Below are 55,204 nucleotides of genomic sequence, written 5' to 3'. Positions count from 1 at the left end.
TCGCGCCGAGAAGATCGGCATGGTCTTCCAGAGCATGGCATTGATGCCGCACCGGAATGTCCGCGACAACGTTGCCTTCGCGCTCGAGGTGCGAGGCATGCCGGAGGAAAAACGCCACAAGATTGCCGGCGAGGCCATTGAAGCTGTGGAACTCACGGGCTGGGACCTCAAATACCCTGACGAACTTTCGGGAGGCATGCAGCAGCGCGTCGGCCTTGCCCGCGCAATTGCCGCCAATCCCTCGATCCTCTTGATGGACGAGCCGTTTTCCGCCCTCGATCCGCTGATCCGGCATCAATTGCAGGGCACGTTCATGCAACTCTCGTCAGAGCTCCACAAGACGACCGTCTTCATCACGCACGATCTCGATGAAGCAATCCGGATCGGAGACCGTATCGCGATCATGAAGGATGGCGTTCTGGTGCAGGTCGGCACGCCGGAGGAGATCGTGACGAATCCCGCGGACGATTACGTCGCCGATTTCGTGGGCGGCATCTCCAAGCTCGATCTCGTCACCGCGGCGAAGGTTATGCAGCCGCTCGAGCAATATCGCCAGGCCCACCCGGATCATGAGATGTCGAACTGGCCTGTCGCCCGGCCGGACGACAAGCTCAATGCGCTGGTGGACCTCTCGATCGGCACTAATGACCCCGTCTTGGTAAAGGACGCCGAGATGGTTGTCGGCGTCGTCACGAAGGATGCCTTGCTGAGGGGTATCCAGGGACGGGGTGAAGCCAATTCCACTGAGCGGGGAACATACTGATGGCCGATGAAAAGAGCTTCAACTGGCTTAATCCGTTCGAGAGCATCGACCTCGGTATCGCCGAACACTCTGATGGCATCAAGCAATGGGCTATCGAGCACCGCGAAGCGATCCAGCCCTTCAAGTTCTTCTTCGACAGCTTGATCCAGAGCATCGAGCGGGCATTTCTCGCCGTGCCTCCCCTCATCATGCTGCTTACCATCGTGCTGATCGCCTGGCAGGCGGCCGGCCGGCGCACCGCCGTCTATGTCGCCGCCGCGCTTGCGGTCCTCGGGCTGCTGTCGCCGGAGGCATGGCCGCTGGCGATGACGACTCTGGCGATCGTGGTCGCGGCCGTCATCCTTGCCGTGATCATAGGATTGCCGCTGGGGATCCTCGCCGGCAAGAGCGACCGGTTCGAGGCCGTGCTCCGGCCGATCCTCGATACGATGCAGACGATCCCCGCTTTCGTCTATCTCGTCCCGGTCGTGATGCTGTTGGGTATCGGCAATGTCGCCGGCGTCATCGTTACGATCGTTTTCGCGCTTGCGCCACTTATCCGTCTCACGTCGCTCGGCATTCGCTCGGTCAATCAGAGCGTGGTCGAAGCTGCCCGGGCATTCGGCGCCACGCCTTGGCAGATCATGTTCAAGGTGGAACTGCCGATGGCGACGCCGACGATTTTCGCCGGCCTCAATCAGACAATCATGCTGTCGCTGTCGATGGTGGTCATCGCCTCGATGATCTCGGTCCGCGGTCTCGGCAACGAAGTCTTGCGCGCCATGGGCCGGCTCGATGCCGGCAAGGCGATCGTCGGCGGCCTCGGCATTGTGATGCTGGCCATCGTACTCGACCGCATCACCCAGGGCCTCGGTCGCTCGGGCCGCGAGAAAGGACACAGAAATTGGTGGCGGACTGGCCCGATCGGCCTCGTCGCGCAACTGATAGACCGGAAGAAATAAGTCGTCATCGGGAACTAACATCAATTGGGAGTAAGAAAATGAAACGACTGTTGACTGCAGGGGCATTCGCGCTGGCACTCATGGTTCAGCCGGTGCTTGCCAATGACAAGCCGGGTGAGGGCGTCACCGTGCGCCCGATGCTGCCCACCCAGATCGAGGAGTTTTTCCAGCATCGGATTCTGTTCCGTGCGCTCGAGGATCTTGGCTACAAAATCGCGCAGCCGAATGAGGCGGAATACCAGACCATTCACGTGGCGATCGGCTCAGGTGACGCCGATTTCACGGCGGTCAGCTGGGAGACATTGCACAAGGGCTTTTTCGATGAAGCTGGCGGCGAAAAGGTGATGAGCAGGGTCGGTACCTATATCGAAGGTGCTCTCCAGGGTTACCTGATCGACAAGGCGACCTACGACTCAGGCGTCCAGGATCTGAGCCAGCTCAAGGATCCGGCCATTGCCGCGAAGTTCGATTCTGATGGCGACGGCAAGGCGGATCTGGCAGGCTGTATCCCGGGATGGGGCTGCGAACGCGTTATCGAGCATGAGCTCGACGAGTACAAGCTGCGCGATACGGTGACGCACAACCAGGGTTCCTATCAGGCGATGATGGCCGACACGATCGCCCGCTTTAAGACTGGAAAGCCTGTGCTCTACTACACTTGGACACCCTATTGGGTTTCCGGGGTTCTCGTTCCCGGCAAGGATGTGGAATGGCTAAGCGTTCCCTATACCTCGCTCCCTGACGGCGCGAAGCTGAATACCGAGTTCAATGGGAAGAACCTGGGCTTTGCCGTCGATAACATCGGCGTGGTCGCCTGCAATGACTTCCTTGCCGCAAATCCGGCAGCCAAGAAGCTGTTCGAGGTCGCGAAGCTCAACATCAACGACATCTCTGCTGAAAACAAGCTGATCACCGATGGCGAGAAGACGTCCGCCGATATCGACCGCCATGTCGATACCTGGATCAAGGCAAACCAGGCAACCTACGACAGCTGGCTGGCAGCAGCCCGCGACGCAGCGAAGTGATCTCACGAGCGGGGCGTCTTCCGGCGTCCCGCAAATTGCCGGGTGTCATTCATGAGTCAATCATCTGACTTCGTTTTTCTCCTGGTCGAGGAATTTTCGCATCTGGCTTTCGCCTGCGCGCTGGAGCCGTTGCGGATTGCCAACCTCGTTTCCGGTCGTGAGCTTTATCGTTGGCAACTGGCGTCCGTGGATGGCCAGTCCGCCGCCTGCTCGAACCAGGCGGTCACCCTCGTCAACCGCGGGCTGACGCCGCTGGAGCGGGGCGAGAAACTGTTCGTCGTTTCCGGTATCAACGTGCAACATCACGTCACCCAGCCGCTCCTGAACTATCTTCGTTCGGAGCGGGCGAGGGGCGTTTCGATCGGCGCCATCTGCTCCGGCGCCTACGTCCTGGCGGAGGCTGGGTTCCTCGACGGACGTCGCGCCGCGGTTCATTGGGAATACCATGATCTCTTCGCGGAGATTTATCCCGACGTGAACCTCACGAAATCGGTCTTCGTCGCCGACGAAAAGTTCGTCACGGCGTCGGGCGGTGCGGCCGTGGCGGATCTGATGCTCCATATCATCTCCCGTGACCACGGCAGCGACCTTGCCGCCGCGGTGGCAGATCAGATGGTCTATACCGGGGTGCGCGAGGCAAGCGCGACCCAGAGGGTTTCGGCCCGCTCGCGCTACGGTATCCGCAACAGCCGCCTCGGCCAGGCGATCCGGTTGATTGAGGAGAATCTGGAGACGCCGCTTTCCAGCTTCGAGCTTGCGAAAAACCTCGGCATTTCCACCCGTCAGCTTGAACGGCTATTCGGCCGATACCTGAACATCACGCCGAAGCGCTACATTCTAGAAGCGCGCCTGCAGCGGGCGCGAAACCTCATCGTGCAGTCCGAGCAGGCGATCACTGAGATCGCCATGGCCTGCGGCTTCACGTCGACATCGCATTTCTCACGGGTTTACCGTGATCACTTCGGCAAATCGCCGGTCAACCAACGATCCATTTTCACCTAGGAAACTGGAAGGAACTAATGGGACGGTTTGGTGGAAAGGCGGCGCTTGTAACGGGTGCCGCCGGCGCAATCGGCGCCGCGGTGGTGCGCCAGCTTCGCGCCGAAGGCGCGATTTTCGCCGTCGTGGACAAGGGACGTTTGCCGCGCCTGGAGGTTACTCGTGCGTCGCCGGAGACCTGCGCAAGGCCGAAGGTCAGCGACAGCCCGCGTTCGAGGCGCTCGGCGGGCTCGACATCTTTGTTAACAACGCATCGCGGAGCCAAAGGACATTGTGGATGTCTCATGTTCTCGCCTCGGACGCCGCGCGCTACATGTGCGGTTCGCTGGTCGAGGCCAACGGAGGAAAGCGGGTAGGATGACCCGGTTTGATGGAAAGGTTGCTCTAGTGATGGGCGGGCGGACGCATCGGGCAAGCGATCGCCCCGCAGACTCCGCGGTGAAGGAGCGCACGTGTTCACGGCGCGACGAGGTGACGACCGGGAATTCGAAGGTGTTGCCGCCGATCTCGCCATGCCGGCAAGCGCGGCCACGGCAGCGGAGGCGGTGGGTCATGCCGGACGGCTCGACGTTCTCGTCAACAATGTAGGCGCCGCGTCGGGCGAGCTGGCAGGCCGAAGCGGTGGCGAGCCTCGTCGCCTGGGTGACCTCGAACGAAGCCTCCCTCGTCACGGGCCAGGTTAGGACCGCCGACGGCGGGCGGACGGCGAAGCTCAGCTTTCCGTCGGCGTGCGAAGTAGATCAAACGCGAAAAAGGGTATCTCAGATGTCGAATGAAAGCCCGGGAAGGGGAAGTGGCCCTTCGTCAGCGCCAGCCAAAAGCCCATCGGCGCGGCTGAGAATCGGGTTTGTCCTGTCTCGGGCGTTCACGCTGTCGGCCTTCGCATTGTTCGTCGACACCCTCCGGCTTGCAAGCGACCAACTCGACCGGTCTGGGCGCGTCCTCGCCGACTGGCAGGTGCTCGGCAGCACCAGACACCTGATCACGTCGAGTTGCGGCGTCCAGGTCGCTCCGACGTCCGACTTCGTTGATCCCGGCCGTTTCGATTACATTGCCGTTATCGGCGGGCTTCTCAGTGTCAAGGAACCGGTTGACCAAGAAACGATCCGCTTCCTGAAAGAGGCTGCTTCAAAAAAGGTCCCATTGATCGGACTTTGCACCGGATCTTTCATCCTCGCGGAAGCAGGCTTGATGAAGGAACACCAGAGCTGCGTCAGCTGGCTTCACTACCACGAGTTTCGCGAACGCTTTCCCGATCACGAAGTCCGGCCGGACCGGCTATTCAATCTGGACCGCAAGCGCGGTTCTTGCGCCGGAGGTAGCAGCGCTGCCGACATCGCGGCCGCCTTGGTGAGGCGGCACATCAGTGCGGATGCCGAGCGCAACGCGCTGGAAGTGCTCCAGATCGAAAAGGCACGATCGCAGTTCGACATCCAGACGCGCCAGCCGCTGCGCGACTATGTGAGCGACCGTCGGGTCGCCGCCGTTCTGATCAATATGGAGCAGCATCTCGAAGGTGGGATGACGATCGAGGAGCTTGCCGCCTCGGTGGGGCTCTCAAGGCGCCAGCTTGAGCGGTTGTTCACTGAAAAGACGCAGATGTCTCCCGCTCTGGCCTTCCGGCGTCTTCGCCTGGATCGTGCAAGGCAGATCCTGATGACGAGTAAGAAGCCCATCATCGAGGTCGCGCTCGATGTTGGTTTCGTCAACACGTCGCATTTTACAAAGGAGTTCAGGCGGGCCTACGGGCGAACTCCGGCGGAAGTCAGAGATTCAGCCGCAAGCGAGCGAAAGGTATCGATCATCCAATGAGTGTGCATCGACGCGGCCCGGAATTGCTTGAGTCAGCGGGAGCACTGTCCCCCCCGTCAGGCGCTTTTTACAAGCCAATCCGCGAACAGCCGCGCCTTTGCCGTTGCACGCGGGTGAATCCTCAGATGAAAGGGAACGGGTGAGGGGATGCTCTCCTGCACGAGCTTCACCAGCCGTCCTTCGTCTAGGAGGCTTCCGATGAGCCCGTCCCACCCAAGCACTGCCCCGACATCATCTTGAGCCGCCTGAAGCGCGATCATGTAGTTGTTGACGTAGAAGCTGCGGCCCTTCGGTGCGGGCCATCCGAATGCGGCAAACCAATCATGCCAGCTGGTCCAGCCGGTCTCCTTGCTGCTGGAATGGATCAAGGGTGCTTTGAGAAGATCCTCGAGCCGCGCGATGCTGTGCTCGGCGGCAAAGCGTCTCGTACCCAGCGCCACGATGTGGTCCTGAAAGAGTTTCCGGCACTCTACGCCGTTCTCCTGCGGGTTACCGTAGTGAACGGTCAGATCGCATCGGCCGGTCATTCCGGGCACGTCACTGACGACCTGTGACACGGTGATGGCAGGATGAATCTTCCAGAAGGCCGAAATCTTCGGTGTCAGCCATAATGAACTGAATGCCGTGGTCGCGCCGATGGTCACGTCGACGGTCTCCGGCCGCTCGCGGATCTGGGTAATGGTCTCCGAGATCGTCTCGAAGCCGCGTTGAACCACCACGAAGAGGAGCGCTCCCTTCTCGGTCAGCTCGACACCGCGGTGGTGGCGCAGGAACAGGCTGCATTTCAGGTCCATCTCCAGCGCCTTGATCTGGTGGCTGACGGCCGCCGGCGTCACGTTCAACTCTTGAGCGGCTTTCTTGAAGCTCGCGTTTCGCGCCGCCGCCTCGAAGCAGACGAGGGCGGTCATCGAAGAGAATTCATAGGGGCGTTGCATCGGGGACCCGCACGGTATGCTTCGGTCTGAGTTGGCAGGCGTAAGATTACTTCACCTAATTCGAAGTGAATTTTAATGCTATTGCCACGTGGGGCTGTTGGCAAGAATAATTGATCTGAATTGAACCCCCTTGCTCGCGGGAATCACCCATGACAGCCAACCGGACTTCCATTCATCAGTTTCTTGCCCGCCGTGTCCCGGGGTGCAGCCTGGAACAGCCCTTCTATACGTCGTCCGAGGTCTACGAGCTCGACCTGCAGCACCTCTTCTATAGGGAATGGCTCTTTGCCGTCCCGGCCTGTCAGCTTGCCAAGACGGGCAGCTATGTCACCTTGCGCGTGGGCGCTTATGAAGTCGTCATCGTCCGTGGCCGCGACGGTGAGATCCGTGCTTTTCACAATTCCTGTCGCCACCGCGGGTCGTTGATCTGCAAGGCGCGCCAGGGGCAGGTGGCAAAGCTCGTCTGTCCCTATCACCAATGGACCTATGAGCTTGACGGCAAATTGATCTGGGCGAACGATATGGGTCCCGATTTCGATGCGTCGAAATACGGCCTGAAACCCGTCAACCTGCGCAATCTCGACGGCCTGATCTATATCTGTCTTTCCGATACGCCGCCGGATTTCCAAACATTCGCACAGCTGGCGCGCCCATACCTGGAGGTTCACGACCTCAAGGATGCCAAGGTCGCGTTCACCTCTACGATCATCGAGAAAGGTAATTGGAAGCTGGTCTGGGAGAACAACCGCGAGTGCTATCATTGCAGCAGCAACCATCCGGCACTCTGCCGCTCCTTCCCGCTCGACCCGGAAGTTGCCGGTGTTCAGGCCGATGGCGGAGTATCTAAGAAGCTGCAGGCGCATTTCGACCGTTGCGAAGCCGCCGGCACACCGGCGCAATTCGTCCTTGCTGGCGACGGTCAGTATCGCCTCGCACGTATGCCACTGCAGGAAAAGGCGTTGAGCTATACGATGGACGGCAAGGCCGCTGTTTCCCGGCATCTGGGCCGGGTTGCCCCGCCGGATGCCGGCACGCTCCTGATGTTCCACTATCCGTCGACGTGGAACCACTTCCTGCCGGATCACTCACTCACCTTCAGGGTTATGCCGATCAGTCCGACCGAAACCGAGGTCACGACGACCTGGCTCGTACACAAGGATGCGGTCGAAGGAGTCGACTACGACCTCAAGCGCCTGACGGAGGTCTGGATCGCCACCAATGACGAAGATCGCGAGATCGTCGAAACGAACCAGCAAGGGATCCTCTCTCCGGCTTACGTGCCCGGTCCCTATTCACCGGGTCAGGAAAGCGGCGTCATGCAGTTCGTCGACTGGTATGCGGCCTGGCTGGAGCGCGCCCTTGCGCCGCGTCAAGTGGCTGCGGAGTGAGCAGATGACCCAGTTCAAGCAGCTCAGTTTCTGGAGTGATGCCGAGCCGCTTGAATGCGTCACGCGCACGCCGGAAGCTCCCAATGTGGTGACCTTCAGCTTTCAAAGTCCTTCCGGGGCGCTGTTCAACCATGATCCGGGGCAGTTCGTCACTCTGGAACTGCGCGCGCCGGGGGGACCGCTCTATCGCACCTATACCATCTCTTCTGCACCCTCGCGGCCAACCGCACTGACGATCACGGTCAAAGCGCAGGACGGGTCCACCGGCACACGCTGGATGCTGGACAATCTGCATAAGGGCATGCGCATCAGGGCTATCGGGCCGGCGGGAAAATTCTCGATCGTGCATCACCCGGCTGATAAATACCTGTTCATCTCGGCCGGCTCGGGCATCACCCCGATGGTGGCGATGACCACCTGGCTCTACGATTCCGGACGCGAGCCGGACATTGTCTTCATCAATTGCGCGCGCCGACCCTCGGAGATCATTCTGCGCGACAGCATGGAACTCATGGCGTCGCGCATCGTCGGCATCGACCTGAAATGGGTGGTCGAAGAGCCAGACCCGTTCCGGCCCTGGACCGGCTACCGGGGCATGTTCAATCAGATCATGCTCGGCCTGATGGCGCAGGATTATCTCGAGCGCGAAGTGTTCTGCTGCGGTCCGGAGCCCTTTATGCGGGCCGTCCGCGAGGCGCTTGCCGGACTTGGCTACGATATGAGCCGCTACCATCAGGAGAGCTTCACGGCGGAGCCGGGGCATGCCGAAGACGTCCCCGAGGATGTGATCCCCGATGAGCAGAACCATGCCGAGATCGCCTTCGCCCTCTCCGGCGTCACGACCAGATGCAGCGAGACGGACACGATACTGGCGGCGGCAAAGGCTGCAGGGCTGGTGATCCCGTCGGGCTGCTCGATGGGGATCTGCGGCACGTGCAAGGTGCGCAAGACAGAAGGCCAGGTCCATATGGTGCACAATGGCGGCATCACGGATGAGGACGTGGACGAAGGATTCATCCTCGCTTGCTGCTCCAAGCCCCTGGGCCGTGTAGCGGTCGAAGCATAGGCAAGGCGGCCCCTAAAATAGATTGGGTTGGAGCGGCGTTCCAAACGAGACGGATGTCTCATGCGTGCCAGCGCCAAATGCCATTGCGGCTGCGTGACATACGAGGCTCTCGATGCCGACGAAGTGTCGGTCTGCGATTGCAAGGACTGCCAGAAATTGACAGCTCGGACTACTGCGGAGATTTTCGCATCCAAATCGTCGCCGTCACCCGGCAAACACGAGCGGCTGCAGAGGGCTTTCCGCGCTTGTGGGTTCATGGCCTTGGGGCATGAGGTTGAGGACCGCCTGCGCTGGGCCCGCGTCAATTATGCTTCTCAATCAGTGCGCGGCTTACCGGCGCGCGGTGAGAAGCATCAGCCAGGGATTTCCAGCACGATCTTGCCGACGACCGATTTCGACAGGAACTCCTGCTGGGCCTTGGCAAGCTCCTCCAGCGGATAGGTCTTCGCCACGATGGGACGGACTTCCCCACGCTCGATATAGGAGACGAGGTTTTCGAAGACTATGTCCTCCTGGAAAGTGCAGCCGAAGAAGGTCAGGTCCTTCAGGTAAAGGGTACGAACATCGAGTTCGACAAGTGGGCCCGCGATCGCGCCAGCAACAGCATAACGGCCACCCTTCTTGAGAACATTCAGCAAAGCCGGAAAGCCTGGGCCAGCCGCAACATCGATCGCGACATCCACCGTCTCCTTGCCAAGCTTGGCGACCAGGTCTTCGTCACGCACAACGACCCGATCCGCGCCGAGGTCCAGCAGCAGCTGTGCTTTCTCACGTCCTGCAATCGCAGTCACAAAGGCACCGCGCCGCTTGGCCAGTTGGACGGCTGCGGAGCCGACACCGCCAGAAGCGCCGGTAATAACGACATGCTCTCCAGCCTGTACGCTCGCCCGATGCAGCAGTCCTTCAGCCGTGGAATAGGCACAAGGCATGGTCGCGAGTTCATTATCGCTCCAGTCGCAATCGACCTTGAACGTCTCACGCGACGGTGCCTTGGTGTACTGGGCGAAGCCGCCGTCGCATTCCGAGCCGAATGTCCAGCATTCAAAGGGCCGGTAATTAACATAGGTGCGGAGAAGGTTTCGGACGATGACCCGCTCGCCAATGCGATCAGGACTTACGCCGTCGCCGACGGCCGCGATACGGCCACAGCAATCAGCACCCTGAATGCGCGGAAACACAAGCGGAACGCCTGACCAGCTTGCGTCATCATCCTGGGCAGAATCAAAGCCCTGTCTCGCACCGGAATCGGTCCCGCTTCTAACCGCCTTCGAATACCAGCCGATGCGGGTGTTGATATCCGTATTGTTGACGCTTGCGGCAGAAACGCGGATCAGCACTTCGCCGGCTGCAGGTGTCGGTACCGGGAGGTCGGTGCGGAATTCTAGCTTGTCAAAACCACCATGGCCAACCAGAACCACGCCCTTCATAGTGGTGGGAATTTCGGATTTGCTGCTGAGTGCACCCGCTTTACCAAGCTTATTCATTTCACCAATATCCCTGCTTTGAGTTCGTTCAAGACGATGGAGGTGTTCACTGTTGCCGGTAAGCCGTTCAGGGCAGGCTGAGCTTTGCCATGCGACCGCCATCGACGGTCCAGACCTGACCGGTGACGAAGCTCGCTTCCGGCGAGGCAAGCCAGGCGACAAGCGCTGCGACCTCTTCTGGTTTGCCGGTGCGGCCAACCGGATGGATACGGTCGATCTCGCGGCGGAAGGCCGCCGGATCCGGCATGCTCTCGATGAAATCTACGTTCAGGTCCGTGTCGATCCAGCCGGGTGCGACCGCATTGCAGCGGACACCCTCGGGCCCGTGATCGATTGCAACAGCGCGGGTCAATCCGTGCAGGCCCGCCTTCGACGCGCAATAAGCCGCATGCTTCGGGTTCGATCCCAGCCCCTCGATTGAGCCGATATTGACGATGGCGCCTTTGGACGCCTTCAGATGCGGCATCGCAGCCTTGATCAGCATGAAGGGAGTAGTGAGGTTGACGGCGATGTTCCGCTCCCAGTCGGCAAGCGACATGTCCTCGACCAGCGCTTCCTGCATCATGCCGGCATTGTTGACGAGCACATCAAGCCGCCGGGCGGTGGCCACCACAGCTTCCATGGTCCTTCCGGCGGAACCCGGATCGGCGAAATCCGCCGGAATGCCCTCGAATTCCACGTCCTCCCCGCGCTGGGCGGTGAACACGCGGGCCCCTTCGTCCCGGAGCCTCGAGGCGATCGCCCGGCCGATGCCAGAACGGCCACCCGTGACCAGCGCAACCTTACCTTCGAACCGCATTAGGCCACCGCCTTTCCACCGTTAACCTCAACTAGTGAGCCGCACATGTAGCGCGCGGCATCGGAAGCAAGGAAGAGCACGACATCCGCGATATCTTCCGGCTCGGCGATGCGGCCGAGCGGTACGGTCTTGCCGAGTTCGGCAACCGCCGTATCCGGATCAAAGCCGCGCTTGATGAAGCCGGTGCGCAGCATAGGCGTATTGACCTCATTCGGGCAGACGGCATTGATGCGAATGTTCTGGTGCGCGTGGTCAATGCCCATGCACTGGGTCAGCGAGGCAATTGCCGCCTTAGTCATGCAATAAACCGCATGGTTCGGGCCGGGACGAAGGCCCCAACAGGAAGCGGTGTTGACGATTGCGCCGCCGCCGCGCGCGGCAAGCAGCGGAATTGCGGCGCGGCTGATCCGGAAAGGTGCCTGGACGTTGACACCCACAGAGAGATCCCAGTCGGCATCGATCGTTTCGGTCACCTTGCCGCGGGTGATCACGCCGGCATTGTTGATGACGATGTCGAGCCCGCCGAGCGCGTCAAAGGCCGCCTGGGGCAAGCCGTCGGCATAGGATGACTCCAGCAGGTTGCCGGGCAAGTGGGCATCAGCCTCGACGCCAGATACGTCGCGGTCGGCCGCGGCCACTCGGGCTCCCTCGGCTCGAAGCTGCTTCACGATGGCAGCGCCGATGCCACCGGCAGCTCCGGTTACAAGAGCGATCTTCTCAGAAAATCTCATTTTCTACACTCGAATGTTCAGAAGCTCGCGACCGGGTTGCCGAAGATCCCTGCATCGGGTGTCACGCCGAGACCCACGCCCTCCGGAAGTGCAATGTGACCGCTTTCGATACGGATACCGTTCTTGCTGTCGTAATTACCCTTGATATACGGCGCCGCGATCCACACACCCTCGCAGAGCTTGGGGCCAATGGTTGCACCTGCCTGTACGCAGGCGGCAGCGAGAATATCGCCACCCCAAGCGTCGTCACAGGTGTGCGGAAGATTGCGGGCGGCGCAGATATCGCGGAACGTCGCGAAGTTGTGCAGACCGCCAATGCGCGTCACCTTCATGCCGAAGCCGTCGACAAGACCGATGCCGACTGCTGTAATCACGGTACTCAGGTCTATGCTGTTTTCGTCCATGTAGATGCCGTGGTGCACCTGTGGCCGGATTTTCTGGAGGTCTTCAATCGAGTTGCACGGCTGCTCCATGATGAACGGGACATCCGGGCATTCACGGCTTGCGCGAAGCGCGTCACGCGTGGTCCAACCGCGATTGGCGTCGACCGCCAGGCGCATGCCTGATCCCTTGATGACTTCCCATACCTTACGGACGACCTCGATATCGATCTCAACCGGACGACCGCCCACCTTAACCTGCAGACGCGGATAGCCTTCTTCCATCTTTTCGCGGGCAATGCGGGTAATGTCATCGGGAGTACCGACACCGGTCGCGTAGTAGGAAGGCACCTTATCAGTTGCCGCACCACCCAGCAGTTGGGCAACGCTCAAACCGAGCTTCTTGCCCATAAGATCGTGGGCGGCCATGTCGATAGCTGCCTTGGCGTAATTATGCCCGTTCAGCAGGCTGTCCATCTTGCGCTGGAGAGAGAGCGGCCAGACTTCCGAGCCTACGAGCCCCGGAGCCATTCCTGTGAGCGCGGCGAGCGCGCCACTGGCATGGGATTCGGCATAGGTCGGGCCAACAGGGCAGGTCTCACCCCATCCCTCCGTTCCGTCTTCGCCCACGAGACGGACCAGTGTCGTCGTCAACGACCAGACCTTTGCATTCGCCATCGTGTAGGGACCGTTCTTCACGGGCAGGTCGTGACTATAGATATGGATTTCCTTGATCTTCATGTGTCTCGTTCCAAGGCCTCAGAGTTGATGGAAAGGAATTCAGGCAATACCTTCGGCCGCAAGTGCTGCTGTCGCCGCTCGAAGAGCCGTAGCCGTTGCCCGATCCCGCCCGTGCAGGCGGGCGGTCTGCGTCATACCTTCGTGAGGAAGGAAGAGTGTTTCGGCGAGTTGCTCGATATTTCTATCGGGCGCCATGGTTTGGAGGCGTGTGCGAAACTCATCGGCGAGCCGAGCCTTGTGATCCGTGACGATCTCGCGGATTGCGACGCTGTCGGGATGCTCCGCCAAGGCATTCAGAAAGAGACAACCGGTGTTCGCCACGTCACCCAACCAGTCTCCGAGACGGATGATTGGATAAAGGGCATGATCGATACCAGTCTCCGGCCCACCCGCAAGCCAATCGAAATAGGTCTTGTCACGGTGCTCGAGCGCTCCCACCACCATGGCATCGCGGCTTGGAAAATACTTATAGAGCGTCCTCAAGGACACGTCGGCTCCCGCCCTTAGCGCTTCCACACCCTGCAGGGCAAAACCCTGTTCGGCAAACTGCCGGTCGAGGTCACTTGCGATCTTCTGTTTTGTCGTGTTCACGCCGCGAAAGGTAGAGCGAACGCTCTACCTTGCCGCATATAAAAACGACCCCATTGGTAGGAAAAACGAACTCCGGTTGTCGCATGCCAGAAAGCGACGTGGTTATGACCGCCCATCCTGGCCGGCATGTTCCCGTTCTGTGCTAAAATTATCGCATATTGTATCACTCGGAACTGACGAACTGACGCTCATCGCGAGCAGTTCTACAGTTCCGATTCCTCAAGCCAGACCGATTAGAGCGACGGCTTCACGCCGGCATAGCCCAGACGCGATCCAGGAACTCAAGGAACCGGGGTTGATGAGTAGCGCGGTCGCATTCGCGTCGTACGAAGGGAGCGAGCTGCCGGCAAAGTAGTGCTGATCGCCGATACAGGAACAGCTCTGCGTCATTGGCCGTCTCGACAATCTCGCGGGCGGCTTCGATGTCGGCCCCGCCGACGAAGATCGGATCGTTGTCCACTCCGTGAATCTGGACCGCGACGCTGTCCGGCCAGGTCCGAAGGCCCACTCGCCACTGATTGGCAGGCAAGAGGAGAAGAGAGCAGGGCGCCGCGGGCCCCCGGCCGTGTCTGTGCAAGCTTCTGTGCCGGCAGCACACCGAACGAGAACCCAGCGTAGACGAGCTCGGGAGGCAGTTCGTCGGCAACGCGGACGCCGCGCTCACGCATTTCGTCGAATCCGATCTCACCGATGTAGGCGAGACCCTCGTCAATGCTCTGGAATGTGCGTCCGTCGAATAGGTACGGCGTGTGCACGATGTGACCGCTGGCCCGCAAATCGTCGGCGAATGCGCGCACACCGGGGGGGCAGTCCCTGTGCGTGGTGAAAAAGCAAGACCTCAGCGATATGGAGCCTCCGAGCAGAGCGCACGTGGAATCACTCTAGGGCGTCATCGCCTCGCCGGGAAGAATGTGCAGACGTTTTAGGCGATTGTCGTGGCACGCTAGCTTGGCTATCAGCCCATTTCGCCGACCGAACGCCGCATTTCAGACCGCCGGACTCTCGCATCGGCGGCGCGCGGCGCGCTCCATCCGGATACGTAACAGCATTGCGGAGGGCTTGCTTCCTCAGCGGGGCGCGCTGAACTGCTGGTCCGGGAGGGTGCTTTCTCCGCCAATCTCTGTTAGAGTTGAGGGGCATCTCCTCGGAGATAATGGCCATGGAACGGCGGCTTTCAGCGATCCTTGCGGCGGATGTCGTCGGCTATTCAGCCCTGATGGAGCAGGACGAGGCAGGAACCTTTGATCGTCTCCGCGCGCACCGCAAAGAGCTGTTCGAACCCGAAATAGAGAAGCATCACGGCCGCGTTTTCAAGTTGACCGGCGATGGCCTCTTTGCGGAATTCGGAAGCATTGTAGACGCAGTCGAATGCACCGTCTCGCTTCAGCGAGGTCTCGCCGAGCGCAATGCCGATCTGGCCGAAGACAAGCGGATCGATGTTCGCATCGGCATCAATCTCGGCGAAGTGATCGTCGAGGGCGATGACCGGTTTGGCGAGGGCGTGAACATAGCGGCAAGGCTCGAGCAGCTTGCCGATTCCGGTTCCATCTGTGTGTCGGGGAAGGTGGTTAAGGAGGTCGAGAAGAAGCTCTCCTTTGGCTTTGAGCCAATGGGTGAGCAGAAGGTCAAGAATATTAGCGAGCCGATACCTGTCTTTATGGTGAGGCTTGAGGGTATACCGCGTCGGACGGCTGCAAGGAGTCGAGAGGCGCCGAAGTGGATGTGGCCAGTCGCCTTGGCGCTCGTCGCTGTAGCAGCCATTTCGTGGTTTGCGTTTTATCGGATGAACCCGCCTTCCACGCCTCCGGTTGCCGGGACATTTCCATCGATTGCGGTGCTTCCGTTTGAGGATCTGAGCCCAAACAAGAGCCTCGGCTATCTCGGTGACGGGGTAGCGGAGGACATCATCACCATGCTGTCACGCTTCCCGGATCTCAAGGTAGTCTCTCGCACGTCTTCCTTTACCTACAAGGGTAAGGCAGTCGATGTGCGGCAAATTGGGCAGGAGCTCGCAGTCGGGTATGTGCTTGAAGGCAGCGTTCGGAAAGAGGGTGACAAGGCACGCATCTATGCGCAACTCATTGATACGAGTAGCGGCGAGCATGTATGGGCCGAGCGTTTCGACAAGACAGGAGCCGATCCATGGGCGCTGCAGGATGAGGTGACCAGCAACATCGTTGGTTTTTTGGTCGGGGAGAAGGGCACAATTCGCCAAGCCGATTACCGGAGGGCCTGGGGAAAGGACACAACAGCCCTCGAAGAGTACGACTATTATTTGCGTGGACACGAACAGCTGATGACATTTACGAAAGATGGTACCGAACGGTCGGGAGAGATATGGCGCGGGGGGCTTTCGAAATTTCCTCGCTCCCCGCTCCTCATGGTAAAGCTCGGCTGGTACCATAACAATCGCGCCGCCGCCTTCTTTAGCGACAATCCGCCGTCCGACTTTCGCCAAGCGGCAGTGCTGGCAAGACAAGTGCTAGCCAGTGAGCATCTTTCGCCGCAGGTGGCGAGGCTTGCGCACTGGCTGATGTCATGTTCATCGCTTCAGGAAAAAAATTTTGACGGCGCAGTAGCCGAGGCAGAAAGGGCGAGGGCCCTGGCGCCGTATGATACTTTCATGCTCTCTGATTTGAGCATAGTACTCACGCAAGCTGGTCAGACGCAGAAGGCAAGCCAATGGTTGGACACAGCAGTTGTGCGTGATCCGGAGTTGGGCTGGTTCAGCAACTTGGGCAGGGGTTTGGTGTTCCTTGCCCTTGGGCAAAACGAGCGCGCGGTCGAGCCGCTGCGGCAAACTGACTTCCTGGACGCGCCCCTGCTGACGGCGATCGCCCACGTCCGTCTCGGGCAGTTAGCCGAGGGCCGAGCGCAAGTGGCAAAGATGCTCAGGGCCAATCCCACCATAACTCAGACCTCGTGGCGTCAAGGCTATTCTTTTCGGGACCAAGCCCTTCTCGATGGATTTGTTGCCGACCTCGCCAAGGCAGGCCTGCCGGAGAGGTAACCGGGTCGGATCGGATTCGACGTTAATAAGGGAGGCTGCGCCGGGTTCATGACGAAGCTTCATACCGTGGATGCGCCTCGCCATCGTCTTCCGTCTGACGCCGGGCCGGCCATCGTCATTCGGTTGCACTTTGAAATGAGCGAAACCTTGTGTCTAGCTGAGGAGGTTTCCGACGAAAGCGATCTTTGAGCCTGCTGGCTTGAACGGGGATGGGTCATGACCGGCCAGCCGCGATGGGGGAGCGCTGCGATCGTGCAATCTGCTGCTTGGCATGCACGTGCCTTTTGACCAGCCGGAGCCTTGTGAAGAACTCGACGCAATATTCGTGGGGCCCTAGCCCTCGCAGTTGGGTGGGAAGGGGAATTGGGCTGATAGCTCCCGGTTCCCGAAGCAGCAAGGTCGGGCAACGTTGGGAACGTGGCCCGTAGCACGATCGGCGGCTACCAGGAGCTGCTGAGGTTCCCTACATCTTGTGCTAATGTGGTTGGGAGGGAGAGGTGCGGTCAAAACGAGCTTTTGCGATCCGAGCTTGCAGCTTCACCGAGGGAAGAAACAGCTCGTCGCTAGTCCGTCTACGACTCGGTACCCGAGCGGGGCACTTGCCGGAGGAGCACATGGCAAAACTCAGCGCTGATCAATACGTCGCGTCGGTTGCTGCGCGGCTTTCCCATTTGACGCAGGCATACGCGATTACCTTTTTTACCAGTGTCGCTACCATGTTCGCGATCCTCGCTTATGCGGCGTCAGCGGGATTGGCCGCCAAATTTGCGCTGGCAGCGATTGTGGTCGCAATTACCGTCTACGGGATCTTAGCACCAAAGGCTGCGTTGGATGACTTAAAGGCAATGCTGGACGATGCAGTCGACGATTTCTCGGGCAGCCGCTTCGGCGCTCGCCTGAAACAGATACCGACGGCGCTCTTCACCGGAGCAACCATCATACTCGTGCTCGCAATGGGGGTGACGCAGCTGTGGGCGATCATTGCGGCGTGACGACGGCCGATCTTTAGCTGGTGGTGCTGACGATGCGCGGGCAGGTCGTATTTCCACAGTGCCGAAAGCTCCCTTGAACCGCTACTGCGAACATGGCGCGCGGGTGGCTGGAGCAGCAGGCTCTTCGTTCCAGAGCGCCGACACCTTCCCGAATGGTTGTGCCGGGCACCTAAATCTCCGCGGTACGGGAATCTAGTGTCTAAGGTCGGGCATGCGCCGAACGGACTATACGCAAGTGGCGCATTCTTCGCGTATAATTCTCCTCGAGAGACGACACCGCCGCGAAAGCTGACTGGCATCGATCCGAGACCAGCCGCGCGGCGGAGAGAGCGGCCATGTTCGATCAGCGGGAGAAGATCGCGCTCCTCATCGACGGCGCAAATCTGTTCGCCGCCGCGAAGGCGCTCGGCTTCGACATCGATTATCGCAAGCTGCTCCAGGCTTTTCGGAAGCGCGCCTATCTGCTCCGGGCCAACTACTATGCCGCGGTGGTGGAGGACGAGGAAACGACCACGATCCGCCCGTTGATCGACTGGCTCGACTACAACGGATACCAGGTGGTGACCAAACCCGCTAGAGAATTCACCGACTCGCTCGGCCGACGCAAGGTCAAGGGCAACATGGACGTTGAACTTGCGATCGACGCCATCGAATTGGCGGGAACCGCCGATCATCTCGTGATCTTCTCAGGCGATGGCAACTTCACGAGCCTTGTCGCGGCATTGCAACGCAAGGGGCGCAAGGTCTCCGTAGAACCATGGCGACGCGGCCACCAATGATTTCAGATGCACTGCGCCGCGAAGCCGATCACTTTATCGATCTGGTCATGCTCCGGAGCGAAATAAGTCGGGAGCCTGCAGAAGGCGCCTCAAACGGCAGCGAATATAGGCACGCAGTATCGACACCTGAGGCGTGAGGCTGCGACAGGGCTCCATCGCCAGCCCAGAGTAGATAAGTATGATGAATCACCAGACCCATAGTTTTTTATTGTTTCTGTAAGACTTCTGGGTAATATTCTTGCTGCAACGACCCATCTTTCCTGAGTTGCCCTTAGAGCTTCTGTATTGGCGAGGGGGAGGAAGTATTGCGGCGTCAATGCTTGATATTGCATCAGAATACAGTTTGAACATTGATTAAGCCCGGATCGCAGCGATCCGGGCTTCTTTCGGCCTATTCTGCAGGAGGCAGGCAGCCATATCCCATCAAGGCGAAGGGTATAGACTACTGAGGCCGACTGTCCGGAAGGCCGGCGCGCGCAAGGTCAGCGGCGGCCTGGTCGAGAATGGAGTCATCTCGGAAATTCCACGTCTGCCGCCAGGACTGGATCGTTGCAGTCGGAGCTATCTTCAGCATCTTCGCGACGGCAGCTCGGGCCTCTGCTTCCCGCCCAAGACGCATATAGGCGATGGCCAGTTGCAACGGAGCGTCACCGAATTCCGTAGTCTTTAGTACCTCGACGGCTTTTTCGTTTTTACCAAGCACGATGTAGATGAAGCCTCGCACATAGTTAAAGAACCAAGACAAGCCGGGATCCCGCGCGGCCGCAGCGTCGGTCAGCTCCAGGGCCTTTTCGATTTGGCCGGCTTGCAGGAAGATGCTTCCCGCGTCGGTGAGGGTGAACGCGTTGTACGGTGCCGCCGCGAGCGCTCGATTCATTGCGGCAACAGCACCATCATGATCCCGCTTGAGCGTCAGGAGCCAAGCATTGAGCCAGTTTGCCAATCTCGTTACCTGAGGGCTGAGGTTCTTGTCTGCTAGGACTTGGTTGACCAGCCGCCCTGCCTCTTGAAGGTCAGCCTGCGGGTCAGGACTGTAGAGCAGCGCGGCTTTCAACCAGTGAGACCATCCCAGCTCCACGGTCAGCAAGGGGGAGCGCGGGAACACCTGCAGCCCCTGTCGAGAGATCTCACCTGATCGCTCGAGACCTTCCTTCGTGTAAAGGTTCAATTGGCTTTCCGCGCGCAAGTAATAGTCGTACTCAGGAAGGTTGGTGCTGTCCTTACCCCAGGCCTGACTGTAGTCAGCTTTGCGAATGGCACCGAATTCACCCGTCATCGCCCCAACAATCTTGCCGGTTAACTCATCCTGGAGCGCCCACGGGTCGGTTCCGGCCTTGTCGAAGCGGTCTGCCCATACATGGTCCCCCGTGTTGGCGTTGATCAACTGGGCAATAATGCGGATCCTATTGCCCTCTTTGCGCACACTACCCTCGACGACATAGCCGACACCCAGCTCCTCGCCGATCTGGCGGATATCGCCTTCCTTCCCCTGGTAGGCAAAGGACGAGGTTCGCGATACGACCGCAATGTCGGAAAATCGCGAGAGTATGGCGATGACGTCATTCGCCAATCCTTCTCCCAAATACCCTAGACTCTTGTCGGCACTCAAATCTTTGAAGGGAAGCACGGCGACAGACGGGATCGTACCGGATCCACCAGGGGAGGACGTCGACAGTGGATTGTACAGCGCTAACCACACGGCCACGACGGCCGCCACGATGGCTGCCGGGAGTCCAAGTGCCCACCACAGGCGGCGGCTCCCGCGCTTGTGCAGGATGCGTCGGCGCTGCGGGGCGTCGAGGCGCACGTGATAGACGTCGACGGGCTCTTCGATGTTCTTGACCTTCTGCCGCCCCGCGGAGTCGAAGCCAAACGCGAGCTTTTTCTCCACCTCCTTCGCCACCTTACCTGAAACACAGATGCCGCCCGGAAACGCGAGTTGCTCCAGCCTGGCCGCGACGTTCACGCCTTCGCCGTACCGGTCCTCGCCGTCAACGATTACTTCGCCGATATTGATGCCGATCCGGACATCAAACCTTTCCTCCTCGGGGACGGCGGCATTGCGCTCTGCCATTCCGCGCTGAAGAGACACGGCACATTCGACAGCCTCGACAACACTCCCAAACTCCGCGAGGAGCCCGTCGCCCATGAGCTTGAAGATCCGCCCATGATGCCTCGCAATCTCTGGTTCAAACAGCTCGGTGCGTCGCGTTCGAAGGCGTTCAAAGGTCGCGGCTTCGTCCTGCTCCATCAGCGCGGAGTATCCGACCACGTCGGCGGCCAGGATTGCAGATAATCTGCGCTCCATGTCGCAGTCCCCCACATGAATTCCCCGTCAAGCATTGTACATCACTCTTTCGAGTATTTCATCGTCAGCTAATAAATGTCTTTCGAACGAACACCGTCGCGAGCCGACGACTAGAACGACGCAGGCCATGCGGTCCTCTTTGCTTGGGGGCGTGCGCATTAGAGACTTCTGGAGTATGCTGAAGAACCTTGCACTCCGAGTAAACGGAGAAGGAGCCATGGACATCGGTGCCTGGCTGCGCGATCAAGGGCTGGGACAGTACGAAGGCACGTTCCGCCAAAACGACATCGATCCTGAAGTACTCAGGCATCTTACGGCCGAGGACCTGATTGGGCTTGGCGTCGCTTCAGTAGGGCACCGTCGTAAACTGCTTGCCGCCATCGCCGCACTGCGTGAGGTCGCTGAACAACCCAGCGGCGCAGCTGGGTTTGGCGTGACACCTGTAATCGTCCCGGAGGCGGAGCGTCGTCAGCTCACGGTGATGTTCGTCGACCTTGTCGAATCGACCAGGCTTTCCTCACGACTCGATCCAGAGGAGATGGGCGAACTGCTGCGGGGCTATCAGCGTGCGGTGGCGAGTGCGATCGCGCGATTCGAAGGACACGTTGCCAAGTACATGGGCGATGGCGTGCTCGCTTACTTTGGCTATCCGCGCGCTCACGAGGATGAGGCCGAGCGAGCGGTGCGAGCGGGGCTCGCGGCCATCGAAGCAGTGCGGAAGCTGCAACCACCGCATGGGGAGACGCTGGAAGCTCGCGTCGGCATCGCGACCGGCTTGGTTGTTGTCGGCGAACTGATTGGCGAAGGTGCAGCGCGTGAGGAGACGGTAATCGGCGAAACACCCAATTTAGCGGCACGACTACAAAGTGTCGCCGAGCCGGGAGCTGTGGTGGTAGCATCCGCTACCCGGCACCTGATAGGCGGTCTGTTCGATCTCGCCGAACTCGGCTTCCACCCGTTGAAGGGATTTGCTGCTTCGATACCTGCGTGGCGAGTGCTCGGTGAGAGCTCTGCGGAAAGTCGCTTCGAGGCGTTGCACGGGGCGAGCCTGACCCCGCTCGTCGGTCGCGAGCACGACATAGTCCTCCTGCTGAAGCGCTGGGAGGCAGTCAAAAAGGGAAAAGGCCGCGTGGTGCTGTTAGCGGGCGAGCCCGGCATCGGCAAGTCGCGTCTTGTTCGTGCCCTGCGCCGGCGTCTGGAAGGCGAGCCGCATACGACAGTAAGTCACTACTGCTCGCCATATCATCAGACCAGCCCGCTCTATCCGGTTATCCGCCTTCTGGAGCGGAAACTCTTCCCGTCGCCCTCGAACCCGTGTTCGCAACCTTCACTTGTCAAGGGTATACGCAGACACGATGCGCTTAAAGGAGGCCAGATCCAAGCCGTCGTAGACGACATCGTCAACCACAAATCCAAGATGGATCAAAGTAGAGGAAAGTATGCACTTCACTAGTTTTTGCTCGTCGACGCGCGACTGTAAAAATAGTGCTGAATTCTTTGCTCGCCGGAACGAGCACCCATCAAACTCGTGCGAAGCCTCTTCCTTTGGAAGGGGTGTCTCTACCACAAAGAAGTTGAGAGCTAAACTGTTTATGTACTTTCTTGGAGCAAAAACTACGTCATCTTGAGTGGAAACAAAGTCGTTCACGGTCCTGCATGTATCCCTCTGCAATACCTCGACAGATTCTACACAGGAATACAGAATGTGTATTTTTGTGTTCCTGAAGTGCATGTGCTTAGAGGCAGGATTGAGCCTCTTAAAATGCACCAACACGTCTTTGTGTTGCGCAACCAAATCGTCGCCCCAAACCGTCGCTGCCAACAAAAGCGCAACGATGCTCAATGCCCTCGGCTTGGTGATCATGTTCCCCCTCCAACGAGATGGCGGGAGCAAATCGCCGCAGGGTTGTCGAGTGACTGTCGGCGCTTGCCTGTCCCACTTCGTCGTTCTTCAACAAAAAGGGAAATTACAAGCCCGGGGACGCTCTTCCCGTCGCCAACGAACTCTTGTTGGGGGGATGAGGGCGGCTTGCGCTTCCCCGTGACAGACGAACTCCGGGCGAGGCCCGGTCGCAGGAGGCAGGCGCCAGGCCTCTAACCGCCCCGTCGCTGCGAGACGGCAGGACGGCTGCGCGGCGTTACCACAATGCGCCGGCAGTCTCCATTCGCCCATTCGGGCTAAGTCAACTCTCAAACATTCCAATCAGGAGAAACCGATGAGCGCCATCACCGCTCAGCGTTGTTCGCCTGGCCGTCGGCGGTGTGGACCTATTCCACGGCCGAGCTGGTGAAGGTCCTAGCCGGCGAGCGGCCGCATCCCAGTGTCGAAGAGTTCATGGCCGAGCTGCCGGTGCTTCAGTGGCCGCAGTTCTAGGGGTTGGGTCTCTCGCCCATTCAGCGACAGCAATCGCTGAACTGAGCAGTACGGCTGGCAGCGCCAGCGCGGCGAGGAACCTGATCTTTCGATGAGATCGCTTGCCGTCCCAATCGTAGGACATTGTGCTTGCCTCTTCGTGATCCGAACGACGGCTCCGGCTCAACCATATGGTCACGGTTTCCGATGCTGGTCGAGTGAATTTAGGTGAAACATGCCCCGGGAAACTCTTCCCGTCGCCCCGACTCGTGTTCAGGGATGATGGCAACCATCTTTGTTGCGGAGCGTTTCATTTCCAACGGGCGCACCGAAGGAGGAGTGCGATGCGCACTGCCGAACGCGTCAAGGTCATAGAATGGATCGCAATTTTCGCCGCCGTCGCGCTTGTCGCGTCGCTTCTCGTGGGGTTGCTTCGCTAAAGACGTCACTTTCATCGAAGGCCGGAGAATTGCCGCTGTGTCCGAATATAAGCGATTGCGGCAGCTTCCAGGCTTCTGCACTCAGCTTCGCATCCAATCAGGGCCTCATCGTCTTTGTCGGCGGCGCATCGAAGGCCGTCTCGGCGTAGACACGCATGTTCGTAAGCCACGCAAAGCTTCAGAAATACGGAGCTATTCATCATCCACGCGCTAGCACGCAGATCTGGGGCCGCCAAAAACAACCGGGCCATTCCTGCCTTTTGCGCATTCATGGCGGTGTTCGCTTTCGTTTGAGAGCCAATTCGTCTCAACGGGTGCGTCGAGGGAAAAGTTCCACCAAGTTGACCGGCACTGGGATTGAGCAACCAAAGGAATCAAACGGTTAAAAGGGGTCCGGCTCGGCCGATGTCGGCGTTGGCTCGATCGGTCTTGCCGCTAGAGCTTTGAGGTCCTCGGCGAGGCCGGCAAGCTGTGCCGCAACGTCCAAAAGATTCGAAGCAGCGCCCGGTACGGAGTGGTCAGAAGCCGGCTCGATCGAGCCGGCGCTTTTCGCTTCTCTATCGTCCATGTTCAAGTCCCCTTTCCATTGATGTGGATCAATGGCGAGGCCCGTCAAGGGCTGCGGCCGGTGACGAGCCTCCCGGCCGCCTGCGAGGGGCTAGAGCGACCAATGTCACTTTAAGCCGGACCATCGCCGGCCGCCATTAACCAGAGTGGCTTAGCTCGCCGAGCATTCCCCAACGAAATCAGGAGAAGCGAATGAGCGCCATCACCGCTCAGAACGTTCGCGCTGCCGCAAAGGGCAAGGTGAACGAGAGGAACCTCGCGTCCGTACTTGTGGCACTGGACAGGTACGGCGACGGGTTTGGCATGGATCGGCCGCACCGTCTAGCCCAGTATTTCGCCCAGCTCATGCATGAAAGCGGCGACTTCCGCTACGACCGAGAGATCTGGGAGCCGACGCCGGCGCAACAGCGCTACGACACCCGCACCGATCTTGGCAACACGCCGGAGAAGGATGGCGACGGCCATCTCTACCGCGGCCGAACCGGAATGCAGCTTACCGGCAAGGACAACTATCGCCAGTTCCGCAACTGGTGCCGCGCCGCCGGCCTTGACTGCCCCGACTTCGTCAAGGATCCGGACGCGGTCAATGCCGATCCGTGGGAAGGCCTGGTGCCTCTGTTCTACTGGGACACCCGGGACCTTAACCGCTGGGCCGACGAGCGCGACGCCGAGACCATTACGAAGAAGATCAACGGCGGAAAGAACGGCCTCTCCGATCGCTTCGACCGGCTCGCCCGCATCTCGCTCGTGCTGCTCGGCTACCGCGCCGACAACGTTCTTCAGTTTCAGGCTGACCAGCGGCTTCAAGTCGACGGCGATGTCGGGCCGAAAACGCGCGCTGCGATGCATACGGCGCTTGTGGCGCTCACCCCGGGCGAAGCGGCACGGCCGGAGGTCAAGGTCGCGCCAGTAACCGAGGAGAAGCCGGTCCCGGTTCCTGTCACGCCGCCCAGCCTCGATGCGCCGTGGTGGAAGTCCAAAGAGGTGATCACCCCGTCTGTCATCGGCGGCGGCGCTTCGCTGCTCACCGCGATCGGCGGCATACCGTGGCAAAACCTCCTCCTGATCCTCGTCGCATTCGGAGGCATTGCCGGCTTTCTCTACTGGCGCAAGAACGCCGATCGGAAGGCGGTCGCCAAGCAGGTCGAGGGGATGGCGTGATGGCTGCCCTCTCGAAGAAGCTCCGCAGCGTCGAGGGCGGCCGGCTCATGTTCTGGTGCCCGGGCTGCGATGGCGCCCACCAGGTCGGCGTCGGCGCCGGGCCCGGGCCTCGCTGGGGATACAACGGCAACCCGGATGCGCCAACTTTCACTCCTTCTCTGGCGCTGGTGCTGTTGCCGGCGGCATCCTCGTCTTTATCGGCATGCAGACGGTCAACGCGCTCTGGATCATCCCCGGAGCGCGGGAAGAGGGCCGGAAGCTAGAACGCGCCGAACTCGAAGCCGCCACCACGAAAGCCATCGGAGAACTGCGAGATGAAGCTGATCGCGCTCGCTTTAACCGTCGCCTGTGCATTGAGCGCGGCCGGCTGCACGTCAACGCAACAGGTCTCTGCGTCGAAAGACCGGCTCAACCAGGCGGCTAGAGCCGTCGTCGGCACATCCCTGATCGGCGCTCGAGGCGCAACGCCGGCCGATCAGGACAAGATCGACGAAACAGTCGCGGGGCTATGCGGCGCCCGCGCCTGGACCCAGAGCGAGTGCGCCCGCCACGACGCGGCGCAGCAGTAATCAACCAAGCGAAATCGCATGGCATACGAGGGGCATCGATGGGGAACAACAAGGATGAAGCTATGGAACTGCCGAAGCGTGCCGCAAGGCTTGAATGGAACCTCAACACGATAATCCAGGGTGTCACCCTCCTTGTCATGGGCATTGGCGGCGTCACCATTTGGGTAGAGAAGAGCCGGGACATCGAAGAGCTCCAGTCCTGGCGCACGTCGGTCGAGCAATCGCAGAAGGACCGGCTTGCCGAATTCCGTGAGCGCGACGGCCGGACGGAAGAACGATTTCGCGGGTTGGAAAACGAGGTCCGGAAGATCGACAATCTCACGTATCGCGTCACTGTCACGGAGCAGTCGACGGCGACAATCACGGATCTCCAGTCGCTGCTAAACGCGCAGTCTGGCGACCTGAAGGTCGTGCGCGAGATCCTGCAGAGGATCGAGGCGAGCCAGCGCGACGGCGCGCAACTGCGACGCTGACAAACAAGAGTGGCTCGCCAGTTACTGCATGAGGGTAGCCCTTGCCTGGTACGATCCGTCGTGTGAAAACGGCTGCATTGAACTTGGAAAACAGCACGATGCCTCCCCCTCGCGACGTCAGCACGGAAATTATCACATCGGCCGACGGGCTAAGCAGAATCGTAATCGCAGCCCGGGATGACAGCTTCTACACTTGGCGTCACGAGGTCTATTTGCCTCCGAACCCTGAGTACGGCTTCACAGAAGATTGGGACGCTGATCCCCATTACGGCAAAGGGATTTATGCCACGAGGGAGCAGGCATTGCAGGACGCGCTCCGTCAGGTGAAGTGGTTGTCGGCGGTGCTAGATCGTTCTTGATCCCGCTTCCGCTGAGAGTACAATAGGCTATGCGACGTTCGAAGCGGTTCCCTTGGATGGAACAGGGCGAATAGGCCACAGCTAGATGATGACAGCGTCGCGACCGGAGCTGCAGCGGACCTTGGCCAATCCTACCTGCAGCTCTATTTGTGTCAGGCCATCTCTCGATCGTGAGGAGCGGGGCTGCCGCCGTCATCGTCGCCGCCATCGTCATCCGGCCACCAGCCCTTCCAATCGTCTCCAAGTGCTTCCTTCGCCTGGCGGCCGTCCAGACGGGCAATGAGCATCTTCACCGAGCTCGTGTTCCGAAATGCCGCTCTCCGGCGGCAGGTATGCGGCGATGTCCTTCTGGCAATCCCAGATCAGCTGCTTCATCTTCTCTTTGTCGGCCATGATCCGTCTCCTCGGCAGGTGAACACGTCACCGGGCATGAGGTTCCAGCCCTTGTCGTCAGCCGGTCGCCTCCTATCCTTCATGTTCGATGATGGAGGAAAGCATGGCAGACAATCCAAAGAAGAAGGGCCGCGACCGCGAGCTCGTTTCCGAACAGGAGCACGAGGTCGCCTATTTGATGAAAACGGCGAGGGTGTCGCGACAGAGGGCGCTGGAAGCGATCCGGGAAGCCGGGCCGAACCGAGAGAAGGTGATGGCGTATCTGGGCAAGAAGTAACGGCTGCGCGATGCCTTATTGCCGGGGCTTTCCTATGAAGATCGTATTGCCGTCTCGGTTTTCGCACCTCTTACATCGCATTCTCGGCGCCAACTGAAGGATGCTCTGTCTTTTGCCGAAGCGCGCGGCCAGAGCGCGCCGATTTAGTCGATCGATGCGGCCGCAGCTCCGGCACTTGCACAGGACGTCGCACCATTCGGGAAGGTTCGCGAAAGTAATCTCTTCAGGGGCACCGGCTGGGGCCGCATCACCAGCCGGCTCCTTCGAGAGACGGGCGGCTCTCCCGATGGCATGTCATATGTGAGCCTGCAACGATCGCGCTGGATGTTGCCGCTCTTGGGGCAACCGAGCGCCTTGGAGAATTCGGAGAGCAGCCCCGGCATGCTCCGGTCACCTATGCGATCGAAAAGCTGTCGTGCGTCGTATTGCTTCTTTACGCCGCACTCGCATTTGATGCGGATCTTCGTCCAGGCGAGAAGCTCCGAAAGCCACCCGGCTCCGTCTCTAGGCATGCTTCAACTTCCATTCGGGCTGATGCTCCGCGCAGAACCATCGTGGCTCCTCTTTCCCCAAGGCAAAGCCGAGACTGCCCCACTTCTTGCAGCCGGGATGCTCGCACCAGTGCTCATACATAACGGTGTCCTTGCGCGCGCTCGATCCGGCTTCGTCGCTCATTTGAGTACCCGTCCATTTGCATTTGTTCCTAATATGTTCTCTCAGCCGAAAGAGTCAATTCCGCGACCTAGCCCCTTTTGACAGCTGTTGCGAAAGCGCACGCTCGACTACCATTGCTGCGCGACATCGTGTTTGGAAGAGCCGCCTGATGCGTAGACGAGAGTTCATCTGCTTGCTTGCTGGTTTGGGCGGCTCTGCGGCACCAGATGCTTTCGGGCAAAGTTCGAGAAAAGAGCGCAGAGCGGTTCGATGCGCAAAGAAAAAGAAGACGAGCCAGAAGTCCGGCACCCGAGCCGAGGCGAAGCGAAACACACGCAAGATGATGAAGGCCAGCAAGAAGCGACGCCGGTCGGAAGGGTCAGTTTGCTAGAGATGCGGCGTTTCGCCGATCTCTGCGTTTAGTCTGCGCATGGTCAAAACGTCGTCAAAGAAGCCCCGCGATACCGCTCCAATCGATCCCATGCCGGCGCGGGTTGATCCCTGTCTTGCGACGCTTATCGCCAAGCCGCCGAAAGGGCCGGACTGGGCCTTTGAGGTGAAGTGGGACGGATATCGGATCGCCGCCCACATCGAGCCCGGGCGGGTGAGGGTGCTCACGCGCGGCGGCTACGACTGGACAGAACGCTTCCCCACGATTGTCGACGACGCGCGGCGCCTTGCCGTGAAGACAGCCATCCTCGATGGCGAAGCCGTCGTGCTCGACGACAAGGGCCGTTCGGACTTCGGGATGCTGCAGCGTGCGCTCGGCCGCTTGCCGTCGCCGTATGAAGCCGGCGCCATCGTCTTCTTTGCCTTCGATCTCCTTTATCTCGACGGCCGCGACCTGCGCCGGCTGCCGCTGCGCGAGCGCCGGCGATTGCTCGAGCCGCTCGTCGCCGGCCGGGAAGGGGCCATTCGCCTTTCTGAGGAGGTTCAGGCTGATGGTGACGAGTCCTTTCGCGTCGCGTGCGAACACGGCCTCGAAGGCATCATCGCCAAGCACGTCGAGAAGCCCTACCGCTCTGGCAGGGGCGAGTCGTGGCTGAAGATCACCTGCAAGCGCCGTGATAGCTTCGTGATCGTGGGCTTTGAGCCGTCCACCGTGCCTGGCCACCTGGGCCCGCTTTTGCTCGCCGCTCGCAAGAATGGCGACTTGGTCTACGTCGGCGGCTGCGGCACGGGCGGGTCGCACGATCTATCACGCGAGCTGCGCAACGTCCTCGCATCGATCGTTACGAAAAAACCGGCAGTGAACCTGCGGCGGAAGAATGCCGTCTTCACCGAGCCGGTGCTCGTCGCCGAGGTGGAGTATCGCGCCTGGACGGATGACGGCAAGCTGCGGTACGCTTCGTTCAAGGGGACCAGTCATTTTTTATCGGAAAGGGCGCTCGATGATCAGAAGCGTCGTAGAGATTATTGCCGCGATTTTTATCAACTCGGTCGGAGTGGCGCTGGCTGCTATCGGGATCGAGACAGTGGACTACGGTAGTTTTTTGCAATTGCTGCTCATTATATCTGCCGCCATTGTTTTGAGCGCAATGGCCGTGTGGGCCGCTTTGCGCATTTTCGATAAAGACTATCCATATCGCCTTGGCTGATCTGCGCGCCGGTTTGTTTTCGGTTCGCGCCTGGACCGACGATGGAAAGCTGCGGCATGCGTCTTTCAAAGGGATCTGGGAGCTTGGTCGACTTGTGCGATTGTTCGCTAACCAACATTCAGAGGAGAACAACCTCCTCGTCAACTCAGGGAAGCCCGGACCAGAAGCGGTATTCCGCTGTTCCAACAATATTTATGGATCTATGTTCCCCAAACGATTCATGAGTTTGATGCCACGGTTGAGGGTCAGCGCCAATCCGCTGCACGAATCCAGGTTTCTTTCTTTTGGTCATTGCCTTGTGGCGTGCGTGACGCTGCTTCGTCGCGTTGGCAAACTTCAGTATGGCCTGCAAAGGCGACCTTGATTAGAAGAGTTCCGCCCGACTCCGCTTTCCACTCCGACCAAACGGGCGGAGCGAAGCAGGCGGAGGCCTGAACGCGCTTTCACATTGCGCCGAAGAGAAGGCCGGAGCCTGTGGTAAACGGGAGTGGGGCGGCTGCCGCATTTCACAGCCTCCCAGCCCTGACTTGAAAACGTGGATGGCGGCGCCTAGGGGCCTTCGCTCATGCTGGTGGCGACAGCATCGGCCGCCGGTTCGCTTGGGCTCATGCGTTTCAGAAGCCGGATTAGATCGCGCATGGTATCTTGAGGCAATCGTTCGACGAGCTTCATCAAGGTCATGCGGTCCTCTGCTTCTTCAAGCGTGTCGCCCCACAAGTGCGGCGCTGCTTCAAAGATCACATCGAGAGGCATAAAGCCCATGATCTCACAGAGATGGATCAGGCGCGGGATCGACATCCGGGCTTCCGAGCCGCGCTCGTACCTGCCGTAAACAGATACGGAGAGGCCCAGCAGATGCGCTAGATCGGCGCGGGAGATGCCTTTGGCCTCGCGCGTTTTCTTGAGCCAGGCCGAAATCTTTTCATCCATCTCCTTGGCGGTAAGGGTGCCGTCGAAACCCAGTTGGCGGAAGACCGGCCTGTCAAACTCCGGATCGGTTATTTCAACCAAACCCCGTGCGCTCATTAAACTCATTGCATCAGTCACGGACTTTACCCTTTTTCGATTCCGCCGCTCAGCGGGTACTATGCACCGCATTGAAGCATTTAGGAGCAGGAAACTCCGAAGAATCGCAGCGCATTCCCCACTTTTTTAGGGGAAATTTAGCTCATGGGCTCCTCTTGAGGCGGTGAAAACAAAATGCTTCAGGACGCGCCAGCATTCGGGCAACAAATTCGGCTCTCGAGATTGGTGAAGCGTCGAGAAGAGCCATTAGCGATTCTTTGCCGCTATCATCTTCCAGTCGCCGCCTTCCTCTTGAAAAACCGCTTCAATTTGCGTTTCGCCGTCGATCCACTTGAGCTGCGCGGAAAGCTTGCAACCGATCTCCCGATCTGCAATTTGCATGCAACGCTTGACGCTGACGGTGGATCCGTTGCCATGCCTATTTAGATCCCATTTGGATAATGCGAATAGCTGGGTCTTAGCCTGATCGTCTGTCGGCCACGTACCCTGTTCGGGTACGGCTGTCGCTTCATTCATTTGAGGCAAAATGCCCCTGGAAACGTTCGCCATCCCGACCGTCGGACGGCTGAGATAAGGAGCAACATACACGCCGAGGACGCAACCAACGGCCACGCCAAGAAGAAAGCCTCGACCTAACATCGATCAGTAGCCGTTATCCTTGAGGAACTGATCGATGGCGGCCTTCATGATGACTGTCATTTTGACGTCGTTCTCGAGGGCGGCCTTTTGCAGCCGCGTCTTCGTGTCGTAATCCAGCGGGCAGTTGACGTAGTGCTTGGATTCTCGATCGCGTGCCCTTTTCAGGTCGCGCAAGCGAATTCTCGAATCTTCGCGCTGCAATGCTCTCGTGGTCGCGCGTTCGCGCCGAGCTTCTTCTGTCGGGGCGATCAGACGATTGACTGGCTTATTAGTCTCAGACCCGAGAGGTGCAGCTTCTTGGGACCGATTTGCATTCGTCGGTTCCGTCGGCAGCTCAGCCGGCGTGCTCCCTGAGCGTGCCTGTGTCGCGGATTGCTCCACCGGCCGGTTGCGACGGGGTGCGACTGCGAAGTCAGAAACTGTCGTTTGGCCCTTAGCCATCCGCTGCTACCTCTTTCTTGCCTGCCAAAAGCGCTTCGATGTCCCGAACCAGGCTCATCACTTCCGCCCTCGCTTTTTTCACCGGCTCTGTCAGATCGAGCATTTGCACGGTGCCATAGCCGTTTCGAATTTCGCGATAGCAATTTCGCTCCATTAGCTCCGTTTTGAGCAGATAGGAGTCGTACCCCCCTTCCTGCAGGTTCTGCACGAACGGCCTGATCAGGCGGTAGGCTTCCAGCAGTTTCGCCGGCATAGTGATCCTGGTGACGAAGTTGGCGTGGGGGATTAACCGCCCCACCTTGTCGGAAATTTCGGCCGTGTCGGCCGCCGCCTGTCCTGCCGCCTTGATCTCGTCCTGGTTCGGCTGGATCGGCGTCAGCACAATATCGGAACCGGCGATAATCGTGTCCTTTAGAACGGTGTCCTGTCCGGGCGAGTCCATCAAAACGATGTCGAACCTATTCGCCTCGTTCTCTAGGAGCTGCTGAATGGTCGTCTGGCGGGCCGCGGTTACAAGCTCGATGTTGGCCGGCAGGTTGTCCTTTGCCTCACAGCGCTTCCACCATTCCTGCAGATTTTGGCGGCCGTCCGCGTCGATGAGAAGGACATGCTTTCCCTGCAGCGCATATTCCCCGGCGATCAAGATTACTGCTGTTGTCTTCCCAGCCCCACCTTTGCCACTCACGGCAGAAATAAACTGTGGCAAGCGTCACAACTCCCTTCGCTGGCTCAAAGTCATTCCGCGGTGTGCTTGCACGAAGTTTCCTTGTCGCGCTTGCACAGGATGCGAACAATTCTTCATACGACGCGGAGTTTGGCACTACCACACCGTGCGGTCAATTGAACTGGCTAAACCAAGCCGACAGAGTGTGAACAATTCCCCCCATGCTAGGAAACCTCTTCGCGATCAACACACAAATGCATGATGTGCAAATAACGTGCGTCTAACTCGTGTGAAATATCAACACGACAGTGGCCTGTGCTGCTGGCTGCCTCATCCGCAGCATGCTGTGCGGCATCAACCTACGCTCCGCCCGATCAGTGAACCCCGGAGCCGCGTAAGGCCGGCGTTGACGCTCGCACGGGAGCCGCAAGGGCCGAGAGCGGAGCGTCCCTTGCGGCTGAGTACGAGGGGCAGACAGGGGCCTTCAAAAGCGGATTTCGGAGGTGAACCCTGGTGAGCGTTCACTCGTTCTATGACCGGGGCGAAGTCCCAGTCAGCAAAGCAGAGCGAGCGAAGCGAGGGGCAGCTCGAAGTTGTTTCGTTGAATCCCCTTACTATTTGGAGAGGCAGGATACGGAAAAATGTGCTACGCCTTTTCCTGCAATCGAGGGACGATCCCTCGATCAACTGACGCAAGCGCCAGTAGGGGCCCAAAGGCCAAATGGATGACGGAAAATTCAACGTTCTTCTCGAGCCGGCGAAGAAAGATCGCACTTTGCATGCGCGCGTCACGGCTGACGAACATGCGGCGATCGAAAGGGCGGCCGAGGGCGCCGGCATGACGGTCTCGAGCTTTTTCCGTTCCTTAAATTTGGAAGGGGCGGGCGTTCGGCCGATGCTGACCGGCGATGACCGCCTGGTCATGGCGGCGCTGCTCGAAGACATGCGGATGATCGGGATCAACCTCAATCAGGTCGCGAGGGCGCTTAACAGTGGCCGAGGTGTCCGTCCGAGCGAATTGGACATCAACCTGGAGAACGTGCAGCGGGTCCAAGCCGCAGTAATGAGCGAGCTGCGTGCCCTGACGCGGCGAGCTGGTTATCAGCGTCGAGGGGAGAAGTAGCCCTTGGAAATCTTCTTCGGCGCATTCACCGGTGAATGGGAGCAGCGGCGGGCAGCGCTGCTGCACGAAATGTCATCTGGCGGGCGCGGCGCTTCGGCCGAAGAAGAGATGCGAAAACGCCTGAAGCAGTTGGCACAACTCGGCGCGGCAGGTGGCGGCGGAGGCTCGGGCGGCGCTTCGGGTAGAAGTGGATCCGCATCGAAGGGCAGGGCGGCTCCTCGAGCGCAGGTGGCGACGGGCGCCCGACCGATGGAGGCGCGGCTGGCGGCCGTCGCAAGGGGAAGCCAGCCGGCAGTCGTTAAAATGGCGTCGTATGGCGGCGGTGCTCGGGTCGGTGCGATGCTGAACTATGTGTCCCGTGGCGGCGAGCTGAAGGTGGAGAACGAAAGCGGCAGGATCCTCGAGGGGCGGGAGGAATTGGCGCGCATCCGTGGCGATTGGGACCACCTTTTTCAGAACCGCGCAGAAAGCCGCGACATTGGGAGTTTTTCCGTCGAAATCGCGGCGTCCGGCTTTGCATCGGACGAGGCATTGCACGAGCAGGTGAGGAGCACCCTGACGAGCGGCTTTGGCGACCGGCGCTATGCCTATGCCATCGCGAAAAATCACGGCGGCTCCGTGACCGTTCAGGGGCTTGTCGTATTGCGGAGCGGGCAGGGGGACCGGCTAACGGGCGACGTGAAGGCGGCCGGCATAATCCAGGGCCGATACGACGCCAGCGCGGCTGCGGGCGAGGCTGCGGCGAAGTTCTCCTTTCATGGCTACGGAAATGGCGTCGAGTTCGGCGCCAGCCGCTTGCGCGGGCTGGTCGATCGGCATGACGACGTTCGCGACGATCGCGGCCAGTCGATAGCGAATGAGAAGGTGGCGGGCGACCTGGTGCAGAAGGAATGGCGCGGCGAGCTCCACAGCCGCAAGAGCCGCGACGTAATGCACGTCATCATGTCGGCTCGGGCCGGAACCGACGTTGCCGCATTCGAAGGTGCGGTGCGCGACTTCCTGGCGCATCAGTTTGCTGGGCATCGGTATGTCTTCGCCATGCACGACCCGGCCAGCGATCCGAAAGAGGCGGGAGAGGGGGGGAAGCGTCCGCATGTGCATGCCCATGCGATCGTGGCGATGAAATCGGATTCCGATGATCGCATCGAGACGACGCCTGCCGTGTTTCGCGAATGGCGATCCGTCATGGCAGAGAAGGCGCGGGAGCACGGCATTGAGATGGAAATGACCGACCGGCGCGAGTTTGCCACCCCGCCGGCATTCACGCGCACCCAGGTCCGGCCGGTGAGCCGCGAAGGCCGAACAGAGCATGTCGGGACGAGCGAGGCTGCGCAGGCCCGATACGACGCCAAGCGTAGCGGCCGACGCACGGTCGCGAAGAGCGATCGGAGCCGGCAGTACATCATAAAGGCGCAGGAATCGTGGCAGAAGGTCGCTTTGGCAGGTGGTGATCGTCAGACCGCGGCCTATGCCGCACAGCATCGAGAATACTTGGAATCCGGGCTTTCGAGAGCACAAACGGAGACGAGCGGCACTGTCATACGCGTGGATTTTGGATCGACCTTCCGCATCAATTTGGCTACACTACAGGAGATGGTTTTGGAGGGTCAGGAATTGCGCGAAATGTCACGAGCAGAGTTTGAGACCTACGAAAAGAAGGTCGAGACGGCCTTGTTCAAGTTGGAGCGGTCGGTCTCGGCAGACGATCGGGCGGACTTTGACGAGATAGCCGGCCTGGCCCGAGATTTCGTCAATCAGAAGCGTGAGCTGGTGGACCTCTACGAGCAGCGCAAAGAAGCGTTGGCGGAGCAAGGTGGCGAAGCGCTTCGGAGCGAGCCGCGTGATCCGGCCAACGACGAGTGGGACGCTGCGGTCACCAAACACGGCGAAACTGTTGTTGAGGCCGGCAACGAGGCGATGATAGACATCGAGCACTACCGAGACGGACTTGATCGGATCGAGGCCGGGGAGTTTTCGGCCGACCGCAAGGAAGGAATGCAGGTCGGGCTCAATCGAGCTCTGGAGCGAGCTGCGCAGTTGGCTATCGAGGGAAACAGTTACGTTCGGGACGTTGCCGAGCAGGATCCCGATTTAGAACGGGCAATTGAGCAGGAGGAAAACAAATCCGATCGTCCAGAGGAAGTGAAGGACAACGCGGCCTCAAATCCTGAGACAGTCGACAAACAGCAACGTGATGTGCGTGCCTACGAGGACCGACAGCCAATTGACGACGACGCGCGAGCCGCTCACGAGCTGGCCTCCACCGTCGATGCTACAAATCGCCTGCAAGATCGTCTAAATACGGATAGGGAAGCCGTTCAACCCGGCGGAGAAACGACACGGACTGACCCTGCACAACAGCGAATTCCTCGACTCGAGGAGCTTGAGCGGGAGCAGATTGAACAGAGGGAACGCGACCGCGACGACCGGGATCGTTAAAGGGATATGCTGAACGATAACCCCCAACAATACGTCATCCAGAGCAACGATCCCAAAGGGGACGAAGGGTTCGGGAAGTTCTTGGGCGTAATTATCGTGTTTGTGATGTTCTTGGGCGTCGTCCAGGTCGCTTATGACTCGGCTACGGCCTGGTGTCGCGGCATGATCATGTGGCTAAATGATACCGCAGCCTATCTTGCCGGCTTCTGGCCCTTCTAAAGCGCCTTTTTTCAAGATCGAGGTCAAGCTCGCCTTATCTTATCGCCTCGGAGTGGTATCGAAGATGAAGTTAAGCGCAAAGTGCGACGGCGCGCTTGCCATTCGCAAGCGAAAAGAGGCGTAGAGCGAGTGCTGACTATATCCTTGATGCGCCCAGTGTAGCTCCGGCTTATAGTGCCGTCTCAACCTCTTCTCGGAGATATTGGGAGCAGATGCCCGACTGCCGCACTCCCTGAGAAGCCAACAGCTCCATAACACGGCGGTCGTTTGGCTTGGGGATGTGGGGCGGACGACCGCCCATGCGTCGGCGTCATGCTTCCTAGCGGACGGGAAGAACCTTCTGGGCGATGTTTTTTGGCGCCAAGAAATTCCTCCGTGAGAGCTTCTGGGCTGTTCAGGGCTTTTGCCATACAACCTTTCACACGTCCCCCTCTGACAAGTGATTGGGTGACGAACCCGTCGCTGCCAGCGAATCCCGTCAATGCCACCCTACCGAGCTAAGCCATCTGGCCGAATATACGCTCAGTTGCAGATTGTCTAAACCCTGTTCCGAACAACAACGCAAACGCCCAGCACCTCGATTTGCGGTGTCGCTTGAACAGGGAGAAACCAAATGAAAAAGTGTCTGCTGACCACGGCGGCCCTCCTCAGCTTTTTCGTCGGCAATCTGCCGGCAGTGGCTCAGACGAACAATGACGGCCAGGCCGCGTCCGAAGGCGGCGAGGTCTACTATCAGAACTGCACTGCCGCACGCGCGGCCGGTGCGGCGCCTATCCGTGCCGGTGAACCCGGCTACCGCCGTAAGCTCGACCGCGACCGCGATGGCGTCGCCTGTGAATGAGAAGATCGATGAAGCAGACTCGCGATCCGATGTCGGCGGCTGGGAACTCACCCTGTGGAAAGCCGGCATTTCCCGTGCGGATCGCCGATCTGCTCTTCAAGGGAACTGCAAATGAAGCATCTGCTCCTTGCCATCGTAGGAGGCACCCGATGAAAACTATTCTTGCGGTCGCAAGCTTACTTGCCAGTGCCGCGTTCCCGAACCTTGGACGTGCGGGCGAGATCGACACGGACTCGGTTGAACATCTGTTCGGTCACAAGATCACGGTCTTTGAGATCGATTTCACAAGGACGCTCAAAGTCGATGGCCGCGACATGGTCGCGGACCGATACATTGACTTTGAAGAAGTCACCATAGTCGGCAATGTTCCGGTACTGATCGGCAATTCCAGCGGCGGCGGCAACATGTGCGGTCCAACACCTTTCGTGATTTCATTTCCAGAAGGTCAAGCGCCGAAGATCGACCGTCCGGCGGACATGTGTTCTGAGACCGATCACAAAATTGTCGGCGATTCGCTGGAATTCCGCACTCCCGACGAAATCGCGGCAACGCACGGACAGGACAAATGGACCTGGACGTTCAAGGACGGTTTCAACACCGGCGCCCGTACAGAGCCAAAGGCCGATAGTTCGAAGGGTTGGGAAGCAATCCGCGAACGCGCCTGGCAAAACCCTTCAGACCTTTTGGGCAATGGTGTCGTTAACGCGGAACTGCATCGTCTTCTTGGCGAGCGCTATGACCAATTCCGCGCGTTGTTGATCGGCGTGCCACAAGACCACGAATTTCCAGGCAAAGATTACTTCGGGACAACGTGCATTCCGCATTCTTGCCCCTTCGGCGGCGGTTTCATCTATTTATCCGGTCGAGATCGAAAGATTTATGCGGCGTGGAAGGGGTGGGAGGAAACCGACAAGGTCCAGACTTCGACGCCAGTCAAGACGTGGCCGAAGACTGTTCGCAACCACTTGAAGACTTGGGCGGAAAAATGGTGAAAGTCGCGTTTGCATTGAATAGGACAATGACAATGAAAGCGCATCTGTTGCTATTCGCGATCAGCATCGCGTCTCTAGTATCCGCGCCGGCCAAGGCTTCCGAAAACCCCGAGCGAGCGATGTGTCAGGCTCGATGGCCGGACGACTTCGCTATGCAAGTATTTTGCATCAACAAGCAGTTGAAGGCCGCTTCTATGTTGAGCCCGATCATTAAGAGTCCGTCGAAAATCCAGAAAAAAATCTTGGACATGTGCGCTGATCGTTGGCGAAACGACTTCGGCGGCTTTGATTGGGATATGGCCAATTTTTGCTATGAAAAGCAGATGACTGCATACGAGCAATTGAACTAAGGAAGGCGAATGTCGGTTGCTGCCCATGCGATGGCCGATATCGACGGCCAGGAACTCGTCTTCGACGGCATATCCGTGCGGACCGCCGATGTGCTCTTCAAGGGAACGTGCAAATGGTTCGTTCGCTCCTTGCCATTATGGTGCTCTGGGGCACCTCTCCAGCACTCGCCGACGTCAACCAAGACATGGCTGATTATGCATGCGGAGAGGCAATATCGGAGACGCTTCGCGACGAGGCGCCAAAGGCGTTCAGAGCGAAAGTCCTGAAAGCGTGCAAAGCAGCGTTCGCCGACCAAAAGCGGCGATCTCCGGCGGAACGATGTGATTGGCAAGTAAACAAGCTGCCGAAGGATCACCGCTTCGCCGCCTCCTATACGTGCGCGTGGGCTATGGAATTGGCTAAATGAAAACGCCTGATCCTTGCCGCTCTATCGTCATCGGCTTCTTTGGATGATGACAATGCATAGACGTCTTCTTGTCATCGCGGCGGTCGCCGTCGCGACAAGCCCTCTCGCTGTGTCTTCTGCCAAGGCCGGGGGCAACGTCAACATCATCGATGGCGACACCATCCGCATGGATGGCATCACTATCCGGATTATGGAACTCGACACGCCGGAAACCTTCAAGTCACGTTGCGAGAATGAACTGGTCCTCGGCCTTGCCGCCAAGGAACACCTCCGCTCGCTGCTGGACAGCGGCACGGTCACCTACGAAGCGACCGGCAAAGATCGCTACGGCCGGACACTCGCCAAGGTCCACGTCGGCGGCGTCAACGTCGGCCAGCAGATGATTCGTGATGGCGTAGCGCTTCCGTATCAGCCTGGGAAGAATGCGAAACTCGCCCGGTTGCGCCAATGGTGCGGTCCGAACGCTGGTCTGGATAACACATGGAAGAACACCGGAGCGAAATAAGTCTAAGGAACATCAAGATGAAGACCATCTTCACCACCTTGATCATCGCACCCACACTTGCTGTCGCGACACCAGCCTTCAGCAATGACGCATCACGTAATGCCGGCCTGTGGCTTGCGATTAGCAAGGCCTGCGGAATTGAAACGTCGGACATCGTGCTTGCCTATCAGCAGGATGCCGCCGCCGAGGGCGAATCACAGGATCGGATTCATCTTATCGCCCGCGCCGAGGCCGCAAAGATCATGAGCTTCGTCAAACGGAGGGGCAAACAGGTCGAATTCTGCACCAATGGACAGACGGATGCGGCACTCCTTCGCACCGACGAGGGCGTCGATACATGTCCGAATCCGGACTTGTTGCGGTGTCCGCTGACACCTGAGCTTCTCGAAACCTTTTGGCGAGTAACTGCCGAGAACTGAGGAAGGAAGGGATTAATGAAAATCCGAAAATCAAGCGCGATGTTCGCGGCGATTGCCGTGATCAGTGCAACCACCGCCTCCTGGAGTCAGGAACCCGGCAGAAGGCCCCAGGTTCCCGTTGTGATCGAAGCCGATCCCGACTTTGATGCATGCGGCGGAAACGGTGTGGTCGACGGGCTCGATCCTTCAGGTGACGGGTTTCTCGCCGTCAGAAGCGGGCCCGCGCCCAAGTATGCGGAAATTGACCGCCTTTATAACGGCGAAGAAGTGTATCTCTGTGCAGTGAGGGGCGAGTGGCTCGGTGTCGTTTACTCCAATCAGCGGCAGCATTGTAACGTCACAAAACCGTGGATTTCGACACAGCCTTATACGGGGCCGTGCAAGTCAGGCTGGGTTCACCAAAACTGGGTGAGCTTGTACGCAGGCTAGTAGCCGAGCCTGTAGCGGGTCACAGTTGCATCACATCCTCCTCGTGCGTTGGTGCCTGACAAGAATGGTGCGCGCTGCCGATGCGCAGCGCAAACGCCGGCAGAATTCGACTTGCTGTAGGGGCGGCGGCAGCCGTGGTGCTGAATAGAGCCTCATGCAACTCAAGCTTAACGTACGCGCCTTAGAGTTGGTCGACTATCGAGACGCATGGTGTGGATCTCATGGGAAAATTCATCAAAAAGCTCTGCAGTGTCGTATTCGGCGTGGGAGGGCTGCTATTCTTAATCCCCGTGTTTTCGCCGGAACTGGAGATCGGATCGAAGATCGTTTCGGGGATCATATTCTGCGTGGGCGTCTTCTTTTCCTTGGCGTTTTGGGGAAGCACACTGGAGACCGAGGGCGCATCTAGCTCTGATGACCAGGTCTCTACTGCCGTGGCAGCCATTCCATCCGGCGCTGAAACGGATAAAGACCGCATCAAGCGCCTGAAGAAATTGCAGCGCTTCTTCACATACCAAAAGCACCTGACTGGTATTCCGCAAGCAAAGCGGAAGGCGCGCATGGACATCGCGTTGGAGGATGACGGCGTAGTATTCTATGGCGCAAGCACCACGACAAAGGTCTTCACCCTGCCGTGGACTGGTCTCGTCGCTGTCGAAACAACGGATTCCCAAGCCAGCAACGACGAAGCCACCAACAACGCATTACGTGTAGCTGCCTATTCTTCCAACAAGGCGTCCTTAGGTGGAGCTCTCCTGCTAGAAGGTGCGATGGCCATGATGACCAAGACGCCGCTGATCATCAAGTTCAGCCTGAATCGCGAGGACGAATTCGTATCGTCCATCATCTTCGACACTTTCGAGCACGAAAAAATAGCGGAGAGGCTCCATGCCGTACAAAATGAGCTCGTAAGCGCTGGGGCAGTCGCTTTAGATAAAAGAAGCAAACCAGCGCCGGAAGACGATACGCTTCTCGAAAAAATCGAAAGGCTTGCCAAGCTGCGGGGTGCAGGCCACCTCAGCGATAGTGAGTTCGAAAGCCAGAAACAACGGATCCTCACCGCTTCCTGATCCCATAAGACAAGCCGCCTCATCATGACTGCAAGGGGTGGTCGGAAGCGGTCTCCGCAAGCTATTCGGCCGCCACGCCAGGCTCAGCGGGATCAGGCACCGTCGCGCTGAAGATGTCCATGATGTTGCGGCGCTTGGTCGGAGAATTCTCGCCAAGCTTCTCAGCTTTCGTCTCGACCACTTCCTTGAGCTGCGCGACCTTTGGTTTGAGGCCTTCCTCGATGGCCCTTATCCGGGCTTCCATTGCATCGAGGCTTGCAGATGCTTCCGCACCACCCGTGTTTGCAGCAGTCGCCTTGGACTTCGGGCGCAGCGCCATTTTGTTGACGGTGCGTTTGGCAGGTGCTTCAGCTTTCTCGGCTGCTTCAGGTTCTGCCTTGACCGGAACTGCCTCCGCCGCGTCGGCCGTCAAAGGCTTCTCCTCCTTCGCTGGCGCCGGCGAGGGAATTTCGACGGAAGGATCTCCCCCCTTGGCATATTCGGGAGTTGTCGCGGGAACGGGTTTCGGTGCCAGATAATCGACTTCCGGCACTTGCGGAATGTTGGCCCGAGAAAATGCCTCGGCGGATTTGAAGGGCTGTGTTTGGAAGAAGCGAAGCTTTTCACCGAAGATCGGCCGTTGTCCTTCGATGAGCAGGATCATCTTGTTCTCCGGCATTTGCCGGACCTCCTGCGGCATCATCAGATCGCGTTCGCGAATCTGCTCTACCTTCGTGCGACGAGGCAAGCCCATCAGTTCGATCGTGCGGGATTCCGACTGGTAGCGGATCGTGCGCTTTCCGAGGGCGCGGGATGCGTACTCGGCTGTGGCCTGGTCGTTGGCGCCAAGGACGAGCTGATAGCCACAATTGCCGAGGAGGGAATGCCTGGAGGTTTCGCCGTACATCTCGTCGAGGTTCTTTAGATCCTGGATGATGAAGGCGAGCTTGATGTTATAGCCGGCCACATAGGGCAGCTTGGTCATGATCTCGTCCATCCGCTTCAACTGCCGGAACTCGTCGAGCAGGAAGTAGACGGGGAGGGAATTGGGATCGTGATCAAGGGTGAGAATATCCATGACCTGCTGCACGAACAGGGTTAGGAGAGGGCGCAGTAAGGTGATGTCGGTGATCTTCGGCGCCAGGTAGATCGAGATGGGCCGGCGCTTCATTGCGCGAAGATCCATGTCAGTGACATTGGTCGCGGCAACGATCCGCTCGTTCTTGAAGGGCCGCATCGCCTTTTGAATGTCCAAGAGAGCAGACGCCGCGGCGCGTTCCGATAAGGCGATGTAAGAATTGAAGCTCTCGACGGTGAACTTCGAAAGATAGGGCTCCTTTTCCTTGATGTATTTCATGAGCGCCTGGAGATCGACGCCGCTGTTAAAAAAGGAATTGACCTCGGCGAGGTTGCGCCGGTCCTTATAGAAGGGGCTTTCCGTGATGTAGCTGATCACGCCGGCAAGGACCTGTTGCGCGGTCGCTTGCCAAACGGAATTGTCCGAGTCCGTGTTCTCGGGCACAAGAATGCTGGCGATGTTTTGAATGTCGGTCGTGCGATTGCCGCGCTCTGGCCGGATAAAGTCCAGTGGGTTATAGCTGTTGGTCTTTTCGGAGCCGGGCGCGAATAGGAAGACTTGGCTGCCGTTCTGGCGGCGATAACCCGCCGTCGCCTTGAACACTTCACCCTTGAGGTCGGTGACGATCATCGAGCCTTCGTGCATCAGCGCATTGGGGATCACATAGCCCGCGCCTTTACCCGAGCGTGTCGGGCCAATGATCAGATGATGCCGATCGTCCTTGGTCCGAAGAATGTTCCGCCCGACCCGGCCGAAGATATGACCCTGTTTGCGGAACCACTTCGCGCGTCGTAGCGAAGCCATGTCCTGAAAGGCGGCATCCCCCAATGGGCTGCTCGTCGGTTTCAGGCCGACGTAGGCGACAAGGCCCGCCACTAGCAGCGCCGGCACCATCGAACCAAGCGCGACCTTCTGCAGGGCAGGGCTCGTTTTGTAATGCCAGAACTGTTGAATCGGAGCGAAGGGATTGCTCGTGATCGTCGTTTCGAGGATCCGACCGTCCTTAAAGAAGAGCTGAAGTCCCAAGCCGTACCCGAGCATCCAGACAACAAACGCTATTCCGACGCAAAATAGCAGGTAGAACGCCTGGAGCTGCTTCGTCATGACTCATCTCGGGCGAAGAAGATCTCAGAGACGCCGCGTTTGCCGCCTTCACGGCGGAGCTGGATGACAATCGGGATGACCATCTGGATATACGACATCAGATCCTGCTTCGAAAAACCCGCCGACATGCCGGCTTGCTGCATCATCATGGCGAGCTGTTCATAAGCGCCCATCGGCGTATCGGCATGAACCGTCGACATGCTGCCGGGATGGCCGGTGTTAATTGCCCGCAGGAAGGAAAAAGCCTCTGCGCCTCGAATTTCACCGACGAACAGGCGATCCGGCCGCATGCGCAGCGATGACTCGAGCAGGCTTTGAACGGTCACGTCCGCTGTGCCCTGGTCGCCCTTCGACGCGATCAGATGAACGGCATTTGCTTGCGGTGGGAAGAGCTCTCGCGTGTCCTCGAGCGTGATGATCCGCTCATGCGGATCGACGCTCTTCAGGCAAGCATTGAGGAAGGTCGTTTTGCCGGAGGAAGTGCCGCCACTGATCAGGATAGAGACCCGCTTGGTGATGGCGGTATGGATGAAATCGTAGATCCGATTCGCGCGCAGATGCCCTATCAGCTCGCGATCAATGTCGCTGAGGCCGCCGACGGCCACAGAGACCTTATCGAGCGAACCGTTGTCGCGATACTCCTCGAGCGTAAAGTTATTGACCACCTGCTTGCGGATCGAGATCGAGCCACCTTCGGGTGCCGCCGGCGGCAAGACGATCTGGATACGCTCGCCGGTCGGAAGCGCGGCGCTGAGGATCGGCTTCGAGCGGCTGATGAACTGGTTCGTCGCAGCCGCAACACGCTCGCCGATGTTCTGGATTTCATCACCAGTCAGGGCGTCGATTAGATGATGCTCCATGTAATCGGCGCCAAACCGCTCCACATAGACATGGCCCGGTTTGTTGACGGCGATTTCCACCACCCTCGGATCGTCAATAAATTCCCTGATCGGTTCGAGAGCGCGGTTGAGGAAATAATGGGGATCGCGCTTGATCGCAGTGGCCTTACCTGCGGCGACGTTCACGTTGAATCTCCTTCATCGCTTCGGTGACCGGGTCGTCATACATGGCGCTGAAATCGAGGTCCTGGCGCACGTAGACAAAGATCCGCTCGCCCTGGCCGACGCTAATGGTAGGAGGAATACGAAGGTTCTCGCTCAACGCCTGGTTCGCCATGTCCGAGAAGGTCTCGGCGATGGTTTCGCGGGCGAGCTCCTCGCCACGTTGCGCCTCGCTGTTGTTGTCGCCGAACGCCTCGTCGCTTCCGTAGCCGGTCAGGAAGCTGGCGCCGGCGCCGACGACCGAAAGCATGATCGCGGAGCCGAACCGCTCGCGCCATTTGTTGTCGACGTGACCGGTCAGTCCCGAGCGTCCCAAGCTATCCGTGCCGATGGAATTGAGGCGCACCGACACGCCATCATCGCGAATGAGCCGGGTCCAGATGACGAAAATGCGCTTTTGTCCGCGGGTAATCTCGGACTGATATTCGCCAATGAGGCGCGTTCCAGTCGGGATGAGGACGCGCCTCCCGTCAAAGGAATAGATGTCCTGCGACGTGATCGCACGAATCTGGCCGGGAAGATCGCTGTTGATTGCGGTCTCGAGGATGCCGGGGATTAACGTTCCTTCTGGGATCATGGCGTCGATGCGTTCGATCTGCCGCGCCCTTGCGCTCCGATCGGCGAGACTCGAGGCCGCAGCCAGGTACTTGCTGTTGCGGTCCTCGCCGGCAACGCTGAGTCCGGAATCGTCCTCGCCTGGAAAACCGCCGTTGCCGTTGCCATTGCCTTTCTGATCAAGCGAGATCAGCCCCGACTTATAGCGTTCGGGAAACTCTTCGACAGGCGCAATCTCGGGTGTGGCTTCAACGACCTCTGGTGGCGGTGGAACGTTGAACTCCGTGGTATCGGCGGTCTCTTCTTCAACTGGCTCCGGAGGAGGGGGCAGATTGATGACTGCAGGCTCTATTTCCGGCTTCGGCTCTTCTTGCTCACGCACGAATGACGGCGGCCGGAAGGTGGTCGTCTGAAACTCTTCATCGCTATCGACGACATCACGCGGCCTTTCTCCTGCCGTGGCAAGCACGAAATAGGCGGCGACAGCGCCCCCCAGGAGCAGGGCAGCCATGCCGATGGTTTGATTGCGTCCAGCGTTTCTGCTGCTGACGGCCGTTTCATCGGCCGCCGTCATGGCCTCAAGTTCGGGACTGCGCTTCATCAGTTGCCGCTCCTCCTACGTTTCGTCGCCTTGCTGTCAGGAGCCGGACCGAGAATGGCCGGATCCGGAGCGCCGAAGTCGGGCTTGCGAAGGTTAAAGATGCAGGTCCACTGATTGCCCTCGCGCAGCGTGTATTGCGTCGCGAGACCATCGACGACGATGTATTCGCCCTCCTTCCGGAAATTGCGCAGCGTTTCGGAAAAGTCGGCCTGAACGGCAAAAATCGCCGGGACCCGGCTGCCGAACTTGAAGAAGGTCTTTTTCCCGTCGTCGAAGATCACCAAGGGCTTCAACGCCGCGTCACCGGAAAACGTATAGTCGATGTTGACGTTGGCCTTGTCGACATTCGACATGTTCGGGTAGGCCGCCCGGTACTCAGCTTCCTTGCGGAGCGCGGCATTTAGATCCTTCTCCGGATACACGAAGCGGATCCCGAACACCTGCTTGCCATCGGTCGGAGCATGGTCGTTAAGTTCGAGGAAATAGATCCTCTTGCTCGTCACGACATTCATGTTGGTGGCGACGTTCTTTGCGATCGGCTTCACGAACAGAATGTTGCCCTTCTCGGAAGGGGCAACCTGCCAACTGTCGGTGTCGCCAAGCGAGATCGTTTCGAACTTTTCGTCCTCGTCAAAGATGATCATGGTGGAGATGCCGTAGGTGGCAGAGACCTTCACCACGTTATTGGACTGATAGACGACGCTGGTCACGCGCGAATCGAGGCTGCCCGGGCGAGGTGCCTGCGCAGCATGGGCGTGTGTCATCATCGCGGCCGCGCAGGCCGCGGAAAGCAGGAGGCGTTTGATCATTCCTCACCTCCCGGCGTAACCGTTTCTTGATCGCGACGGTAGTTGTAGACCTGGAAGCCCAAGGGATTATCAAAACGCCATTCGTTGGTCGCCGGCGTGTCCGTATAGCGATAGCGAACCACTGAAATGTAGTGACGCACGATCGAATCCGTGTCCGATTTTTCGGTCGTCGAAAAACGGACCAAGGCCGTGCTCGCATTGGAGAAGGTGACGGACTTGATGTCGACCGTGACCTTCTTGTTCTTGCCGAGGACTTTTGCGGGATTGCTGGGATTTGCGGCGCTGTAAAGCTCCTGCAGCTCGCGGGCCGCATCATCAGTGGAGAGTAGGGCGGCGATGCCGAAATTCTGCTCAATCGCGAAGGGGTCGTAGCCTTCGCGAGATCGGATATAGCGCACGACGTTCGCCTGCGTGACCGCCTGTTGGTCGGTCAGCTTGGCAGATCTGGTTAGACCGGTTTTTACCTCCATATAGCCGGTGTTCTTATCGACCTCGACGATGTAGGGCTCAAAGCTCTTCAACGGAACGAGCATCACCAATGCGGTCAGCGACAGCAGGGTAATCGCGCCGAAAATCAATGTGACGAACCATGCGAACGAGCGCGATCGCTTGGCTTTTTTGACGATCTCCTGTTCCCAACGATCGCCGTCCTGAAAATAGCTCCGAAGAGCTGCGTCATTCGTTTCTGCCATTCGTTCTAGCCCTTAAATTCGCGCTTCAGCGAGGCATGCTGTTGCTGCTGATGCGGTTCTGCATCGCCTCAGCAGCGGCGTTACGAATATTGGTTCTCATGCCTTCCTGCGTGCGTGCCCTGGCCTGCATCCCGGCGTTGCCAATCGACCCCGCCAGACGTTGTCCGCCTGACAGGGCGGACACTGGTCCCGATATGCCTGCAAATCGGCCGACGGCGCGCGCTACGTTGCCAATACCGGCGGCCACGCCACCGGTAATGCCTTGTGCGAGAACCTGAATATTGAAGAGGACGAAGGCGCCGGCGGCGCAGAGCAGCAGGAATGCGGAAATGTCGCTAAGCTGAAGTTCCCGCTGGTTTGCAGCGCTCGTGACCTTTGACAGTTCAGGGTCCATGGCTGAGATCAGGAATGCAGCGACGACGTAGACGAATAGTGGGATCAGCGCATACATCAGCACCTGTTGGAACCAGGCGACGCCCATGCCCCTTGTCTGTTCGAAGAGCATGCAGCCGATGAAGATAGGTGCGGTCCCGATCAGCGCCCACATCATCACCTTGGCAAGGAGCAGGATCGCCAGAGCCACTGCAATGAAGACCGCCACTGCAAACATGATCAAAAAACCGATCATGGACGGCAGCACCGCAAAATAACCAGACTGTTCTGCGAAGGCCGAAGCAGCCTCATTGGCCGTTTTCCAGATCATCGAAAGGCCGTTTGTCGGCTCTGTGATGCCTGTCTCGGTGGCGGTAAGGATCGCCCGGCCGACGTCCTCTGGCGTGTTATTCAGCCAGGAATAGAAAAGAGTGTTGAAGTAGTCCCACTCTCTGACCAGCGCCAGAATGATCAACATCCGGGCGACGCGACCAATGATCTCGCTGACGCTGACGCGGGCCGTTCCCATGAAAAGCTGGAGGCCGTAGTAGCCCACATATGCAGTGAACATGATGGTGAGCAGCGGCACGATCTCATCGCCGACAATCCCGTAGGCCCGGGAAGAAAAATTCGCGCCGGTCTGTTCAATTCTGTCCAGCAGATCGCCTAGAAAATCGTGCATCGTTGCAAATTGTCCTTATTCAGCCGCCGTCGCCTCAATCGCAGCGAAGGCGGCCGCTGCGTCACCGTTGACGCTCTTCATCGGGCCGCATTCTTTGCGAGGATCCGGCACGTAAGACGTCAGGTTGGCAGGTCTCTTGCAGGGGGCGGTCTTCTCGTTCGCCGCGGTGCCGCAGCCAGCCAGGCTGGCCGCGATCAGGACGAGAAACAGAACCTTTGCGGTCGTGGAGTTTTTACTGGTCACTGTAGGTGAGCGCCTTCTTCGAGTTGGAAATGTCCGTCAAGCGTCGCTGGTTATCGGCCTGAAGCGAAGACACGGCGCCGTTCATGACGCCGATCAGCTCGTTGATGGTCAGGCCTGCCTGAACCTGAAGCTGTGTGTTCTGATCGATCGAGCCCTTGATGTCCTTGGCCTGGCCGATGTTTGCCCCCGCCTGCTCGAAAGAGGTGCGGCGCGTTTGGACTGCCTGCTGCGATCCGGTAACGAGCGCCGCGACACCGAGAACGGTGTTCACCATCTCTTCGTAAGACTTGTCGCCCGAAAATGAGCTGCCTGCCTGGCCCGACAGGTTTTTCACCAATTGCAGGCCATTGATGAAGTTCGTTGCCACCTTGGCAACATCGCCGCCCATGCCGCCGAAGTTGGGAACGCCGCCCGACATCAGGCTGTCGAAGGACGGCATTTGGGAGACGCTGAAGCCATTGCCGACCGCAAGGTTTTGCATCTGGTTGGAGTCGCTACCGCGATCGCCGGTCACCGCCTCAAGAGTGTCCTGGACCGTTTTCAGGACTTCCTTGTTGGTGCCGAGGATGTCATCGGTGGTTTTCGACGTTCTCTGCGCAATCTCAAGATTTGCAGCGTCGATGACCGGGACTTGCGCGGAAGCTGCGGACGCAAGGGCCACCGAGCACGCCGTTAAAATCAAACGTTTCATGGCAGTTCTCCTCATTGAGCGGTCAACATCAGATCCACGTTGGCTTCGCGCTCCCGCTTCTGGGCGCAAGCCTTTTCTGTCGGGCTCCATTCAAGCCCCTCGCGGGGATCGCAAACGCCGGTCGTTTCGCGATCCTCCTCGTCGTCATCATTCTTGATTTCGCTGGTGCGCGCAGAGCCGGACAGGCCGCTGACATCAACTGCAGTTCGAGAATTCATGAGGTCCGCCATCGTCGTGCCGAGGCGGATGACCTGGTTCATCATTTCGAGGTTGGCATTTCGCGCGCCGGAATTGTGGTCCCAACTGTCCTGGATCGTCCCGCTGGACATTGCGCCCAACTGCTGCAGCCAAGAGGCAACGTTTCCGCTGCTTTCCCCGATCGCCTGGGTCGTCGCCATGGAATTGATGGTGGAGTCCCGCATGCCGGTGAAGGCGGTAGACCCGCCACCATAATTCGCCGGAATGCTGGCAACGTCGGAGCCGCCGAAGGCGGGGAGCCACTTTTGGGTGATGTTTGCGACATACCCTTGCGTTTCCTTAAATGGCGGAATACCGCCATATTTCTGGACGTTGCCAGGTCCAGCGTTATAGGCAGCCAGTGCGAGATTCGTGTTGCCGTTGAAGCGCCGGAGCTGTTGTTTCAGATAGCGCGCGCCGCCACGAAGATTGTCTTCCATGTCATAAGGATTGACCCCGAGATCCTTTGCCGTACCCGGCATAAGCTGAGAAAGCCCGATGGCGCCGACCGGCGATTTCGCACAGGGATTGAACCGGCTTTCTTGGTAGACGAGAGCCATGAAGAGGCTTTCGTCGACGCCTTCTTCCTGGGCCACTCGCTTTACAAGGCCGGTGATTTCCGGGTTGGCCGTTGCAGCGGAAGCGGCGTCACCGCTGCGACCTGGACGATACATCGAGCAGGTGACGCTCTTGCTGACCGTATGACGGTCGCTATCCGTCTTCTCGATTTCCGTCGTCGTCTGGTCGCGTTTGGTGTCGGTCTCGAGCACCTTGCCGTCAAGCACCGGCACCTGTGAGTGCGCCGTTCCGAAGGCACCAAGCCACAGCGCAGAAATCACCCACAAAGCAGGACTCTTCCTCATTCGGCCTTCTCCCATCCGCAAAATTCAGCCAGCCAATTTTCGGGCTCGTCGCCATATTGTTCCCGAAGCGCCGCGCACTCCTCGACGGTCTCCTTGCGGCCGGAAAGCACCTTCATGAGATCGGGCATGGCGGAGAGATCGAGCCGAGCGATGACCGAGTCATTGCCGTGCTTGATCAGGAAAGTTCGCTTTTCGGGCGGGGTGTTCTTGATGAAGTTGAATTCCTTCACCGTCAGGCCAAAGCGCTTGATGTAGCTCTCTTCGTCGGCCCGCGGGTTCGGAAAGTGAATGTTCGTCGCCGACTGCTCGATCAGCGTATGCGAGGCTTTTGCCTTGGCGATATCCGCCGCGGACTGGGTGCCGAAGCCAACAATGCCGTTGAGCTTTCGGATGGTTTTCATCTTGTCGACGATGAACGCCGAAAAGGTCTCGTCCATAAGAAGCTGCCAGCCCTCGTCCATGAAGAACATGACCGGGTTCCCGTCGAGCAACTCGTCGAGGCGATGATAGAGATACATCAGCGCCGGCGTGCGGAGATCCTCGTTGCCGAGGATGTTCGTCATGTCGAACCCGAATACGCTGCGACCCGAGAAAGAGAGGACGTCGTGCTGAGCGTTGAAGAGCCACGCCTTTTCACCTTCGATCCAAGGACGAAGGCGAGAGTGAAGGTCGTTGGCATCCGCCCGCGACCGGCCCACAAGGAGGGCGGCCAGGTTCGCTAGGTTTCGTTCCGCCGCAGGTTCCTGCATCAGGCGGACGATCGCCCGCTCAAGCGTATCCTCGTCTTCCTGAGTGAAGTCACTGCGATCACCGGAGCGCAGCATTGCCTTCAAAAGGCGAAGGAGGAATTCGCGGTTTGGGCCGGTATTTTCGAGCTGCAGCGGGTTAAAGCCGGTCGGCGCTCCCGGTGACAGCACCTCATATGAACCACCAATCGCTCTCACGAAGATTTCCGCGCCGCGATCCTTGTCGAAGAACACGGCTTTCGGCTTCGGTGACACGCGCATCGCCTGTGCGAGCAGGAAAGTCAAAGCGACCGTTTTACCGGAGCCGGTTGGCCCCGTGACGAGGAAGTGCCCGATGTCGCGGCGATGGAAGTTGAACCAGTACGGCGTCTGCGACGTGGTTTCGAGGATCGTGATCGGCAGTCCCCAATGAGTGCGATCGGCCCGGCCCGTCGCGAAATTGTGCATGGAGGACAGGCCGGAAAAATTCGCGCTCGACAACATCGCTTTGCGAGCAATGTAGCTGTGATTGCCGGGAAGTTGCGCCCAAAATGCCGCTTCGAGGTTCAGATCTTCGCGAAGCCAGGTGAGGTTCATGTCGGTGAGGCAAGCACCGAGTTCGGAAACGGTGCGGCTAAGGCCCGGGAGATCGCGAGAGAGGCAAAGGAGCGAAAGATGGTGGAAACCGAAGACGGCTTCCTGGTTCATCAGGCTGTTGAGCGCATGGTCGATATCCTGTTCGACTGAGCTACCGGACTCGTCCGAGGCTCTGATCTGCCTCTGCAATCGACTAATACGTTCTTGAGCGATCGGCTTGTCGGCGATGGTGAAGGATTGCGTCAGAATGAATTCGTGGTTCACCTGCAGCAGGCCGTCCAGCATTCCCGGCCCGGTGAAGGGCGGATATTCCTTGATGGACAGCAGCGCCCCGAAGCGGGTGTCTTCATCGACAGCCGCTTGAGCCTGCATCGTCCGCTTGCTGAAATGCAGTCGCGACGTACCGACATAATTGCGAATGCCCATGCGGGGCAGGCGCATCTTCCGCGGCACACCGCAGCTCAGGATCGCGTTGAAGAACTCGCAGGGTTCGGAGTAGGGCTCGCCTTTCTCCTTCTCTTCACGCCCTTCAATCTTGGCCTCGTCGTCATTCCTGCGACGATAGGTAATTCCGAGCACCCGGGCTCCATACTTGTGCAGATCGCGGACGATATTGCCGATCAGCTCCTCAAGCTCTGTAACATCTTCGCGTGTTTGCTGGGCCCGAGCGTCCCTGTTTGCCTTGTCAAAGAGCCTCTTCAACGAGTCGCCGACGCCGAGGGCGCCCCGCATCCCAGACCGCACGACCGTCAGGTATATTTCGTTCGTAAACATGCGCTTGTGGCGCAGCTGCCCCATGTAGCGCTTGTTCAACAGGTCACAGAATGGTTCGTCGAAGGCGCCACCGATCTGCGTTTCGACCTCTCTTCGGATCACGGTCGACCAAAGAGAATAGCGGCTCGACCCCAAGGCACGGATCATCGTGTTCTGGACGACCGACCGCATGTTGAGCTCAGCCTGGTCCTCCGTCTGGAAGAACAGTCCATCGAGTTTGATGACGCTTAGAAGCGATCCGTTTTCCAGCCCGATCACTGTGTCGGAGACGTGTCGAAGATACGGAATATGAGTCGACATGGGCCGCTCATTGCTGGCGACCCGGCCGAATCCAAGCTCTTCTTTGACGACTTTCAGCATGGTCACGGTCCGTAAGAGTTGGTGCCCCAAAAGCGCTTGTTGGGCGTGCGGGGCGTCTTGCGGGACGTCACCTGCATCACGTCGAGGATCCTGTTGTCCCAGGTGCAGAGCGAGAACAGGACAAGGTAAGCAACCGGCGCGATGAGCAACGCCAGGAGGTCGTTCGTTGCAAGCCAGCCGATGATGGTGACGCCAACGATCAGCACCACCGCCATGTAGGGCACGCCCCAAAGCGTTGGGGACCGGGTTAACCCGATCACCAACGGCGTCAGAGCTGGTTTTTCGTCCTGAAACTCACTCATCGGTCACTGACCGACCGCCGAGATCATCTCGTCGACGATCGCGGGTGCGCCAAACACCAGACCGATTCCCATCACGACCGCGCCGGCAGTGAACCACGACAAGCGTCCGGCGAATGCCAGAAAGCCAAGGCCAATAACGGCGATGATCGCGAGCAGCCGACCGAACGGGCCCGTGATGAAATCGACGATCATCTGTACCGCCGTCTGCAGCGGCCCGAAGGCGCCGCCTGCACTCTGCGCGAGAGCAACATCAGCGCCCGCGACTTGGAATGCCGCCACAATGCCGAGCGTGGCTGCGAGCTTCACCGCCTGAGATTTCCTCGTTTGCATTTCAAATTGCATGTTTCTCTCCTTCAAAAGTGCATGACACCGCCGACAAACTTGCCGGTCTTCTTCACGGCGATGACACCGGCGTCGCCGCTGTCAGTCGCATCCGAGACCGCCTGCGGAGCGGCGGCCGGCCTCGCCTTGCCTTTTGCCGACGGCATTGGCAGCCCGAGTTGGTAGTTCACCACCTTGGCGACGTACCCGACTGTTTCCTGGAACGGCGGGATGCCGCCGTGTTGGTAGATCCGCTGTTCGCCGCTGTTGTAGGCAGCCGCGACCAGGAGCGGGTTCTGAAACTCATCGAGCAGAAAGCGCAGGTACTTCATCCCGCCCTCAATGTTCTGTGCGGGATCACAGATGTCCTTGACGCCGAACCGCGCAGCCGTAGCAGGCATGAGCTGCATCGGTCCGCGCGCGCCCTTTGGGGAATTGCGGCTTTGGTCAAAGCCGCTCTCCGCCCAGGCGATGGCCGTCGCGAAGACTTCATCGACGCGAAATTTGCGCGCCGTCTGCACAACCAGAGACTTAACCTCTTCCGGGCTGAGCGGAGACGGACCGCACTCATACACGTCCTTGGTGTTGTCTTTGATCTGCCGAACTGCATCGATTTGCTGTAGCGAGCCCGTGGGAGCTTGCGGTTCATCAACCCTGTTCGGTACGTCGTTCGAGGGGGCGAAATTGCTCAATGCTGCATCAATACGATGCAGACCCCCAAAATTATGGTGGCCTTGGTCAGCTTTGTTCTGACCCGCATTTTGCTGCTTCACAACGCCATCAGCGCCTAGCACGAACTCCTTCTCTGAGCCGCGCCAGCGCTCATCGAAGTTCGTTGCAAGCTCCGCCTTGCGCTCGTTCGTCCAAGTGCTTCTTTTTGCTATAATACCTGAAGATTTCTGCCCATCTTGGGCGTAAGAAATCTGAACCCAGCTCGTGCACAAAAGGGCGCTTCCCGTCAAAGCGGTCCAGCCCAAAACGCCTGCAAATCTAGCCCTTTTTTCCATCGCCGCGCGCCTAACTTGCGGTGTTGTGATCGAAACGAAAACCAACTAAGCTGGTGAAGGTATCGCATCGATTTGGTTCAGCGATACAACTTTTCGAGGCAGACTTAAACCCCCTATTGCAGGGGAACGAGATGAAGCAATATGGGTAAGGGCTAGAAAATGAGACGGACCATCATCGCCGCACTCGCAAGTTGCGCAATCGCAACACCTGCTTTGTCCGTCTCGGACATCAACAAGGATTACATCAAATCGCTCGCAGCGCCGGGCAAGACGGTTCTCGTGCTCGAATATTACGACGGAAGCGGGAAGGTGGCCGATCGGAAGGGCTATGCAACAACGGCCGGATTTAAGGCCGTTTCACCGACCGACTTTCGCGTGGATGACAAGACAACACTGCACCTTTTTGGCCTGGAGCCATGCAAGGGCGAAATGGTCAATCGCAGTGAAGACTTCGCCGGGAGCTGCACCGTTTATGCGCAGCAACAGCTTCAGGTCCTGTTGCACAACCCGAAGGTCGTGTTTTGCCGCGCCTTCGTGAGCGAGCAAGGTTCGCCGGTCCAGAACGCCACCTGCTACGGCTACTATAATTTCCCCGGTAGCCTCGACTCCGTCGATATGTTCGAGGAGCAGCTTTTGTCGCTCGGCGCGCTCCGCCTCGCAAAAAAGCCAGATGGGACTCCCGTTCGTCCGGATCTCTCCAAAGCTGAGGAGATTGGCAAGAAGGGGTCATTCGGGATGTGGGCCGATCCGAGGGTGAAGGGTCAATGAGAAGGGCTCTTTCCCTTCTGTTGGCTCTCTTGCCGACATTCGTATCCGCAGCGCCCGCGGGCTATTTCGATCTTCTTCCTGGCGTCACCCTGGAAACGGGCGACACCTGGGTTTCCAATGGTGAAAGATTCCGCCTCTATGGCGTCCAGTCCTGTTTGCGCGGCACTGCCTATACGGACAAGCACGGGCAGAAACGCGACTGCGGCGAGGCGTCCCTTGCCGTGCTGGCGG

Annotated in this window: 58 protein-coding genes and 4 pseudogenes (2 of these 62 only partly in view); 32 read left to right on the top strand and 30 right to left on the bottom strand. The window is 59.0% G+C overall.

The window, feature by feature from the left end; genetic code table 11:
• The 6 genes from M1D43_RS32145 to M1D43_RS32120 all read left to right on the top strand — a co-directional run.
• A protein-coding gene (locus M1D43_RS32145) for a quaternary amine ABC transporter ATP-binding protein (RefSeq protein WP_498815108.1) crosses the window boundary here: on the top strand, positions 1-763 show its 3' portion. Its footprint begins 323 nt before the window's first position; the window shows 763 of its 1,086 coding nt (coding positions 324-1,086); its start codon lies off the left edge, out of view; the stop codon is at positions 761-763.
• A complete protein-coding gene (locus M1D43_RS32140; protein ID WP_498815107.1) occupies positions 763-1,704 on the top strand; it encodes an ABC transporter permease in 942 nt (313 codons plus the stop codon). Before M1D43_RS32145 ends, M1D43_RS32140 begins: the two co-directional genes overlap by 1 nt.
• Positions 1,705-1,742: 38 nt before the next feature.
• Complete coding sequence (proX, locus tag M1D43_RS32135; protein ID WP_498815106.1) at positions 1,743-2,729, top strand: glycine betaine/L-proline ABC transporter substrate-binding protein ProX; 987 nt, start codon at positions 1,743-1,745, stop codon at positions 2,727-2,729.
• Positions 2,730-2,780: 51 nt separating this feature from the next.
• Entirely contained in the window at positions 2,781-3,731 is a 951-nt protein-coding gene (locus M1D43_RS32130) for a GlxA family transcriptional regulator (RefSeq protein WP_498815104.1), read from the top strand.
• A gap of 449 nt (positions 3,732-4,180) precedes the next feature.
• Positions 4,181-4,411 carry a hypothetical protein gene (locus tag M1D43_RS32125; RefSeq protein ID WP_498815103.1) on the top strand — a complete coding sequence of 77 codons (231 nt, stop codon included), beginning with the start codon at positions 4,181-4,183 and terminating at the stop codon, positions 4,409-4,411.
• Between the two features lie 82 nt (positions 4,412-4,493).
• Entirely contained in the window at positions 4,494-5,540 is a 1,047-nt protein-coding gene (locus M1D43_RS32120; RefSeq protein WP_498815102.1) for a GlxA family transcriptional regulator, read from the top strand.
• 56 nt (positions 5,541-5,596) lie between these two features.
• On the opposite strand, the gene M1D43_RS32115 is transcribed toward M1D43_RS32120, so the two are convergent.
• The gene (locus tag M1D43_RS32115; RefSeq protein ID WP_498815100.1) at positions 5,597-6,475 is read right to left on the bottom strand and encodes a LysR family transcriptional regulator; all 879 of its coding nucleotides are present in this window, start codon (positions 6,473-6,475) and stop codon (positions 5,597-5,599) included.
• Positions 6,476-6,624: 149 nt separating this feature from the next.
• On the opposite strand from M1D43_RS32115, the gene M1D43_RS32110 reads away from it, so the two are divergent.
• A complete protein-coding gene (locus tag M1D43_RS32110) occupies positions 6,625-7,863 on the top strand; it encodes an aromatic ring-hydroxylating oxygenase subunit alpha (protein ID WP_498815099.1) in 1,239 nt (412 codons plus the stop codon).
• A gap of 4 nt (positions 7,864-7,867) precedes the next feature.
• The gene (gene stc4 / locus M1D43_RS32105; protein WP_498815098.1) at positions 7,868-8,929 is read left to right on the top strand and encodes a stachydrine N-demethylase reductase subunit Stc4; all 1,062 of its coding nucleotides are present in this window, start codon (positions 7,868-7,870) and stop codon (positions 8,927-8,929) included.
• 353 nt (positions 8,930-9,282) lie between these two features.
• Here stc4 and M1D43_RS32100 read toward each other — a convergent pair whose 3' ends face one another.
• From M1D43_RS32100 to M1D43_RS32075, 6 genes and pseudogenes are all read right to left on the bottom strand, one after another.
• Entirely contained in the window at positions 9,283-10,413 is a 1,131-nt protein-coding gene (locus tag M1D43_RS32100; protein ID WP_498815213.1) for an alcohol dehydrogenase family protein, read from the bottom strand.
• A 67-nt stretch (positions 10,414-10,480) separates the two neighbouring features.
• Positions 10,481-11,212: an SDR family NAD(P)-dependent oxidoreductase gene (locus M1D43_RS32095; RefSeq protein WP_498815097.1), complete on the bottom strand. Its 732-nt coding sequence runs from the start codon at positions 11,210-11,212 to the stop codon at positions 10,481-10,483.
• Positions 11,212-11,943 (bottom strand): SDR family NAD(P)-dependent oxidoreductase, encoded by a 732-nt coding sequence (locus M1D43_RS32090; protein ID WP_498815096.1) that lies wholly within the window; start codon positions 11,941-11,943, stop codon positions 11,212-11,214. Before M1D43_RS32090 ends, M1D43_RS32095 begins: the two co-directional genes overlap by 1 nt.
• A 17-nt stretch (positions 11,944-11,960) precedes the next feature.
• Positions 11,961-13,064, bottom strand: a complete 1,104-nt coding sequence (locus M1D43_RS32085) for a mandelate racemase/muconate lactonizing enzyme family protein (RefSeq protein ID WP_498815094.1) — start codon at positions 13,062-13,064, stop codon at positions 11,961-11,963.
• A gap of 39 nt (positions 13,065-13,103) precedes the next feature.
• On the bottom strand, positions 13,104-13,655 hold the full coding sequence (locus tag M1D43_RS32080) for a TetR/AcrR family transcriptional regulator (RefSeq protein WP_498815093.1): 552 nt from the start codon (positions 13,653-13,655) through the stop codon (positions 13,104-13,106).
• Positions 13,656-13,902: 247 nt separating this feature from the next.
• Positions 13,903-14,501 (bottom strand): annotated as a pseudogene (locus M1D43_RS32075) (dienelactone hydrolase family protein).
• A 313-nt stretch (positions 14,502-14,814) separates the two neighbouring features.
• Between M1D43_RS32075 and M1D43_RS32070 the strand changes: the two are divergent.
• The 3 genes and pseudogenes from M1D43_RS32070 (at position 14,815) to M1D43_RS32060 (ending at position 18,573) form a co-directional block, all read left to right on the top strand.
• Positions 14,815-16,665: an adenylate/guanylate cyclase domain-containing protein gene (locus M1D43_RS32070; protein WP_498815092.1), complete on the top strand. Its 1,851-nt coding sequence runs from the start codon at positions 14,815-14,817 to the stop codon at positions 16,663-16,665.
• A 614-nt stretch (positions 16,666-17,279) separates the two neighbouring features.
• On the top strand, positions 17,280-17,657 hold the full coding sequence (locus M1D43_RS32065) for a hypothetical protein (protein ID WP_498815090.1): 378 nt from the start codon (positions 17,280-17,282) through the stop codon (positions 17,655-17,657).
• Positions 17,658-17,992: 335 nt separating this feature from the next.
• A pseudogene (locus tag M1D43_RS32060) lies at positions 17,993-18,573 on the top strand (LabA-like NYN domain-containing protein).
• 305 nt (positions 18,574-18,878) lie between these two features.
• On the opposite strand, the gene M1D43_RS32055 reads toward M1D43_RS32060, so the two are convergent.
• Positions 18,879-20,744 carry an adenylate/guanylate cyclase domain-containing protein gene (locus tag M1D43_RS32055; RefSeq protein ID WP_498815089.1) on the bottom strand — a complete coding sequence of 622 codons (1,866 nt, stop codon included), beginning with the start codon at positions 20,742-20,744 and terminating at the stop codon, positions 18,879-18,881.
• Positions 20,745-20,961: 217 nt separating this feature from the next.
• Between M1D43_RS32055 and M1D43_RS32050 the strand changes: the two are divergent.
• Positions 20,962-22,032 (top strand): annotated as a pseudogene (locus tag M1D43_RS32050) (adenylate/guanylate cyclase domain-containing protein); the annotation flags it as partial.
• 1,516 nt (positions 22,033-23,548) lie between these two features.
• Here M1D43_RS32050 and M1D43_RS32045 read toward each other — a convergent pair.
• Positions 23,549-23,809, bottom strand: a complete 261-nt coding sequence (locus M1D43_RS32045; protein ID WP_318869990.1) for a hypothetical protein — start codon at positions 23,807-23,809, stop codon at positions 23,549-23,551.
• Between the two features lie 110 nt (positions 23,810-23,919).
• Positions 23,920-24,105 carry a hypothetical protein gene (locus M1D43_RS32040; RefSeq protein ID WP_498815087.1) on the bottom strand — a complete coding sequence of 62 codons (186 nt, stop codon included), beginning with the start codon at positions 24,103-24,105 and terminating at the stop codon, positions 23,920-23,922.
• A 191-nt stretch (positions 24,106-24,296) separates the two neighbouring features.
• Between M1D43_RS32040 and M1D43_RS32035 the strand changes: the two genes are divergently transcribed.
• The 5 genes from M1D43_RS32035 (at position 24,297) to M1D43_RS32015 (ending at position 26,666) form a co-directional block, all read left to right on the top strand.
• Positions 24,297-25,265 (top strand): peptidoglycan-binding protein, encoded by a 969-nt coding sequence (locus M1D43_RS32035; protein WP_498815086.1) that lies wholly within the window; start codon positions 24,297-24,299, stop codon positions 25,263-25,265.
• Positions 25,265-25,528: a ubiquitination-like system serine protease family protein gene (locus M1D43_RS32030; RefSeq protein ID WP_498815085.1), complete on the top strand. Its 264-nt coding sequence runs from the start codon at positions 25,265-25,267 to the stop codon at positions 25,526-25,528. Before M1D43_RS32035 ends, M1D43_RS32030 begins: the two co-directional genes overlap by 1 nt.
• A gap of 51 nt (positions 25,529-25,579) precedes the next feature.
• A complete protein-coding gene (locus tag M1D43_RS32025; RefSeq protein ID WP_498815084.1) occupies positions 25,580-25,834 on the top strand; it encodes a hypothetical protein in 255 nt (84 codons plus the stop codon).
• A gap of 62 nt (positions 25,835-25,896) precedes the next feature.
• Positions 25,897-26,307 (top strand): hypothetical protein, encoded by a 411-nt coding sequence (locus tag M1D43_RS32020; protein ID WP_498815083.1) that lies wholly within the window; start codon positions 25,897-25,899, stop codon positions 26,305-26,307.
• 41 nt (positions 26,308-26,348) lie between these two features.
• The gene (locus M1D43_RS32015) at positions 26,349-26,666 is read left to right on the top strand and encodes a hypothetical protein (protein WP_498815082.1); all 318 of its coding nucleotides are present in this window, start codon (positions 26,349-26,351) and stop codon (positions 26,664-26,666) included.
• A gap of 152 nt (positions 26,667-26,818) precedes the next feature.
• On the opposite strand, the pseudogene M1D43_RS32010 reads toward M1D43_RS32015, so the two are convergent.
• Positions 26,819-27,059 (bottom strand): annotated as a pseudogene (locus M1D43_RS32010) (hypothetical protein).
• Positions 27,060-27,162: 103 nt separating this feature from the next.
• Here M1D43_RS32010 and M1D43_RS32005 point away from each other — a divergent pair.
• Positions 27,163-27,336 (top strand): DUF3606 domain-containing protein, encoded by a 174-nt coding sequence (locus M1D43_RS32005; protein WP_498815080.1) that lies wholly within the window; start codon positions 27,163-27,165, stop codon positions 27,334-27,336.
• A gap of 143 nt (positions 27,337-27,479) precedes the next feature.
• Here M1D43_RS32005 and M1D43_RS32000 read toward each other — a convergent pair whose 3' ends face one another.
• Together M1D43_RS32000 and M1D43_RS31995 are read right to left on the bottom strand one after the other, a co-directional pair.
• Positions 27,480-27,848 (bottom strand): hypothetical protein, encoded by a 369-nt coding sequence (locus M1D43_RS32000; protein WP_498815079.1) that lies wholly within the window; start codon positions 27,846-27,848, stop codon positions 27,480-27,482.
• The gene (locus M1D43_RS31995) at positions 27,841-28,011 is read right to left on the bottom strand and encodes an EsV-1-7 cysteine-rich motif-containing protein (protein ID WP_015007719.1); all 171 of its coding nucleotides are present in this window, start codon (positions 28,009-28,011) and stop codon (positions 27,841-27,843) included. The genes M1D43_RS32000 and M1D43_RS31995 overlap by 8 nt, the downstream gene beginning before the upstream one ends.
• A 409-nt stretch (positions 28,012-28,420) precedes the next feature.
• On the opposite strand from M1D43_RS31995, the gene ligD reads away from it, so the two are divergent.
• Complete coding sequence (gene ligD, locus M1D43_RS31990) at positions 28,421-29,479, top strand: non-homologous end-joining DNA ligase (protein WP_498815078.1); 1,059 nt, start codon at positions 28,421-28,423, stop codon at positions 29,477-29,479.
• 658 nt (positions 29,480-30,137) lie between these two features.
• Here ligD and M1D43_RS31985 read toward each other — a convergent pair.
• The 4 genes from M1D43_RS31985 to M1D43_RS31970 all read right to left on the bottom strand — a co-directional run bounded on the left by M1D43_RS31985 (position 30,138) and on the right by M1D43_RS31970 (position 32,400).
• Positions 30,138-30,623, bottom strand: coding sequence for a helix-turn-helix transcriptional regulator (locus tag M1D43_RS31985; RefSeq protein WP_498815212.1), 486 nt, complete (start codon positions 30,621-30,623; stop codon positions 30,138-30,140).
• A gap of 237 nt (positions 30,624-30,860) precedes the next feature.
• Positions 30,861-31,253: a hypothetical protein gene (locus tag M1D43_RS31980; protein WP_498815076.1), complete on the bottom strand. Its 393-nt coding sequence runs from the start codon at positions 31,251-31,253 to the stop codon at positions 30,861-30,863.
• A gap of 3 nt (positions 31,254-31,256) precedes the next feature.
• Positions 31,257-31,694: a hypothetical protein gene (locus M1D43_RS31975; RefSeq protein WP_153349649.1), complete on the bottom strand. Its 438-nt coding sequence runs from the start codon at positions 31,692-31,694 to the stop codon at positions 31,257-31,259.
• Entirely contained in the window at positions 31,687-32,400 is a 714-nt protein-coding gene (locus M1D43_RS31970; RefSeq protein ID WP_498815074.1) for a ParA family protein, read from the bottom strand. Before M1D43_RS31970 ends, M1D43_RS31975 begins: the two co-directional genes overlap by 8 nt.
• Before the next feature lie 679 nt (positions 32,401-33,079).
• Here M1D43_RS31970 and M1D43_RS31965 point away from each other — a divergent pair.
• The 11 genes from M1D43_RS31965 to M1D43_RS31915 all read left to right on the top strand — a co-directional run bounded on the left by M1D43_RS31965 (position 33,080) and on the right by M1D43_RS31915 (position 41,152).
• Positions 33,080-33,481, top strand: coding sequence for a plasmid mobilization protein (locus M1D43_RS31965; RefSeq protein WP_498815073.1), 402 nt, complete (start codon positions 33,080-33,082; stop codon positions 33,479-33,481).
• Between the two features lie 3 nt (positions 33,482-33,484).
• Positions 33,485-35,920 carry a conjugal transfer protein TraA gene (locus tag M1D43_RS31960; protein WP_498815072.1) on the top strand — a complete coding sequence of 812 codons (2,436 nt, stop codon included), beginning with the start codon at positions 33,485-33,487 and terminating at the stop codon, positions 35,918-35,920.
• Between the two features lie 6 nt (positions 35,921-35,926).
• The gene (locus M1D43_RS31955; protein WP_498815070.1) at positions 35,927-36,139 is read left to right on the top strand and encodes a hypothetical protein; all 213 of its coding nucleotides are present in this window, start codon (positions 35,927-35,929) and stop codon (positions 36,137-36,139) included.
• A gap of 613 nt (positions 36,140-36,752) precedes the next feature.
• The gene (locus M1D43_RS31950) at positions 36,753-36,980 is read left to right on the top strand and encodes an excalibur calcium-binding domain-containing protein (protein ID WP_498815069.1); all 228 of its coding nucleotides are present in this window, start codon (positions 36,753-36,755) and stop codon (positions 36,978-36,980) included.
• A gap of 149 nt (positions 36,981-37,129) precedes the next feature.
• Positions 37,130-37,972, top strand: a complete 843-nt coding sequence (locus tag M1D43_RS31945; RefSeq protein ID WP_498815068.1) for an Ivy family c-type lysozyme inhibitor — start codon at positions 37,130-37,132, stop codon at positions 37,970-37,972.
• A 32-nt stretch (positions 37,973-38,004) separates the two neighbouring features.
• Positions 38,005-38,322, top strand: coding sequence for a hypothetical protein (locus tag M1D43_RS31940; RefSeq protein ID WP_498815066.1), 318 nt, complete (start codon positions 38,005-38,007; stop codon positions 38,320-38,322).
• A gap of 113 nt (positions 38,323-38,435) precedes the next feature.
• Positions 38,436-38,729, top strand: a complete 294-nt coding sequence (locus M1D43_RS31935) for a hypothetical protein (protein WP_498815064.1) — start codon at positions 38,436-38,438, stop codon at positions 38,727-38,729.
• Positions 38,730-38,781: 52 nt separating this feature from the next.
• Entirely contained in the window at positions 38,782-39,234 is a 453-nt protein-coding gene (locus M1D43_RS31930) for a thermonuclease family protein (protein ID WP_498815063.1), read from the top strand.
• 17 nt (positions 39,235-39,251) lie between these two features.
• Positions 39,252-39,653 (top strand): hypothetical protein, encoded by a 402-nt coding sequence (locus M1D43_RS31925; protein ID WP_498815061.1) that lies wholly within the window; start codon positions 39,252-39,254, stop codon positions 39,651-39,653.
• Positions 39,654-39,668: 15 nt separating this feature from the next.
• Positions 39,669-40,082: an SH3 domain-containing protein gene (locus M1D43_RS31920; RefSeq protein WP_498815060.1), complete on the top strand. Its 414-nt coding sequence runs from the start codon at positions 39,669-39,671 to the stop codon at positions 40,080-40,082.
• A 221-nt stretch (positions 40,083-40,303) separates the two neighbouring features.
• Complete coding sequence (locus M1D43_RS31915; RefSeq protein WP_498815059.1) at positions 40,304-41,152, top strand: SHOCT domain-containing protein; 849 nt, start codon at positions 40,304-40,306, stop codon at positions 41,150-41,152.
• Between the two features lie 61 nt (positions 41,153-41,213).
• Here M1D43_RS31915 and M1D43_RS31910 read toward each other — a convergent pair whose 3' ends face one another.
• The 13 genes from M1D43_RS31910 to M1D43_RS31850 are packed head-to-tail and all read right to left on the bottom strand — an operon-like array spanning position 41,214 to position 54,142.
• A complete protein-coding gene (locus tag M1D43_RS31910; RefSeq protein ID WP_498815057.1) occupies positions 41,214-43,313 on the bottom strand; it encodes a type IV secretory system conjugative DNA transfer family protein in 2,100 nt (699 codons plus the stop codon).
• Positions 43,310-44,338, bottom strand: a complete 1,029-nt coding sequence (virB11, locus tag M1D43_RS31905) for a P-type DNA transfer ATPase VirB11 (RefSeq protein ID WP_498815056.1) — start codon at positions 44,336-44,338, stop codon at positions 43,310-43,312. Before virB11 ends, M1D43_RS31910 begins: the two co-directional genes overlap by 4 nt.
• On the bottom strand, positions 44,319-45,530 hold the full coding sequence (gene virB10 / locus M1D43_RS31900) for a type IV secretion system protein VirB10 (protein ID WP_498815204.1): 1,212 nt from the start codon (positions 45,528-45,530) through the stop codon (positions 44,319-44,321). Before virB10 ends, virB11 begins: the two co-directional genes overlap by 20 nt.
• The gene (gene virB9 / locus M1D43_RS31895; protein WP_498815203.1) at positions 45,530-46,339 is read right to left on the bottom strand and encodes a P-type conjugative transfer protein VirB9; all 810 of its coding nucleotides are present in this window, start codon (positions 46,337-46,339) and stop codon (positions 45,530-45,532) included. Before virB9 ends, virB10 begins: the two co-directional genes overlap by 1 nt.
• Complete coding sequence (locus tag M1D43_RS31890) at positions 46,336-47,031, bottom strand: VirB8 family type IV secretion system protein (protein ID WP_498815201.1); 696 nt, start codon at positions 47,029-47,031, stop codon at positions 46,336-46,338. The genes virB9 and M1D43_RS31890 overlap by 4 nt, the downstream gene beginning before the upstream one ends.
• Before the next feature lie 25 nt (positions 47,032-47,056).
• A complete protein-coding gene (locus tag M1D43_RS31885; RefSeq protein WP_498815200.1) occupies positions 47,057-48,085 on the bottom strand; it encodes a TrbL/VirB6 family protein in 1,029 nt (342 codons plus the stop codon).
• Positions 48,086-48,100: 15 nt separating this feature from the next.
• Complete coding sequence (locus M1D43_RS31880; protein ID WP_498815198.1) at positions 48,101-48,328, bottom strand: hypothetical protein; 228 nt, start codon at positions 48,326-48,328, stop codon at positions 48,101-48,103.
• Entirely contained in the window at positions 48,318-49,019 is a 702-nt protein-coding gene (locus M1D43_RS31875; protein WP_498815211.1) for a type IV secretion system protein, read from the bottom strand. The genes M1D43_RS31880 and M1D43_RS31875 overlap by 11 nt, the downstream gene beginning before the upstream one ends.
• Positions 49,020-49,030: 11 nt before the next feature.
• The gene (locus tag M1D43_RS31870) at positions 49,031-50,119 is read right to left on the bottom strand and encodes a lytic transglycosylase domain-containing protein (RefSeq protein WP_498815197.1); all 1,089 of its coding nucleotides are present in this window, start codon (positions 50,117-50,119) and stop codon (positions 49,031-49,033) included.
• Positions 50,116-52,575, bottom strand: a complete 2,460-nt coding sequence (locus M1D43_RS31865; RefSeq protein ID WP_498815195.1) for a VirB4 family type IV secretion/conjugal transfer ATPase — start codon at positions 52,573-52,575, stop codon at positions 50,116-50,118. The genes M1D43_RS31870 and M1D43_RS31865 overlap by 4 nt, the downstream gene beginning before the upstream one ends.
• 2 nt (positions 52,576-52,577) lie before the next feature.
• Positions 52,578-52,877: a VirB3 family type IV secretion system protein gene (locus M1D43_RS31860; protein ID WP_014531077.1), complete on the bottom strand. Its 300-nt coding sequence runs from the start codon at positions 52,875-52,877 to the stop codon at positions 52,578-52,580.
• Between the two features lie 3 nt (positions 52,878-52,880).
• Positions 52,881-53,219 carry a TrbC/VirB2 family type IV secretion system protein gene (locus M1D43_RS31855; RefSeq protein WP_015241462.1) on the bottom strand — a complete coding sequence of 113 codons (339 nt, stop codon included), beginning with the start codon at positions 53,217-53,219 and terminating at the stop codon, positions 52,881-52,883.
• 11 nt (positions 53,220-53,230) lie between these two features.
• Entirely contained in the window at positions 53,231-54,142 is a 912-nt protein-coding gene (locus tag M1D43_RS31850; protein ID WP_498815210.1) for a lytic transglycosylase domain-containing protein, read from the bottom strand.
• A 222-nt stretch (positions 54,143-54,364) separates the two neighbouring features.
• Between M1D43_RS31850 and M1D43_RS31845 the strand changes: the two genes are divergently transcribed.
• Together M1D43_RS31845 and M1D43_RS31840 are read left to right on the top strand one after the other, a co-directional pair.
• Positions 54,365-54,973, top strand: coding sequence for a hypothetical protein (locus M1D43_RS31845; protein ID WP_498815194.1), 609 nt, complete (start codon positions 54,365-54,367; stop codon positions 54,971-54,973).
• Positions 54,970-55,204: the 5' end (the start) of a thermonuclease family protein gene (locus M1D43_RS31840; RefSeq protein ID WP_498815192.1), read on the top strand. It continues 302 nt past the right edge of the window; the window shows 235 of its 537 coding nt (coding positions 1-235); it begins with the start codon at positions 54,970-54,972; the stop codon falls past the right edge of the window. The genes M1D43_RS31845 and M1D43_RS31840 overlap by 4 nt, the downstream gene beginning before the upstream one ends.

This window comes from Ensifer sp. R1-3 (assembly GCF_056739175.1).
This window is presented reverse-complemented; position numbering and strand designations above follow the sequence as displayed.

What these genes read in the sequence shown, in the direction of transcription:
- M1D43_RS32045 (WP_318869990.1), bottom strand. Translation starts at nt 23,809, where the DNA reads ATGAATGCGCAAAAGGCAGGAATGGCCCGGTTGTTTTTGGCGGCCCCA.
- virB10 (WP_498815204.1), bottom strand. Translation starts at nt 45,530, where the DNA reads ATGAAGCGCAGTCCCGAACTTGAGGCCATGACGGCGGCCGATGAAACG.
- M1D43_RS32070 (WP_498815092.1), top strand. Translation starts at nt 14,815, where the DNA reads ATGGAACGGCGGCTTTCAGCGATCCTTGCGGCGGATGTCGTCGGCTAT.
- M1D43_RS32030 (WP_498815085.1), top strand. Translation starts at nt 25,265, where the DNA reads ATGGCTGCCCTCTCGAAGAAGCTCCGCAGCGTCGAGGGCGGCCGGCTC.
- M1D43_RS31985 (WP_498815212.1), bottom strand. Translation starts at nt 30,623, where the DNA reads ATGAGTTTAATGAGCGCACGGGGTTTGGTTGAAATAACCGATCCGGAG.
- M1D43_RS31875 (WP_498815211.1), bottom strand. Translation starts at nt 49,019, where the DNA reads ATGAAACGTTTGATTTTAACGGCGTGCTCGGTGGCCCTTGCGTCCGCA.
- virB9 (WP_498815203.1), bottom strand. Translation starts at nt 46,339, where the DNA reads ATGATCAAACGCCTCCTGCTTTCCGCGGCCTGCGCGGCCGCGATGATG.
- ligD (WP_498815078.1), top strand. Translation starts at nt 28,421, where the DNA reads ATGGTCAAAACGTCGTCAAAGAAGCCCCGCGATACCGCTCCAATCGAT.
- M1D43_RS32120 (WP_498815102.1), top strand. Translation starts at nt 4,494, where the DNA reads ATGTCGAATGAAAGCCCGGGAAGGGGAAGTGGCCCTTCGTCAGCGCCA.
- M1D43_RS31950 (WP_498815069.1), top strand. Translation starts at nt 36,753, where the DNA reads ATGAAAAAGTGTCTGCTGACCACGGCGGCCCTCCTCAGCTTTTTCGTC.
- M1D43_RS31995 (WP_015007719.1), bottom strand. Translation starts at nt 28,011, where the DNA reads ATGAGCGACGAAGCCGGATCGAGCGCGCGCAAGGACACCGTTATGTAT.
- M1D43_RS31855 (WP_015241462.1), bottom strand. Translation starts at nt 53,219, where the DNA reads ATGCAATTTGAAATGCAAACGAGGAAATCTCAGGCGGTGAAGCTCGCA.
- M1D43_RS32005 (WP_498815080.1), top strand. Translation starts at nt 27,163, where the DNA reads ATGGCAGACAATCCAAAGAAGAAGGGCCGCGACCGCGAGCTCGTTTCC.
- M1D43_RS31930 (WP_498815063.1), top strand. Translation starts at nt 38,782, where the DNA reads ATGCATAGACGTCTTCTTGTCATCGCGGCGGTCGCCGTCGCGACAAGC.
- M1D43_RS31955 (WP_498815070.1), top strand. Translation starts at nt 35,927, where the DNA reads ATGCTGAACGATAACCCCCAACAATACGTCATCCAGAGCAACGATCCC.
- M1D43_RS31980 (WP_498815076.1), bottom strand. Translation starts at nt 31,253, where the DNA reads ATGTTAGGTCGAGGCTTTCTTCTTGGCGTGGCCGTTGGTTGCGTCCTC.
- M1D43_RS32040 (WP_498815087.1), bottom strand. Translation starts at nt 24,105, where the DNA reads ATGGACGATAGAGAAGCGAAAAGCGCCGGCTCGATCGAGCCGGCTTCT.
- M1D43_RS32025 (WP_498815084.1), top strand. Translation starts at nt 25,580, where the DNA reads ATGAAGCTGATCGCGCTCGCTTTAACCGTCGCCTGTGCATTGAGCGCG.
- M1D43_RS31925 (WP_498815061.1), top strand. Translation starts at nt 39,252, where the DNA reads ATGAAGACCATCTTCACCACCTTGATCATCGCACCCACACTTGCTGTC.
- M1D43_RS32090 (WP_498815096.1), bottom strand. Translation starts at nt 11,943, where the DNA reads ATGAGATTTTCTGAGAAGATCGCTCTTGTAACCGGAGCTGCCGGTGGC.
- M1D43_RS32085 (WP_498815094.1), bottom strand. Translation starts at nt 13,064, where the DNA reads ATGAAGATCAAGGAAATCCATATCTATAGTCACGACCTGCCCGTGAAG.
- M1D43_RS31975 (WP_153349649.1), bottom strand. Translation starts at nt 31,694, where the DNA reads ATGGCTAAGGGCCAAACGACAGTTTCTGACTTCGCAGTCGCACCCCGT.
- M1D43_RS31940 (WP_498815066.1), top strand. Translation starts at nt 38,005, where the DNA reads ATGAAAGCGCATCTGTTGCTATTCGCGATCAGCATCGCGTCTCTAGTA.
- proX (WP_498815106.1), top strand. Translation starts at nt 1,743, where the DNA reads ATGAAACGACTGTTGACTGCAGGGGCATTCGCGCTGGCACTCATGGTT.
- M1D43_RS32110 (WP_498815099.1), top strand. Translation starts at nt 6,625, where the DNA reads ATGACAGCCAACCGGACTTCCATTCATCAGTTTCTTGCCCGCCGTGTC.
- M1D43_RS31910 (WP_498815057.1), bottom strand. Translation starts at nt 43,313, where the DNA reads ATGACGAAGCAGCTCCAGGCGTTCTACCTGCTATTTTGCGTCGGAATA.
- M1D43_RS32035 (WP_498815086.1), top strand. Translation starts at nt 24,297, where the DNA reads ATGAGCGCCATCACCGCTCAGAACGTTCGCGCTGCCGCAAAGGGCAAG.
- M1D43_RS31845 (WP_498815194.1), top strand. Translation starts at nt 54,365, where the DNA reads ATGAGACGGACCATCATCGCCGCACTCGCAAGTTGCGCAATCGCAACA.
- M1D43_RS32000 (WP_498815079.1), bottom strand. Translation starts at nt 27,848, where the DNA reads ATGCCTAGAGACGGAGCCGGGTGGCTTTCGGAGCTTCTCGCCTGGACG.
- M1D43_RS32140 (WP_498815107.1), top strand. Translation starts at nt 763, where the DNA reads ATGGCCGATGAAAAGAGCTTCAACTGGCTTAATCCGTTCGAGAGCATC.
- M1D43_RS32065 (WP_498815090.1), top strand. Translation starts at nt 17,280, where the DNA reads ATGGCAAAACTCAGCGCTGATCAATACGTCGCGTCGGTTGCTGCGCGG.
- M1D43_RS32115 (WP_498815100.1), bottom strand. Translation starts at nt 6,475, where the DNA reads ATGCAACGCCCCTATGAATTCTCTTCGATGACCGCCCTCGTCTGCTTC.
- M1D43_RS32095 (WP_498815097.1), bottom strand. Translation starts at nt 11,212, where the DNA reads ATGCGGTTCGAAGGTAAGGTTGCGCTGGTCACGGGTGGCCGTTCTGGC.
- M1D43_RS31860 (WP_014531077.1), bottom strand. Translation starts at nt 52,877, where the DNA reads ATGAGTGAGTTTCAGGACGAAAAACCAGCTCTGACGCCGTTGGTGATC.
- M1D43_RS31865 (WP_498815195.1), bottom strand. Translation starts at nt 52,575, where the DNA reads ATGCTGAAAGTCGTCAAAGAAGAGCTTGGATTCGGCCGGGTCGCCAGC.
- M1D43_RS31965 (WP_498815073.1), top strand. Translation starts at nt 33,080, where the DNA reads ATGGATGACGGAAAATTCAACGTTCTTCTCGAGCCGGCGAAGAAAGAT.
- M1D43_RS31870 (WP_498815197.1), bottom strand. Translation starts at nt 50,119, where the DNA reads ATGAGGAAGAGTCCTGCTTTGTGGGTGATTTCTGCGCTGTGGCTTGGT.
- M1D43_RS31935 (WP_498815064.1), top strand. Translation starts at nt 38,436, where the DNA reads ATGGTTCGTTCGCTCCTTGCCATTATGGTGCTCTGGGGCACCTCTCCA.
- M1D43_RS31920 (WP_498815060.1), top strand. Translation starts at nt 39,669, where the DNA reads ATGAAAATCCGAAAATCAAGCGCGATGTTCGCGGCGATTGCCGTGATC.
- M1D43_RS32020 (WP_498815083.1), top strand. Translation starts at nt 25,897, where the DNA reads ATGGAACTGCCGAAGCGTGCCGCAAGGCTTGAATGGAACCTCAACACG.
- M1D43_RS32130 (WP_498815104.1), top strand. Translation starts at nt 2,781, where the DNA reads ATGAGTCAATCATCTGACTTCGTTTTTCTCCTGGTCGAGGAATTTTCG.
- M1D43_RS31945 (WP_498815068.1), top strand. Translation starts at nt 37,130, where the DNA reads ATGAAAACTATTCTTGCGGTCGCAAGCTTACTTGCCAGTGCCGCGTTC.
- M1D43_RS32100 (WP_498815213.1), bottom strand. Translation starts at nt 10,413, where the DNA reads ATGAATAAGCTTGGTAAAGCGGGTGCACTCAGCAGCAAATCCGAAATT.
- M1D43_RS31890 (WP_498815201.1), bottom strand. Translation starts at nt 47,031, where the DNA reads ATGGCAGAAACGAATGACGCAGCTCTTCGGAGCTATTTTCAGGACGGC.
- M1D43_RS31915 (WP_498815059.1), top strand. Translation starts at nt 40,304, where the DNA reads ATGGGAAAATTCATCAAAAAGCTCTGCAGTGTCGTATTCGGCGTGGGA.
- M1D43_RS32055 (WP_498815089.1), bottom strand. Translation starts at nt 20,744, where the DNA reads ATGGAGCGCAGATTATCTGCAATCCTGGCCGCCGACGTGGTCGGATAC.
- M1D43_RS31885 (WP_498815200.1), bottom strand. Translation starts at nt 48,085, where the DNA reads ATGCACGATTTTCTAGGCGATCTGCTGGACAGAATTGAACAGACCGGC.
- stc4 (WP_498815098.1), top strand. Translation starts at nt 7,868, where the DNA reads ATGACCCAGTTCAAGCAGCTCAGTTTCTGGAGTGATGCCGAGCCGCTT.